The organism is Clostridium estertheticum (genome assembly GCF_018861295.1).
Taxonomy (GTDB): Bacteria; Bacillota; Clostridia; order Clostridiales; family Clostridiaceae; genus Clostridium_AD; species Clostridium_AD estertheticum_D.
In genome coordinates, this window is the sequence record NZ_JAHLDM010000010.1 from 56050 (window position 1) to 113720 (window position 57671).

A 57671-nucleotide genomic window follows, 5' to 3' on the forward strand; every position below is an offset into this window, starting at 1 on the left:
GAGCTATATTTTTTTATTTAACTACAAAGAAAACGTGATTTCCTATTGTCTTTATATTCGTTTTGTTTATACTTTTCATCCATCCTGAAGTAGCTATTTCAGGATTATAATAGAAAACAGCATTATAAGTAGGATCTTTACCCTTTAATGCATCTAGTACTGCAGTGTAACAGGCTGAATCAGGGATAACATTTGATTTGCCATTGTGATATACCTTTCCATTTTTAACACAAGAGAAAGCATTCTTTTGATTAATAACACCGGAAATAGATTTTGGGAAATGACTATCACTAGCACGATTTAATATAACTGATGCTACGGCAAGTTTGCCACTATCAGGTTCGCCACAACTCTCAGCATATACAACTTGAGACATTAAATAAATATCATTATCGGTAATACAAATTGAGTTATTTGACTTATTAAATACTTCTACTGCCTCTACTTGTTCATTATATAAATCTTTACTCGCTGATCCAAATGAATACAAATGTTCACCACTTACGCTTAAACTAGGAAATGCTAAAAACAATGTTAGCATCATACATGATAAAAAAGTAAGCTTTTTCATATTTTTTCTCTCCTTTTGCCTGCGGAGTTAGCTGACGGGTTCGGGAAAGGTTTAACCTACACAATTAGTGATTCACCCCAGATGCTTGGTTCCTCCGCGTATTTTTTACTTCGGCTAATATAGTATTACCTAGAGTGTGAAAATAATACATTAATATTTTATTATATAACATAAAGCAGTGTAGAATGAATAATATAGACTTATTGATTCTTTAGCTCAGTATAGGATTTAATATAATTAGCATATGAAGTTTCTACGTCTTTAAATAGTGTATTGGACGAAGTATATAAAGATTCCAATACTTTCGGAGTTATCGATGTATTTGAAGTTTTAGAATTTTCATTTGTCATAGCAATTTTGAAATCACTTAAGTAACTTTCATATTTATCTAATAAAATTTTGAAGGATTCATAAGTGGGAATTGCGGATGTAGGAACAGTTAAAATTTTAAATGTACTTTGAAGATTGTTTAGTTTTGAGAAATCATCATCAACTAGTTTTGAAAGATTATAATAGGACATCTCTTTTTTTCTCACTTTTATTGTATATGAGTAAAGATTACTTTTAACATTTAAGAAATCAGTGGATAGGCCATCAATATCACTTATAAATTCTTGGTTTTGACGTGACTTAAGAACAGTTTCTTTTTTTATCATTACAGCGGTATCACTGTAATCAAGAATATTATCAATGAAAGTTAAAGAGATTTTTGGCAGTGATATTGAAGTATTATGAACATCTATTAATGAATAAAAATTTATGCAGTCATTTCTAAAAGTTTTAAGATTCTCCATAGACGTTTCTACATCATTTCCAGAAGGATTATTTAAAATTGCTAAAGTCTGTCTATATATTAATAAATTTTTATCTAGGCCGGATTTTAAATTATCGTTATCTTTTTTATATTTAGTAGTAGGCTGTGAATTTGATAAATTAGCTTTAAAGACAGATAAATCATTAATAATTTTAGGTAATTGTTTTTTTGCATAGTCAACATCTATTGTTTTATTGCTATTAAATTGGGATACATTTTTATTAACATCATTTATACCGTTAATGGTGGTTATTAAAGTAGTTTTATAGGAACTATACACATTAGTTATAGAGGAATAGTAACAAATTAAGAAAATACCTGTAGAGAGCATAATAATTGATAAAAAAAGTATTAGTTTAAAGTTTTTTCTTTTGTAACTAGTATTTATATTATTTTTATTTAAACCCAAAATAATTCACTCCTTCATTAATTTCATTATATTCTTATATTAATATGATACATATATTATTCTAGTTAAATTGCAGAATTATACCATTTTAAATTTAAAAGTATCATACATTTAATAGAACGATTTTTAGCATAAGCTTAATTGTTACAATAAAATTAACTTATAATATATACTAATAAAGCAAAGCATAGTGTATAATTGGAAGTAAGAGTTTTAGTTGAGGGGTGTGAGCTTTATGGAAGTATATAAGTTTATTATGAATACGATCAAAAATATAAGTGTATATTCAATTCTAGATATACTAGTGGTGGCTTTTATATTTTACAAAAGTTACATGCTAATGAGGGAAACAAGAGCTATACAGTTATTAAAAGGAATTATTTTTATTTTTGTACTTATTCCAATAAGTCAGTTTCTTAATTTAACAGTATTAAACTGGATATTAAACAAAACAATAACAATTGGTGTTTTAACTATTATTATCATCTTTCAACCAGAGATAAGAAGAGCCTTAGAGCATATTGGAAGAACGGCTTTTGCTGATAAGCACATATTTGAAGATGAAGAAGTAATGGAGAAGGTTATAACTGAAATTGTTAATGCTGTTGAAATACTATCAAAAAGTAAAACAGGCGCACTAATAGTAATAGAACAAAGAACAGGTATTGGGGAAATAATTAAAACAGGAAATACTCTAGATGCCGTAATATCTGCTGCCTTGTTAGAAAATATATTTGTAGTTAACACGCCCCTTCATGATGGTGCCACGGTAATTAGAAATGATAGAATAATAGCAGCGGGGTGTTTTCTACCTTTAACTAATAGTGATAAAATAAGTAAAAAGCTTGGAACAAGGCATAGAGCAGCAATAGGAGTAACAGAAACTTCAGATGCTTTAACAATAATAGTATCAGAAGAAACAGGTACTATTTCTCTTGCAATGAATGGAAGATTAATGAGAAACTACGACAAGGATAAGCTTAAAAATGTACTTGTTCAAATAATAAAGAGAAGACAAACTAAAAAAGTAACATTAAAGGAGAGAGTAAAGGCATGGATAAAGAACGTAAAGAACAATTAATAATTAAAATTTGCTGCGTAATAGCTGCCTTTGCGCTATGGCTTTTCATAACGGGAACGGAAAACCCGTTGACTGCTTATAAAATTAAAAATATACCTGTAACAATGCTAAATAGCGACGTATTAGCTAAGTCGAATCTTGTTTTAGTTTCAGGACAAGATTTAACAACATCCCTAAATATTAAAGGGGCTAATACTAGCATACTTCTGGCTATGAAAGCATCTGATTTTACGGTGGTTGCAGATTTAGGCGCATATGCGCTTAAAAGTGGGGAATATAAGATACCTATTGAAATAAAAAAAAGTCCAGATAATATAAATGTGGTAAATAGTGATGGTCTTTTTATAACAATACAGTTAGATGAACTTACTAAGAAAAAATTGCCTATAAATGTAAATGTAAGCGGAAAACCTAAAGAAGGTTTTTATGCATCAAAGCCGGAGCTATCATCAGATTATGCCACGGTATCAGGTGGTTCAAAGGTTATAAGTGAAGTTAAAAAAATAGTAATTGACGAAAATATACAGGGTTTGGAATCAAATACATCGAAAAAATACAAGCTTAAAGCGGTAGATGAATCGGGAAAAGAAATAAAAGATGTTGTTGTAAGTCCAGCCTATATCAATGTTAAAATTCTTGTAAAAAAGACAAAATCCGTAGAAGTTACTGTGAAAACTACAGGAAGTTTAGATCCTAAGTATACGTTAGGAAGTATAAAATCTGTACCTGAGGCAGTAGATATAACAGGGAGCTTAGCTGAACTTGATAATCTGAAATACTTAAACACAGAAGCTGTTGATTTAAGTAAAATAACTAAGAGTACAACCCTTGAAACAAAGGTTATAATTCCAAAAGGATTAAATTTGGTCGGTGGGGATACTATGGTTAAGGTTCAAGTTAATTTAAGTAGTCCAAATGCAGCAAGTGGAGCAGCTACGACAGAAAAGGTAGACAAGACAGTTCAAAAGGATTTAAGTTTAGATATCAAGTACAATAATTTGGGTGAAACTTATTTAGCGACGTTAGATAATAATAAGACATCAATAACGGTCTCCGGAGTAGAATCAGTTATTAATAATCTAGATTTAAATGATTTTTCCGCGAAAGTAGATTTAACAGGTTTAATAGAAGGCAAACAAAGCGTGAATGTAATTGTGTCTATACCAAAGGGAGTAACTTTAATATCACACAACCCGGATAAAATAGGAGTAACTATTACGAAAAAGCAAACGGAGGTACCAGTGAGCAATGACAATAAGAGTAAATAACATAACTTTAGATATAGATGAACCAATAGACGATTTAAGGATAAAAGCTGCAAAATTAATGAGAGTTTCTGATAGTGAAATAAAAAAAATTAAAATAGCTAAAGAATCTATAGATGCTAGGAAAAAAAATAATATTAAGTTTAATTATGCCGTTAACATCACAATGGATAATGAAATAAATGTAGTCACAAGAGCAAACAATAAAGATGTTAAGCTTGAAGAAGACAAATACGAGGCTGAGTTTGAATTTGGAACTAAAAAAATGAAGCATAGACCAATAATAGTAGGAATGGGACCAGCAGGAATGTTTGCTGGTATTCTTATGGCACAAAAGGGATATAAACCTTTAATTATCGAAAGAGGAGAAAAGGTAGAGAATAGGACAAAGACAATAAATAAATTTTGGACAAGAGCGGTATTAAATACAGAATCTAATGTGCAGTTTGGTGAAGGTGGGGCAGGGACTTTTTCAGACGGAAAGCTAACTACAAGAATAAAGGACACTAGATGTGATTATATATTAGAAGAATTTGTAAAAGCGGGTGCACCGGAAGAAATAGTGTATATTGGGAAACCTCATATAGGTACAGATGTGTTAAAAGACGTTGTGAAGAACATTCGTGAAGCTATTATTAAGTTAGGTGGAGAAGTAAGATTTAATAGTAAACTTGAGGATATTAAGATTAAAGATGCAAAACTTCAGAGCATAATAGTAAATGGAGAAGAAATACCTTGTGATAATTTAATTTTAGCACCGGGGCATAGTTCAAGGGACACTTATGAAATGTTATATAAAAATGGCGTGTTTATGTCTAGTAAACCATTTGCAGTTGGGGTTCGAATAGAGCATCCACAAGATATGATTAATGAAAATCAATATGGAAAATATGCAAGTCACCCGAGACTAAAAGCTGCAGATTACAAGCTTACTTATAAAAGTGGCAAATTGGGCAGATCAGTATATAGTTTTTGTATGTGTCCAGGAGGAGCTGTAGTGTCCGCAGCGTCAGAACAAGGAAAACTTGTAATAAATGGTATGAGTGAGTACAATAGAGATAAAAAAAATGCAAACTCAGCAATAGTGGTATCAGTAGGACCTAAGGACTTCGCCTCTGATAATCCACTAGCTGGCATTGAATTTCAAAGGTATTATGAGGGACTAGCATATAATATAGGCGGAGAGAACTATAATGCACCAGTGCAATTAGTTGGTGATTTCCTTAAGGGCAATGTTAGTGATAAAATAGGTAGTATAAAGCCAAGTTATACACCTGGTTATAAATTAGCAAATCTTACTAACTGTTTACCTACTTATGTAACAGATGCTATAAAAGAGGCTTTACCTAATTTTGAACATAAAATAAATGGGTTTTCAAGAAATGATGCAATACTTACGGGTATAGAAACAAGAACGTCTGCACCAGTAAGAATTGATAGAAATGAAGAGTTTCAAAGTATATCTTTAGAGGGGTTATACCCAGCAGGAGAAGGAGCTGGATATGCAGGTGGGATAATTTCTGCGGCAGTTGATGGATTAAAAATTGCTGAAAGTATAATGAAAAAATGGAAATGTGTATAATAATTTCTCTAAACTCTTGATTTTTCTTTATGAAGTTTGTTAAAATGGTACAGAAGATAAAAAACGCAAAACAGAAAACAATAATACACATCAGACAAATATTAAAGTTAATACATAATACAAAATATATAATATATAATCGAGGGAGTGTAATTGAATGAGTAAAACATTTGATAAAATTTTAGACACAGCAAAAGCACAAGGAATGAAAACTGTAGTAGTAGCTGTAGCACAGGATGAACCAGTACTTGAGGCGGTTCGTGACGCTAAGAAAAATGGTATAGCAAATGCAATACTAGTAGGAGATAAAGAAAAAATAATATTTATTGCTAAAAACATAGGTATGGATGCATCAGAGTTTGAAATTATTGATGAGAAGAACGTTTCTAAAGCAGCATTAACTGCAGTTCAGATTGTATCATCAGGAAAAGCTGATATGCTTATGAAAGGGTTAATTGATACAGCAACATTCTTAAGGGCCGTGTTAAACAAAGAAGTAGGCCTTAGAACTGGGAAACTAATGTCACATGTAGCTGTATTTGAAATACCGGAGTATGACAGACTAATATTTTTAACAGATGTTGCTTTTAATATGTATCCAGAACTGAAGGAAAAAAAGAGTATAATAAACAATTCAGTAGCAGTAGCAAAAGCGTGTGGAGTTGATGTTCCTAAAGTCGCAGTAGTTTGCGCAGTAGAAGTAGTAAATCCAGGAATGCCAGCAACACTAGATGCAGCAATGTTATCGAAAATGAATGATAGAGGTCAGATAAAAGGTTGTATTGTTGATGGACCTTTATCCCTTGATATTGCAATATCTGAGGAAGCTGCAAATCATAAAAATATACAAAGTCCAGTTGCAGGAAAAGCGGATATTCTTGTAATGCCAAATATTGAAGCAGGAAATTCTATGTATAAATGCTTAAATTACACTACTAAATCTAAAAGTGGTGGATTACTAGTAGGTACTTCTGCTCCTGTTATATTAACTTCTAGAGCGGATACTCCTGAAACAAAATTACATTCTATAGCTCTTGCAGCATTAGTTGCAGAATATAATAAATAAAATTTCCGATTCTTTAGGAACATAAAATATACTAGTATATCTATTTGTTATTTATTTAATGTACTTTATAGCATAAAGGAGGAACAATATGTCATATAAATTATTAATAATTAACCCAGGGTCAACATCTACTAAAATAGGTGTATATGAGGATGAAAAGGAAATATTAGAAGAAACATTAAGGCATCCATCAGAAGAGATAGATAACTTTAAAAGCATATTTGAGCAACTTGATTTCAGAAAAGACGTTATCTTGAGTATTCTTAAGGAAAAGAATTTTGATATTAAAACTTTGGATGCCATAGTAGGCCGAGGTGGAATGTTAAAACCAATTGAAGGCGGCACTTATATTGTAAATGCAGCAATGCTTAATGATTTAAAAATTGGAGTACAAGGTCAACATGCTTCTAATTTAGGTGGGATAATTGCAAATGAAATTGCAAAATCTTTAAACATACCAGCATATATAGTTGATCCAACAGTAGTGGATGAAATGGCACCAGTTGCTAAATTATCAGGAATACCAGATATAGATAGAAAGAGTATTTTCCATGCATTAAATCAAAAAGCAGTGGCCAAAAGATATGCAAAAGAAAACGGAAAAAAATACGAGGAAATTAATTTAATAGTTGCACATATGGGCGGAGGAGTTACAGTAGGAGCTCATGAGAATGGGAAAGTTATAGATGTTAATAATGGACTCGATGGAGATGGTCCATTTTCACCAGAAAGATCTGGAGGATTACCATCAGGCGATTTAGCTAAGATGTGTTTTAATGGAAAATACACTTTAGAAGATATAAAGAAAAAGATAAATGGAAAAGGTGGATTTGTCTCTTACCTTAATACTAATGATGTACGAGATGCGCTTAAAATGTCACAAGCTGGTGACAAAAAGGCTAAATTGATTATTCAAGCTATGGGATATCAAGTAGCTAAGGAAATTGGGGGCTGCGCAGCTGTTTTATCAGGAAAAGTAGATGCTATAATTTTAACTGGTGGGATAGCTTATGGAGAAGCTGTTGTTAATTATATAACCAAAAGAGTAAAATTCATAGCAGATGTGGTAGTTTACGCAGGTGAAGATGAATTGTTAGCACTAGCTCAAGGTGCTATAGGAGTTTTAAGTGGAAAAGAGCAGGCAAAAGTTTATAAATAAACAATAACATTGATGATATGACAAAAGGTATGTATTACTAGAGGCTGTTTAAATACAGTTTAAGTAATACATACTTTTTTTATTAATATAAGGTAAGAGGAGAGGATTTTTTTACAAATGTCTTGTATTGTAGTATAATTCAAGCTATGTTATACATATTACAAGAACAGTTTTGCCTAATTATGAAATTAAATTTTTTTATAAAAGAATGACAAAGGTGGGATCTATGAATAAAATACTAACACACTGATTAGTATTTTTTATTTAAGATGCCCTATAGTAAACCTATAGAATATTTGGAAAGAGGTATAAAATATGAGTAGAATGTTTGGTACAGATGGAGTACGAGGGATAGCAAATACAGAATTAACAGGAGAGATTGCATACAAGTTAGGAAGAGCAGGAGCTTTTGTACTAACAGACGGAGCACATAAGCCTAAAATTATAGTTGGAATGGATACAAGAGTCTCAGGAGACATGTTAGAAGCTGCTTTAGTTGCAGGAATTTTATCTGTAGGGGCTGAGGCTATATGCCTTGGAGTGGTTCCAACTCCAGCCGTAGCATATTTAACAAGAAAATATAGAGCAGATGCAGGAATTGTTATTTCAGCTTCTCACAACCCGGTAGAATATAATGGAATAAAGTTCTTTGACAATAATGGATTCAAATTGTCTGATGAATTAGAGGATACAATACAAGCAGTTATAGAAAGTGATTTTAAAGAAGTACCATCACCAATAGCTGGTGATTTAGGTAAAAAAACAGTTAATGAAAATGCAGTATATGATTATATGGAATTTGCTAAGTCTACTATTTCAGGTGACTTAAAGGGACTTAAAATTGCATTAGATTGTGCTAATGGTGCTTCATATATAACATCAGTAAAGGCTATTAGGTCACTTGGAGCAGAAGTTTTAGTTATTAACAATGATCCAGATGGTATAAATATAAATAAAGACTGTGGATCAACTCATCCTGAGCATTTAATGGCATTTGTTAAAGAAAATCATTGCGATTTAGGATTAGCTTTTGATGGTGATGCAGATAGATGTTTGGCAGTTGATGAAAAAGGAAATCTTATAAATGGAGATTTTATAATTGCTATTTGTGCAAAACATCTAAAAAGTATTGGGAAATTAACTAAAGATACAGTAGTAGTAACCGTTATGAGTAATTTAGGTCTTGATATTGCAATGAAGCAGGAAAACATAGCTACAGTTAAAACAAAAGTAGGAGATAGGTATGTTCTTGAGTTAATGCAAAAGGAAGGTTACAGCCTTGGTGGAGAGCAATCTGGACATGTAATTTTCCTCGACTTTAATACTACAGGGGATGGACTTGTGTCAGGACTTCAACTAGCGACTGTTATTAAAGAAACGGGGAAACCATTATCAGAGCTTGCATCAATGATGGTAGAACTTCCACAGGTATTAGTTAATGCAACAGTACCTAACGATAAAAAAGATATCCATGAAACTGATAGTGAAGTAGTTGAAGAAATAAAGAAAATAGAAGAGAAATTAGATGGTTGTGGTAGAGTGCTTATAAGGCCATCAGGTACAGAACCTCTAGTAAGAGTAATGCTTGAGGGTAAAGTACAAAGTGAATTAGATAAAATGGCACATTCTCTTGCGAAACTTATTGAACAAAAAGCAAACGCATAGAAGAAGACTATCGATGATAAAGTTTTTCTAAATGACTTGAATAAGCGCTCAAAACAAGAAATTTGATTAAGAAATTCTAATATTTTGCTCATATAAAATTCTCTGACACTCACATTCGCCGTCCTGGCTCAGGTTCGCTAGCCTGACTTCCTGTCAGGCTCACGAGAATTTTATACTTGCGAAAGAAGAATTTCTAAATCAAACTTCAATAGTTTCTACGCTTATTATTCAAGTCAGTTAGAATATTATTTAATCAAACTATAAGGGCAGTTTTTACTGTAATAATAATAAAAATAAAACCAAAAGTAATTAAAATTTAGTTAACTTGCTATTAAAAGTATTGACGTTTGGACCAAAGAACGAATATAATAGACTGAAAGCTTATGCAAAAGGTTCATAAGTTTTTAGTCTATTATTTATTTAATACAGTGAAATGCTGAATATTTTGATAGGGGAGGATAGAGTGATATAAATTATTAAAAAGCGCCAGGACTCATAATGAGAATAATTATGAGTTGACGAGGATGGGGAGTATCGAATCTTCGGCGGATGCCCCGCGGTAGCGCACTACCGTTAATGATTGATAAAAGCGAGGAGTGATTTTCGTGACAAGATCAATCTGGTGTTAAAACCTTTATAAATATTACGATGCCAATAGGCAATATGCATCGTCTTTGGGTGACAAGTAGTATCTAAAGGGGATGAATAGTGATTATTGGTGATGAATTAATTAAGTATGATATTCATCTATGATTACAATTATGTAATGCGAATTGCTTCATATAATAAATTTATGTGTAGGCAGTAGCAATACTATTTCAATAATTGTGAATAAAATGGTTGATAAATGTGCTTAATTGATTTGCGAAAAATTATAAATTTGAGAGGAAGATGAATATGTGCGGAATAGTTGGATATTTTGGAATAAAAGAGGCTCAAACAATATTGATTGATGGGCTTAGAAAATTAGAATATAGAGGATACGATTCAGCAGGAGTCGCAATTATAGATAATGGAGTTTTAAATGTTACTAAATGCAAAGGAAGACTTGCAAATTTAGAAGCTGAATTATTAGAAACCCCACTTAAAGGTACTGTTGGAATAGGTCATACAAGATGGGCTACTCATGGTAAGCCATCAGATGAAAATTCTCACCCACACACTAATGAAAAAGGAACTATTAGTGTAGTTCATAATGGGATTATCGAGAACTATATCCATTTAAGAGAATGGTTAATGGCAAAAGGATATAAATTTGTATCTGAAACTGATACAGAAGTTGTACCACATCTTATAGATTTTTATTACAAAGGAAACATTGTTGAAGCTGTAAAGAAGGCTACTGCAAAAATGGAAGGTAGCTATGCAATAGCAGTATTATGCAGTGATGAACCAGATAAATTGATAGCAGTAAGAAAAGATAGTCCATTAATAGTAGGACTTGGAGAGAATGAATTTTATGTAGCATCTGATATACCAGCAGTGCTCAATCATACAAGAGAAGTATATTTATTAGAAGATAATGAATTTGTTGTTATCTCGAATGATGGCATAAAGCTTGAAGATATAGAAGGCGACATTATAAATAAAGAAGTTTTTCATGTAACTTGGGATGCAGCTGCAGCTGAAAAAGGTGGATATGAACACTTTATGATTAAAGAAATCCATGAACAGCCAAAGGCAATCAGAGATACAATGACTTCAAGAATAGTTCTTGGACAGCCGATAACTTTAGATGATATAAATATAACTAAAGAACAAATTAAGAAATTGGATAAAATATATATTGTAGCATGCGGAACTGCATACCATGCAGGGGCTGTAGGTAAATATGTCATAGAAAAACTTGCAAGAATACCAGTAGAACTTGATATAGCGTCAGAATTTAAATACAGGGATCCAATAATTGATAAAAACACATTAATGATAGTTATTAGTCAATCAGGAGAAACTGCAGATACTATGTCAGCATTAAGACTTGCAAAGGAAAAAGGAGCAAGAGTAATAGCTGTAACTAATGTTGTTGGTAGTGCGGCTTCAAGAGAAGCAGATGATGTACTATACACATGGGCAGGACCAGAAATAGCTGTTGCATCTACTAAAGCTTACGCAACTCAGCTTATAGCAATGTATATAATTGCGCTATTCTTTGCTCAAAATAAAGAAACTCTAAGTATGGATAAAATTGAAGAAATTAAAGCAGCGATGCTAGAACTTCCAGAAAAGGCAGAAGAAATGCTTAAAGACAAAGAAACTATACAAAAGTTTACAGCAAAAACTTATATGCATAAGGATATGTTCTTCATAGGACGTGGGCTTGATTATGCAGTTGCACTAGAAGGTTCATTAAAACTAAAAGAAGTATCTTATATCCACTCAGATGCATATGCCGCAGGAGAGCTTAAACATGGGGCAATAGCACTTATGGAAGAAGGAACTATAGTTATAGCATTAGCTACTCAAGAAGAGCTATTTGGTAAAATGGTAAGTAACATGCGTGAACTATCGACTAGGGGAGCAAAAGTATATGCTTTCGCACCAAAAGGTCATACTGAAATTGAAAAATCAGTTCATGCTGTAACTTATGTACCAAAAGTATTGGATATATTAGCACCAGTAATATCAGTAATTCCACTACAATTATTAGCATATTATATGGCAATTCAAAAGGGTTGCGATGTTGATAAGCCAAGAAATCTTGCAAAATCGGTAACTGTGGAATAGGGTAAAATGTTAGAAAATTAAATTTTGTGTATATTGAAAAAAGTCTTTAAGTAAAAATTCATATATTAAGGTATTCATGAATAAATTCTTGCATTATTATTAAAGGTAAAAAACCATCAGATTTTTAATTCTGATGGTTTTTTATTTTTACGTTGAACTAAAGTATGTATGTTCTAAGAATGCATCAATATTGTCATGCTCTAGATAGTTATTTGAATATTAGTAAAAACCTTTATAACTTTATAAAAAGCGTTATTTTGAAAGTATTATCTGTGTATTCTGTATCAATATCTCCACTATATTTAGATACCACAGTTCTAATGATATCCACGCCATATCCATGTATTTGGTTGTTTTTTTTATTAGAGATAAACCTCATACCATTTACTTTTATCTGATTTATCTTTGAGTTTTCAACCTCATAAACAAAATAGCCTTTCTCCGTATTTGATTTAATATTTATATATCTCAATTTTTTATCTTGTATTTTTAAACATGCTTCTATTGCATTATCAATAGTATTTGAGAATATGCTACACAAATCCGTTTGAGAAATATTTAATTGTTCAGGAACATAAATATTCATGTTGATATTTATACCCAAATCAATAAACTTTTTGTACTTATTATTCAAGATTGAATTTGCTATTTTGTTCTCACAAAATGTATGAGGTGACATTGGAATTATACTTTCTGTCACTGTGTCAAGGTAGCTTCGTGCTTCTTCTATATTATCCTCATATAAAAATGAATTTATAACTCCTAAGTGATTTTTCATATCATGCAATATTTTCTTTGTGATATTCTGATTTTCTTCTATATCAGTATAATGTTCCATCTGCATTACTAATTGTTTATTTAAGGAGTCAGCTTTGGAACCTAAAGCAATTTCTTTAATAACATAAAACATAGCAATAATACCTAAAATATATAATGTCATTATCGTAATGACAGTGAGATTATAAAAAGTACTTGTCTTAGATATAAACGGAACAATGCTAAAAACAATGGATGTGAAGGTAGCTAAAGACATAGTACATATGAGTGCCCATATTTTGATGGATAAAATTTCTTTAGCCCATAATACAACCTTATAAAGCGTAAAATATATTAAAATAAAAATCAGAACTCTTAAAGAAGCTTCAACTATGTCATTAAATTTATATTCGTAGATGGGAAAAAAAGAAGCTATTCTAGCAGCCAACATTTTCACACTTACAGAGATGGTGGAAACCATGGACACGGCACAAATCTTTTTTATTTTTACGTCTTTATAAAAGATTAATCCTATAATCAAGTAGATAACAAATATATATATAATATTTTCAATATCTCCTGACTGAAGAGGTATCGTACACATCACTAATAAGGCAAAAAAATTTAATGCAGAAAATATTTTTGAGTCTCTTTTCGTTAAAAATGCATTAAGTAATTTAAATAAAATTATTGTTTCTATAATAGAAATAATAATTAAAATAATGATTGGAATAATAATTGCAAGTATATCCATAAAACACCCTACCTCAGTATTTGTTTTGCAAACGTTATTAAAGTTTTTTTATATCTGTTTCTACTTATTGGAACGTTGTATCCAAGTGTAGTAATAGCATGATTTTGTTCAATGGTACTAATATTGGATAGGTTTACTAGATAACTTTGGTGACAGCGCACAAAATTTCTATTAATGAGTTCTTTTTCTATATTATCAAGTTTTGAATAAAATTCATATTCTCCTTGATTACAGATCAGTCTAATAATCCGCTTATCACTAACAAAATATATTATATCCGAAAAGTTTATCTTATGAGTTTTATCTTTAAAACTTATTATATATACATCGTTTTTTATCATATCCAAACTATCAAGAGCTTCTTTAAAGACCTTAGCTACTTTGTCAATTTTAAAAGGTTTTAGTATATAATTGAAGGCTCTTACGTTATAACCTTCGAATACATATTCCATAAGTCCTGTTACAAAAATAATTACAGCAATTTTATTTGTTTTTCTGATTATTTTGGCAGTATCTATTCCTGATATCTTTTTCATTTGAATATCTAAAAATATTATATCAAATTTATATGAATTGTCTTTTAAGCTATTAATTAATTGTTCTCCGCTTTCATAATCATTTATTTTAACTTCGAGGTTGTTTTCTTTAATTTGGCCTGTCAAAATAGTTTTCAGCATATTTCTTTGTTTAATTTCGTCTTCACATATAGCAATTCTAATCAAATTAATCAACCCCTTTTTTTAATATCCAATTATGTTGTTATATTAACGATTTAAGAATAAGTTTTAACAATAATTGAGAAAATAATTCCATATTTATTAATATTATAACATAATTAATAAGCGCATCCAGTGATTCTGGTTTGTATATAACATAAAGATAACCAAGATTTACATTATATATACCAAGAATTACATGAGCTCATTTTTTTAGATTGAATACTTTATATTAGGCTGATAGTATGAAGTTGCAATACTAATAAAAGGAGGAAAAATATGTTAACCATAAAAGAATTAAAAAAAATTTTTGTATCAAAGGGTAGTGAATATATTGCACTTCAAAGCTTAAATTTAAGTGTGAAAAACGGAGAATTTGTAGCTGTCATGGGACCTTCTGGCAGTGGTAAAACCACATTGCTAAATTGCATATCTGGATTTATGACGGCGGATGCTGGAGAGATTATTTTGGATGGAGAAAATATCTTAAACATTGGGGAAGAGAAATTAGCAGATGTAAGACAAAATAAGTTAGGTTTTGTATTTCAAGACTTTATGTTAATTAACGGATTAACTGTATTAGAAAATATCTATTTACCACAAATTATTGCGAATAAAAACATGAAACTAATGGAGAAAAAAACAAAAATATTATTAGATGCATTTAGAATAGGAACGATAAAAAATAAATACCCTAATGAAATATCTGGTGGAGAGAAACAACGAGTAGCAATAGCAAGAGCACTTTCAAACAACCCATCCATTCTATTAGCAGATGAACCAACAGGAAACTTGGATTCTAAGTCAAGTTCAGCAGTAATAGAAGCTTTTATAGATGCAAACAAAAATCTAGGAGCAACAATATTTATGGTTACTCATGATGCTTTTGCAGCATCTCATTCAGATAGAGTAGTGGCACTAAAGGATGGACAAATTGTCAAAGAACTAGTTAGAAACACACCTCCTAGAGAATTTTTAAATGATATTTTAAATTTCATGAAGGGAATAAATGGTGAGACTTATGACGCTTAACGCTATTGTTAGAAAGTTATTTAAAAATAATATAAAGCAATACGCTCTGTTTATTTCTTCAATCATATTTGCAGTTGCAATGATTGGAGGATATGGAATTCTCCAATTTAGTCCAACAGTTACCAAAGTACTCATGGATGGTGGTTCGACGCAGCAAATTACGTTAAGCATGTTTGCATTTACATTAATAGGAACATTTGTATTTGTAATATATGCTTATTCATTATTTATAAGACATAAGTCAAGGGAAATAGGTGTTTTCATATCTCTTGGAATCAGACGTTGCAATGTATGCAAAATTGTTATGAAAGAGCTGAATATAATTTTCTTAACAGCTACATTATTGGGATTACTCTTTTCAATATTAATTTCATGGCTAAGCTGGACTGTTTTAACCTTATTTCTAAAAACAGAGGAAACAGCTTTTTCTATTGGATGGATTGGAATCGCCATTGCAAGTTCATTTTCAATTTTATGCATGATTATTACTAGAGTACTAACTTCAAGGTATATCAAAAAGATAGATATAATAAAGATACTTAAGGCTGAAGAACAGGTTGAAAATGTTAAAGGGGATAGTTTTATTTTGGGTTTAATTGGTGCAGTAATGATACCTGTAGGAATCATTCTATGTACTTCAAGCAATAAGCTATATTTTTTAATAGCATCTTTAGTGGGGTTGTATTTATTCATAGTACAGATTACATCCATAGGTGTTTTGTTTAAAAAAATTAGTCCTAGCTATTATTACAAAAACATTGTGTTTTTTAATTTGATAAAATCAAAGGGAAAACAATATACTTTACCATTATTTGTCTCAACTATTCTAATTGGAGTTGGAATTTTTGGTATTGCCTTTAGTTCTGTTCCAATGATATCGGGTATTTTAAGTACAATTTATGTTGATCCTTATGATTATATGGTTAAAGTAGGATTTCAACAAGGAGGTTTTAATGAAAGTGATATAAAAAAATTAGCAATAGATAATAATGTTACACTTAAGGACTTCAAGAAGTTTGATACAATCATTTTAGGTGAGTATTTTAAAAAATATAATGAGTGGGGACCTATCAATTTTGTAAGTGAAGAAACTGTATATAAACTTACTGGCAAAAAATTCGATATTGATCCAGGTTCTTATGTTACGATTATATCTGCTGATGAAAATAGTGATTCAAGTAAATATCACTCACAACCTATTGGGCCTATAACTCTACTAAATCCTACTACCAAAAAAGAATTAACTCTTAATAATAAAGGAATAAAATTTATCGATAAGATTATGAATTCGGATACAATGTTTGATCGAAAAAGTTTTTGTGTTATGGATACTGCTTTGTTTAATAAGTTGCACAATGAGATGAAAAAAGAATATATATTTAAAACATATATATTCAATACACTTAATTGGAGGGAAACAGGTGTTTTTAGTAATGCATTATTTAATTCAATAATTAAATTTAGCGGGGGGAAATGGTGTCCGAACTATAGTACTGGGGTTATATTTGATAGAATAAGAAAACAAGCACCAAACGAACCAGTAAATTATGAATATAAGGCGTATAAGGAAAATAGCTTTGAGGCAAATAGATTGTGGGAATTTACACCATATTCAAGATATCACATATTTAATAGTGGCATTTCTGATTTCGCTGTTTATTTATTGCTTACTTTATATATTTCTATAATCGCAATTGTTTCAGCAATTATGACAATCGGTCTTAAAATATTAAATACAATGTGGCAGGATAAGTTAGTATATAAAAATATTACATTCCTCGGAGTAAGAAAAACTAAGATAAAGTCAATTATATCAAAACAAGTTGCTTTAATATACTTTGTTCCAGTAACACTAGGAACTATTATCACTTTATTTTTATTTAAGTCAATAATGAATGCTGAGTTTAGGGCGTTTTCAAATGTATCATTTTTATTTGCTTGTGGATTATCTTTATTAGTAGTTTTAATCCAAGTTGGATTATTTTTTGTAATTAGAAAGCAGGCTATTAAAGAATGTGTTAAGTTCATAGATGTGTAAATTAGAATAACATGTAACAAAGTTATGCGAAATCAAAAGAAAGTCTCCCACTTCTACAAGTGGGAGGATAACAATTGAAAATTGTCATTTCGTTCCTTTTACTAAATCTTCTTTTGTAACATTATAAAGACTAAAAAAGTATCCTTTTTTCTGTGTTAGTTCATCAAAACTACCTATCTCCTCTATCCTTCCATTGTTAACTACTATTATCTCATCATACATTCTGAGTATTTCATCAACAAGTTTATGTGTAACTACCATACATGTCAATTCATCAATATCTAAAATTGATTTTTCTATATTATACGCCGTCTCATTATCAAGTGATGATGTTGCTTCGTCAAGGATAAGAATTGGAGTGTTTTTAATCAATGCTCTTTAATTTCGATATATATTTAAAGATAGTTATCCAAAGTTTTTGAAATTGAATAAAGAAAAATATCATGAAAGGATGATAGAACATATGAATATCGAGGCGATGAAAATGGTAGAACGTGGGGAGATTTCATTAGGTTTTGTTGCGTACATATGTTTAAAATATCTGGAAGTATTCAAAATAGGATTTACATGTAAAAAATGTGGGTATTTTTTTGTGGCTACCACAAAAAATAAGTGTTTCTCAAAGAGTGTAGAAAGCGTTAAAATTATAACATAAAACCGATTGCAATAATAAAATTTAAGGAGGAAATTATATGTTTAATAATCTCTTTTCAAAAGGAAAAATAGGTTCTATGGATACGAAAAACAGAATTGTAATGACATCCATGGGTAACCATTTAGGAAATATTGATGGTACCATGTCAAAAGCAGATATTGCTTTTTACGGTGCTAGGGCAAAGGGCGGTGTAGGGGTTATCTTTACAGAGGTATCAATGGTTGAGGAGTCAAGAGGCAGGGGTAACTTATGCCAAATTTCTGTAGCTGATGATAAATACATACCTGGCTTAAAAGAATTAGCAGATGAGATTCACAAATATAATAGCAAAATAGTAATTCAAATATATCATCCAGGCAGACAAGGAATAAGTGCTGTTAATGGAAATTTACCAATGCTCGCACCTAGTGCTATTGAATGTCAATGTGTACATCAACCAACTGTGGCTATGACAACAAAAGAAGTCGCTGATATGGTCGAAAAATTCATATTAGCGGCAGTAAGAGTTAAAAAATCAGGTATAGATGGTGTTGAAGTCCATGGAGCTCATGGATATCTAGTAAATCAATTTTTAAGTCCTCATACAAATCATAGGGTCGACAAATATGGTGGAAGCTTTGAGAATAGATTGAGATTTTTAGAGGAAATAGTAATTGGCATTAAAGAAAGATGTGGAAAAGATTTTCCATTAGTTGTTAGATTGTCTGTTGATGAGTTTTACGAAACTATTGGGCTTCCAGAGGAAGGGTTACACCTTAAAGATGGCGTAAAGATAGCAGAGCGTATGGAACAATTAGGTGTAGATGCAATAGATGTTAGTTCAGGGACTTATGAAACTATGAATACAGCTTGGGAGCCTAGCTCATTTGACCAAGGGTGGAAAATAAATTTAGCAGAAACAATTAAAAAATCAGTTAAGATACCAGTAATTGGAGTTTCTGTTATTAGAGACCCTGAGTATGCCAATCAAATTATAGCAGATGGTAAAGTAGATTTTGTTGGTTCTGCAAGACAACATTTTGGAGATCCAGAATGGTCAAATAAGGCTAAGGAAGGCAGAACTAATGAAATCAGAAAATGTATATCATGTCTTCACTGTATGGAAGTACTTATGTCTTCTGATATTACTAAATTACCTTGTCAGTGTGCTATTAATATTCAAAGTGGTAGAGAATTAGATTATAGTAATTTTGTAGAAGATGGTGATGGAAGAACTGTAGCTATAATAGGTGCAGGACCTGCAGGATTAGAAGCCGCAAGAGTTCTTGCAATGAGAAAATTCAAACCTGTAATATTTGAAAAATCAGATAAAATAGGTGGTCAACTAGAATTTGCAAATAAGCCTCCTAAAAAAGAAAAAATAAATTGGCTTATAGATTATTTAAGAGTACAAAATGAAAAATTAGGCACAGAAATAAGATTAGAGACTACACCTACGATAGAGGATTTAAAAGAATTAAATCCTTATGCAGTATTTGTTGCACAAGGCTCAAATCCAATAATGCCAAAGTCTATATCAGGTATTGATGGTAAAGAAGTTTTATCAATTACAGATATATTAAGTGGAAAAATTAAATTAAAAGGCAAAAAAATTGGTGTGGTAGGTTCAGGTATGACTGGCCTCGAAACAGCAGAGTTATTAGCGGAAACGGGTAATGAAGTTAGCTTGTTTGAAATGGCTGATAATATAGGACCAGGATTATTCTTTCAAAACCTTATTGATATAATGGGTAGGACTTCAAAAGATGGTGTCCATCTTTATCCTAAACATAAATTAATTAAAATTGAAAATGGAAAATTAACTTTTGAACTTATGGAAAACAATGAAATTAAAGATTATTCCTTTGATAATGTTATTATTTCACTTGGAACTAGGTCTAATAATAAATTAATAGAAGAGATTAATATAAATTTCGATATAGTCAAGATATTAGGTGATGCATCTAAACCAGGCAGAATTAGAAATGCAATGGAAACTGGTTTTGTTAATGCATATAATTTATAAAAAATAAATAGATGGAGGTACAATATTATGGGAAGATATGCGCAAACTTGTCCAATTATTTGTGGAGCAGGAACAATTAGTTTATTAGGTGAAGAAGCAAAAAAACTAGGTTGTACAAAAGTAATGATAGTATCAGATGAAACTGTTGCACAATTAGAAGGATATGCTAAGGCAAAACAAAGCTTGATAGATTCAGGTATAGAAATTGTAGAATTTAAAAAAGTAATTGCCGATCCACCAGATTATATAATAAATGAAGGTGGAGAAATAGCGAAATCAGAAAAAATAGATGGTATAGTTGCAATTGGTGGGGGAAGTCCTATGGATGCAGCTAAAGGCATAAATGTATTAGTTAATAATCCAGGACCTGTTAATAAGTATTTTGGAAATCCTTTTTATACGCCTGGAGTTCCTGTGATAATGGTAGTTGCAACTGCTGGAACAGGAAGTGAGAGCACATCTATTGGGGTAATAACAGATACAATAAATAATGTTAAAAATTCTGTTATTTGTAATTCTACTTTAGGTATATTAGATCCAGAAATAACTATATCTATACCAAAAGATATAACAGCTAATACAGGTATTGATACAATGTCACATGCAGTAGAAGCAATTACAGCAAAAGATCCTAATCCTAAGTCAGAACTTTTAGCAACGGATGCTATAAAAAAAGTAATGAAGTACCTTCCAATAGCTACGAGCGATGGTAAAAATATTGAAGCTAGAGAAAATCTTTTGCTTGCAAGTAATTTTGCAGGACTTGCGTTTAATGATGCATTAGTACATATAGGACATGCTATTGCCCATTCAGTTGGTGCTAAGTTCCATGTTACACATGGAGTAGTATGCGGTCTTGTAATGCCTGAAGTTATGAAGTATGCTGCTGATTTTAAAGCAGATAAAGTTAAAGTAGTTGGGGAAGCTATGGGTATTAGCTTTAGCGGAAATGAAACAGATATAGAAATTGGTGATGTCGTAGCTGCAGAAATGCGTGAATTTGTAAAAAAAGTAGGAATTAAATCCTTAAAAGAGTTAGGAATAGTAAGAGAAGAATTAATAGAAATAGCAGAAATGGTATTAGCTGATGCATGTTATAATTTCGTACCAAAACAATTAACTAAAGAAGAAGTTCAAGTAATTCTTGGAAATATGTACGATAATTATAAATAATAGTTACTTTTCACAAAAATATTTTGTTATATAGTCTATAATGGACTTGTATCCTATATAAGCATATGAGATAAAATAACAATTAAGTATGCTAGCATGCTTAATTGTTATTTTTTTTGAACATGACTAAATAATATTTAGTTTTAAGGAGGATTTATGAATATAAATTCATTAAAATATTTTGTGAAAGCATGTAAAGATAAAAATTTCACTAAATCATCTAAAGATCTTTTTATAACACAACAAGCATTTAGTAGGATAATTAGCAATTTGGAAAAGGAATTAAGTACTCCGCTTTTCAAAAGAAATTCTCGTGGTGTTGAATTAACACAAATAGGCGAATATATTTATCCAAAAGCTGATAAGCTTATTAAGGAGTTTGAGGATTTTGAAGATGATATTAATGAAAAGGTACAATTTAAAAAGAAAAAAATAGATATAGGGTTCGCTCCAGGAACTCTTAGAACATTAGGAAGTAAATATATAGTTGAATTTAGTAAAGAGTTTTTAGATATTGACATTGTAATACATGAATATACAGATATTGCATGTGAGGCTAATGTATTAAATGGTAGTATTGATATGGCATGTACTATAAATCCAATGAATACCATTGATTTTTCCTATTATAATTTAAAAAAGGATTATTTAGTAGCAGTAGTTAATAAAAATAATCCTATTGCTAAAAAGCAGAGTATAAATTTTACAGATTTACGAAATGAAAAACTTATTCTGTTGGACGAAACATTTCGAATACAGTCCTTAATAATGGAAAATTTTATAGAGGCAGGATTTGAACCTGACATTTTAGTTAAATGTACTTTCGACTTATTAATAGCGTATGATTTTGTAGCTTTAAATAAGGGCGTATTTATTTTTGTGAATTGTTTGGCTAATACAGATGCTTATGATGAGATATGCTGCGTCAAAATGAAGACTCCAACTGCTATGTGGGATATAGGGTTTCTTATAAAAAAAGATATAATAATAAGTAAAAATATGAAAATATTTATGAATTATTTCCTAAATAGAAATAATCAAAAAATTATTATATAATATCTACATAAGGTTAATAATCAAAGTACAACAATAAAATATAATGAAAGAAGGTATTAATATGAATGAAATTTTTGATGCTTACAAGCTAGTATTACCTCAATTAAAAGAGATGTTACAAGAGGACATATCTATAGCATTATGTGATACTACAAAAATCATAAAAAACTATGCTGCGGACTCCTTCAGTATTCCGGGTAATGAGGGTGACATTCTTAAACCGGGTGAGCCTATATGGGAGGCAATTAATCAAAACAAGTTAATGGTTGGAATAGTACCAAAAGAATATTATGGATTTTCTTTTCAAGCAATTTCTTATCCAATTAGAGATAAGAATGGACAAGCTATAGGATGTGTTGCTATAGGTAAAGATTTAACAAATAAGATTAATTTTGAAGAATCTACTGAAAGTTTATTTGCTACACTTGAGCAAACAAATGCGAGCATACAGGAACTTAATCAAGGTTCGGAAAAATTATTTTCAATAATAAATGATATTGTAAAATCTGTGAAGGAATCAGAAAAGAGTATTCAAAAAAATGCAGAAATAGTTAAGTCAATACACGATATAGCAACTCAGTCAAATCTATTAGGATTAAATGCAGCAATTGAAGCTTCAAGAGCTGGAGAATTTGGTAGGGGATTTTCTGTTGTAGCTACTGAAATGAGAAAACTAGCTCATATTAGCAAGCAATCAGCTGATAATGTTTCTAAAGATTTAGAAGAAATGAAAAAAAATATGGATGCAGTTTTAGAAATAGTAGATAAAGCAGTTGAAGTATCAGAAAGTCAAAATCTTACAACCAAAGAAATATCATCTGCATTAGAAGAAATTACAAAAAGTTCAGAAAAAATAGTAACTCATGTAAAAGAACTTTAAATGAATTTGCATGTATTTTATTGTTTATGAATAAATGCTTGTATTATATATTAAAGGTGAAAACCCACCAGATTTAATTCTGATGGGTTTTGTATACATTTTTTATATAGTTGTCAAAAAAATATTAACTTAAGTATAATCGCCCTTTATTACGTTTTGCTGCTAAAAAATAGGAAATAGCCTATCATGATACCTGATGTTTTCGAAATGATCTATAAGCAAAAGGTAATAATAAACTTATAAATATACCATATAAAACAGGAAGTATCTGATAAGGTGTAAATACCTTTCCTCCAAAGTCATAAAGTGTAAATGTCTGCAGCAATCTCCAACCCAGCAGCATCTGAGATGGTAACATGTTTAAAACTTTATCCCAGAAGCTTCCTACAATTAAAAACTGATCAATGGTTGAAGGAAGCATGATGATTAGACCTAGCAAAATAATCGTTGCAAATGATGTTTTTACTTTAGATGAAAGGAACATAGCCAAACTACTAATAAATAGGCAGCCTACATAACCCAAAAGTAATACCATCAAAAGAGCCTCACTGTTTGTGATATGATAAAAACTTTTCCAACCATAGGAAGACGCCTGAATTTGGGAATTACCGCCCTCAAAGCCAAATATCATAAAAATAAAACCAAAGACTATACATACAGTTATCCAATATACCAAAGATGTGGATAACAAGCCAGCAAACAGCTTATATATAATCCCTTTTTTCTTTCCATGCTCAGTAGTAAGTAAGATTACATCGCTGCCTGTTTGATATTCTACAGAAAATATTGGTGCCATTAAAATACAAATTACAAATGACAAAGCAAAAATTACTGTTGCACTCTTTTCCAATGCATTCAGCCAACCATCTGCATAGGAATACTTAAGTGGTGTAGTTAAGTTTTGGGCAGAATTTATCAAATATTCTTTCTCGTTTTTTGTAAGGCGGCTTGATTCATCACTAGCCAGCAATTCTTTTAAATTATTAACCCGATTCGAATAAAATCTACCTGCATCATCAACACTTAATCTGTCAATAATGTTAGAATCATAGAAATGGATTTTACAATAAGAATCCGTAATTAGGTCCTGTATATCCATAAATCCCTGTTTTTGATAAAATTGCATATTTAAAAGCTGAGTGTCCGATTTTGAAAGGTGAGTACCTGATTTGGAAATACCAGCATATTTACTATCTGAATTGATTTCATGATTTTCTTTTATTATATTTCCAATGAATTTTTCTGTTACAATACCATTCCATTTCATTTTTTCATTCTTAACTAAGTTTATTGCTTTAATTCCGCTAATGCCATTTCCAGCAGCATCAGCAACATCAGCCCATGTTGCTCGGACACTAGAAAATATCGAGATTCCTAAATAAACTGCTAATATTATTAAACTTATAATTGCACTCCTTTTACAAAATATTTTTTTCAGTTCATATTTCAAAATTTGCAATTTCATTCACCTCGCCAAAGTAGTATATAAACAAATCTTCTAAAGTAGGCTCAGTCTGTATAGCTGAGGGTGACGGTTTTGTTTCTGAAATAATTCTAAGTTCAACTTTTTCCCCACTTATCTTTTCATTGCTGAATAGGTAAGTGGAACGCAATTCTTCTGCCTCTTTTGAATCTGCTAAACAACTCCATGTCTTACCAATTACTTTAGATAGTAACTTTTTCATGTCTCCCTGAGCAATAATACTTCCCTCTTTCATAATTAAGATTTCTTTTGCTATAGATTCTAAATCTGACACAATATGAGTAGACAATAAAATAATTCGTTCCTCAGCAATGTGACTGATGAGCGAACGGAACCGAATTCTTTCTTTTGGATCTAGTCCTGCTGTTGGCTCATCTAATATTAAGATCTCCGGATCATTTAAGACTGCCTGGGCAATCCCAAGCCTTCTCTTCATTCCACCGGAAAAAGTTTTTATTTTTTTTCTTCTGACTTTTGTTAGTGAAACTATGTCTAATAATTCATTTACACGTTTTTTTGCTATCAAAGGTTTTAATCCCTTCAATGCAGCTATATATAACAGGTAATCCTCAGCAGAAAATCCCGGATAATACCCAAATTCTTGTGGTAGATATCCGATGATTCTTCTATATCTTTCATCCATGTCTTGGATATCTTCATCATCATACTGCACTGTTCCGCTAGTAGGTGTAACTAGCGTGCAAAGCATTCTCATAAGAGTTGTCTTACCTGCACCATTAGCTCCTAAGAGCCCATATACTCCTTTTTCTAATGTAAAACTTACATGATTAACAGCCGTGTTTTCTTTGAAATTCTTACATAAATTATTTACTTGTAATTGCATTAGCACACCTCCAAATAAGATCTACTTGATTCCACAATTCTTTTTCCCGCAAAAATAAGATACCCCAGAGAAAGAACCAAAAGTACATACCATGTTCTCATCTGCAGCAATTCATATACATGATAATCGTTCACCAGTAGATACCAAAAACCCGCTCCACTTATACAGCTGCCTACAGCGAGGAGTTCTGAACATATTTTTCTTTTGCTCCATAACAAGGAAAAACAGATGCAGCAATTAAAATTAAAGGGTACAAAGAAATAAATCACTGCATCATAGAGTGAAAATCCACCTATATGCACTGTTATTAGAGTTAATATAGTTACTAATATCAAATCTAACATTCCTACTAATACTAATCTTGAAAGATATAGCTTTCGTAAGTCAAAGTATGTTGTATTTTCTACTTCATAGGTATTAGTTGATATATTTTTCCATAGTTCTGGTATTGAAAATACAATCAACAGTGATGCATAGATGGCATAATAGCTCACTTTATTTTCACTTATACCTTCACATAAGTTCATGAAACCCAAACTAAAAGTAGCTACAAAAAAAACAACAAGCTGTGTAAGCCAATACTTTTTACTCAAAAATAACATTTGCTGAAATAGAAATTCTAAGCTGTTCATGGGTTCTAAAAGCATTTGCTTGCGATATTCCTTTTTAGCAGCATCAATTGTTTGAATCATCTTTTTTTCATCATAAACTGGAATTTTCTGATTTGAATGAATATCCATAAAAATCCTCCTTATCTATACTTTTATGTAACAGCTTTTTACTTTCTGAGAGACGATATTTTACTAGTGAAATATTAATATTCAATATTTCTGCAATTTCTCGAATCTTTAGATTTTGAAAATAGTATAAGAGAATTACTTCCTTGAACTCCTTTGGTAACCTAGAAATCTCCTGATCCAAGGATACTTTTAGCACAATTTCTTCTTGCACTTCTTTCAAATTCATTATTTTGTCTTCCACATGGCAGGTGGATATTTCTTTATGCTTTTTATATTCATTTTTACATAAGTTTCCTGCAATAATATAAAGATAGTTTTTTGCCTTACCCTTGTGAATATAGCTGTTAAAATGTTTAAAAAAGCTAATAAAAGTATCTTGTGTAACATCTTCAGCCTGCCATTTATCAGAAAGTCTATAATAACAGTACTTATATATTTCGTTATTATACTGCTTTACAAAATCATTAACTGCAGATTCATCGCCACGCTTCATTCTTCTTATTAGAAAAAAGTCCTTGTTCACTGCTTTACCTCCTTTTGATAGATTAAAAAGTGCTTTTCATTATGTATAACAACTTATGCAAACAAAAAGTCAGGATAATTTTTATTTTTTCTTATAGTAATATATAAAATCAATAAATCTAGTATGATATAATTGCTTATATACTGTATAGAATGTTTTGAATCCAGGGCACATATATGGTATTAAGTGAAAATATAAGATGACAAATTAATAGGAGAATAAACATGGAATTTTTAGAGTGTAATCAATATCTTAGAAGGTTAGAACTTAAAAGAGAAAGTGTTGGGTCTTTTTCAAATTATCCCTTCTGTTTACCTACCATAAAGAATTTATCAAGTTTAGATTTTCATCCAAAAGTAACATTTATTGTAGGGGAAAATGGTTCAGGTAAATCTACAATTTTGGAGGCAATAGCAATTGCTTGTGGGTTTAATCCTGAAGGTGGAACAAATAATTTTAACTTTTCATCCATGAACACGCACTCGGAATTATACAAATATATAAAGTTAGTTAAGGGAGTAAAAAAACCAGAGAATGGATTTTTCCTAAGAGCAGAGAGTTTCTATAACCTTGCGAGCAATATTGATGAAATTGATAGAGAGGGAGGACCAAGGCTTGTGTCTTCATACGGAGGTCAATCACTACATAAACAATCACATGGAGAGTCCTTTTTTGCTGTGTTTATGAATAGGTTTGGTAGTAATGGACTGTATATATTAGACGAGCCAGAGGCTGCTTTATCTCCATCAAGGCAGATGTCGATGATTACAAGAATTCATGAGTTAGTTAATATGGGTTCTCAATTTATTATTTCAACTCATTCTCCAATTATAATGGCTTACCCAGAATCAACTATTTATGAAATAAAAGATAAGATGGAAGTTGTTAGATACGAAGAAACTGAAAACTATCAGATAACGAAAAACTTTATTAATAATAGGGATAAGATGCTCCGTATTCTAATTGATGGTCTTAACTAGAATATAAACCCCCACCATTAGATGAGGATTTAAAATATTAACATCAGGATACAATAATATAAATTTAAGGTAAATTTACTTTTTTGATAATTCCATTATCTATTGAAATTATTTTAGTATCAGTTATTTCTATAATTGTTCCATCATAAGAAGTCTTTTTCTTAGATACTTGATTAGTAACATAACCTTCTAAATTACTATCTATAAATATAGCACCACTTTTAGTTACACTAATGTGCTTTTTATCTACAGGGGAATTAAGTACTATGGAGGTCCATTTCTTTACAGATTTATCTGTAGCCCCGTACATTATCTTATAAACTTTTCCATTTTTAAGAGCACCTATATATATATTATCATTGTTAGCTGTATTTAAAAGGCACGCTTGTATATTGCCTAGACTCCAATCCATATTTGAAACCTTTATTAAGTTGGTTGAAGTATCTTCATAAATAAGATTTGGTTTATGATCAAACGTTCTAATTCTTCCAATATGTTTAGAGTTAAAAATACGACTAATTTCTCCATTAACATCAATATAAAATACATCGCTTGTCAAGCTGTTCCGCACGACTTTTATATAAGATATATACATTTTAGGTGACATTTGTATATCGCTAATAGTATCGTCCTTATTAGCTGTGGTAAATTTTACGTCCTTATTGTTTGAGTCGGTGGGGGTTTGTACTTTATTAGTATCAGCGTTGTAGGTAAAAGTGTTAATAGTAATCTTCTTGTTTGATTTTTTTTCGCATATGGACATGGAATCTATGTCCGGCTTCCACTTACTATAAATTATCTGTGAATTGTCTATATCACCAACTATATTGGATTTACCCGTATATGAATTAATAACTATTAGTTTAGAATTATCATAATAGGAAATATATTTACCATCAAAAGATGACTGGATTTTACTCGCGGTAGTTGGTATTTTTATAGAAAGATGTAGATCAACTTCTTTGTGATTTTTAACTATTTCCTCAGTTACCTTAGTATTGAGTAATGTTTTTTGATAGTATTTATCAGATATAAAAAATATACAACTTTGTAATACTAGTGCAAGGATACTCCAACCCACTATTCTTTTAAATATTTTCATAAATAATAATCTCCTTTAAGGTTCCACATAAATTGAGGTGGCAACATACCTTTCACCATTCCAACCATGAGGGCTATTTACTAATGCGCCATCTTGATACATTGTGCTAGAAAAACCACCATCTAGGTTAGATGCGTTGACAGCACCGTGCTTTAGTAGCTCGTCTTGGATATCCTTAAGTGTAGCACCTGATTTTTTAAGATTTGCACGCCCATCCATTACAAGAAACAAAATTGTTCCGTTAGCAGTTTGACCGATGGCCGTTCTTGGTTGGAAACCATCAGCAGCAGCATCTTCATCATTAATTTGGCCTTTACCATTAATAATTAGAACAGGAGGTCTAAAACATAAAGCTTCTGTAACATTTAATTTTTTAAGTTCATTAACATTGTAATTACCAACTATAAGTTTCCCTTTATCTGTGAATGCTGTAACGCTTTGCTTAGTAGTATCATTACTATCATTAGAAATTACTTTCCCATTACAGATTAGAAAACCGCCCGCATAAGCACCTGTACCTCCAAAGCTACCTTTGTTGTTATCAGTAAAAGATCCTCCATTTATTGCTGCTACTGCATTATGTCGCTTTGCCATTTCACTTGTTTTTTCGCCCTCTACCTTTAAATTTTTACTCCGTGCTATTTTGACTTTTAAGGGATTGGGAATTTCTAACAGATATCCGTCATATCTTCCTGAATCTGGATGCAAATTATATCTAATTATCTCATTACTTGATTTCTTATCAATATTAATAGCTGCTATGCTAACCTTTGTATCTTCTTTAATATTACTTTTATTAGTTATTTTATTTATCTCGGCTGTAGATAAAAAGGTAGTGGCTAAATATTGATGTCTAGTTCCCATAATTGTAGCGACTACAACCTTCTTTAAGCTAGTGAATGGTCCTCTAAAGACATAAAATGGTGCTGTTACAGCGGTGAATAATGTCATATACAATATGAAAATTATTACTGGTTTTAATTTTCCATCTTTATTTTTGGACATTATAATCCTCCTTTTAATAGTTTCTTAAGGTAATACCATATAATTGGATTAAACCAATGTATTATTTGAAGTGTTCCTGATATACAACTTCATATTATATATTACACATGTAATATATAATTGTCAATATATACTTTTTGTTGTAAAAATAGGGAACAAAAATAAAAGATTAATAGATTGAAGTTAATATTTTGTTATAATTATACTTTACTTAAGGAAATGATATAGTTTGTTTAGTGAAGGGGTTAGAAAGGGTAGTACAGCAGTATTTATTTTAAAAGTGTGTGATGGAAGTCACATACTTTTATTTTTTTTTGAAATACAATGGATATAAGTAGTTTTAAGTTTAATTTAAATAGTGAATTAATTAACAAAGATTGATAATTAATTTAAATTATTACAATGGAGGCGATTATATTTATGGGATTTAGGTTGAAAATAGAGAAGTTTGATGAGCATCTTGAAAGATTAAGAGATAAATATAAGGTATATGCACCAGTAAAGATTAAGGGAAAGGGAACTTTTGCGGACACAGATACAATTAGATATAAGGAAATAGAAAGTATAGAAGAAATAGAATTTAATACCAAATCTACTTTTTCGCCAAAGGAAATAATACTTCCGATTACTCAAACATTATTTTACTTTACTGAAGATGAATGCAAAGAGCCGAAATGCGATGAAAAAAAAATACTAATTTTTTTAAGAAGTTGCGATATACATGCAATGAAGAGGCTTGATGAAGTTTATTTAAGAAATGGCGACGAGGATTATTATTACAAAACTTTAAGAGAAAAAGTTAAATTTGTGCTTATGGGTTGTAGTGATAGCTTCGAAAACTGCTTTTGTGCCAGTATGGGGTCTAATAAGACAGAAGAGTATGACATGTACACTAAAATTAAAAATGATGAAGTTTTTGTGGAGTGTAAATCCGAGGAGTTAATGAATTATTTTAATAAAGATATAGAAGGCACAATTGTGGTAGAACCTGAATATGTATCAAGTAATGATATAAAGGTTACTATCCCTGAAAACTTAGATCAAAGAGTTTTTAAATCTAAAATGTGGGATGAATATTCTTCAAGGTGTATTGCCTGTGGAAGGTGTAATTTTGTCTGTGGAACATGTTCGTGTTTTACTATGCAAGATGTTTTTTCGAAAGATAACAAGAATGTAGGAGAGAGAAGGCGAATATGGGCATCTTGTCAGGTAGACGGGTTTAGTGACATGGCAGGAGGGCACGGTTTTAGAAAAGATAAAAAAGATAGGATGAGATTTAAAGTTATGCACAAGGTATATGACTTTAAAAAGAGAGCCGGATATCATATGTGTGTAGGTTGTGGTAGATGTGATGATATATGCCCTGAATATATATCTTTTGCGTGTTGCGTTAATAAACTAAATGAAGCTATGAATGAGGTGGAGTAAATGAAAAACATATATATGCCTTTTAAATCTAAGATACTTAATATAAAGAAGCATACAGAAACAGATTATACTTTTAGAATGGAGTTCGTTGGCGCGGTAAAGCCAGGTCAATTTTTCGAAGTGTCTATACCTAAATTTGGCGAGTCACCTATATCTGTTAGTGAAATAGGTGATGGTTATGTAGACCTTACAATAAGACGTGTAGGAGTGGTTACAGATGTAATTCATAGTTTCTTTGTAGGGGGAACTTTGTATCTAAGGGGACCATACGGAAATGGTTTTGATGTGAATATATATAAAGGTAAAGAAATTATTGTAGCTGCAGGCGGAACTGGACTAGCGCCTGTAAAAGGAATAGTGGATTATTTTGCAAAACATCCAAAAGAGTGTAAGGACTTTAATGTAATGGCAGGATTTAAGTCACCGGCCGATATCTTATTTAAGGATAATTTTAAAATGTGGGAAAAGAGTATTAATGTTACCTTAACTGTGGATAGTGCAGATGATGATTATACTGGAATTGTGGGACTTATAACAAAGTATATTGATGGTATTCCGGTTGACAATATGGATGAAGTACAAGTAATTGTAGTAGGACCTCCTATGATGCTTAAGTTTACAGTGGCTGGGTTTATAAAAAAAGGAGTAAAAGAAAAAAATATATGGGTATCTTATGAGCGAAAGATGTGTTGTGGAGTTGGAAAATGTGGACACTGTAAAATTGATGATACGTATATATGTTTAGAGGGTCCTGTTTTTAATTATTTGGATGCAGTTCATTTAGTAGATTAGGAGGGATAAATTATGGATATAAACACTAAATTGCTTAAAAAGAATGCGTTTAGAATAACCAAAACAAGAGGTAAAACTGCTATAAGAATAAGGGTGCCTGGTGGGCATATAGAGGCTAAACATTTAGAAGTTTTACAAAAAGTAGCAGAGATTTATGGAGATGGAACTCTTCATATAACTACAAGGCAGGGTTTTGAAATACCTAATATTGATATGGATAAAATACCAGAGGTTAACGAAATGGTTCAATCTGTAATTGAGGGTCTTGAAATAAATCAGATATCGCCAAGTACCGGATATTCAGCTGCAGGTACTAGAAATGTTTCAGCATGCGTGGGAGCAAATGTCTGTCCTTTTGCAAATTATAATACAACAAACTTTGCGAAAAGGATTGAAAAAGAAATTTTTCCTAACGATTACCATGTAAAGGTGGCTTTAACAGGTTGTCCTAATGATTGTATAAAAGCTAGAATGCAAGATTTCGGAATTATAGGAATGACAGAGCCGCAATATGAATTTTATAGATGCATCAGTTGTAAATCTTGCGTAAATAACTGTAAAAAAAGAGTTGTTGGTGCTCTTAAAATGGAGAATTTTAAAGTTGTTCGTGATAATGACAAATGTATTGGTTGTGGAGAATGTATAGGAAAATGTCCAACATCAGCCTGGAGTAGAAGTATAGAGAAATATTATAAACTTGTAATATTGGGTAGAACGGGAAAGAGGAAACCTAGACTTGCCCAAGATTTTATAACTTGGGTAGATGAGGAAAGTATTATTAAAATTATAAAAAATACTTACTCATACATTGAAAAATATATGGACGTAGATGCACCAGGAGGAAAAGAACATATAGGGTATATTGTTGATAGAACAGGATACCCAGTCTTTAAGGAATGGGTTTTAAAAGACGTGACCCTGGGCGAAAAAGCTAAGGTTGAAGAATTTATTAATTGGTAATAACAAAAGTATGCAGAAAAAATTCTGCATACTTTTTATTTGAGAGCTTTTTATGTTAATTGAATAATAAACAAATAAAAAATGTTAAAGCTCTTAAGCTCTAACATTTTTTTTATTACTTATATTAGAAATAAATGTAATTTCCAAGTGCTAAGTGCTAAGCACCCATGAACATATCGATATCATCATCTACATTACTTATTCCACCAATACCAAAGCTGTCAACCAATACTTTTACCACATTTGGTGATAGGAAGGCTGGAAGAGTTGGTCCTAAGTGAATATTTTTAACTCCTAAGTGTAATAATGCAAGTAATACTATAACTGCCTTTTGTTCGTACCATGCAATATTATAAGAAATAGGAAGTTCGTTTATATCATCGAGTCCAAATACTTCTTTAAGTTTAAGTGCTATTACAACTAATGAATATGAATCATTACATTGACCAGCATCTAGTACTCTTGGAATTCCACCAATATCACCTAAATCTAACTTATTATATTTATATTTAGCGCAACCAGCTGTAAGAATAACTGCATCCTTTGGTAGCTTTCGAGCAAATTCTGTGTAGTAATCACGACTCTTCATTCGTCCATCGCAGCCTGCCATTACAAAGAATCTCTTTATTGCCCCGCTTTTAACAGCGTCCACAATTTTGTCTGCAAGAGCTATTACTTGATTATGAGCAAAGCCTCCTACTATTTCACCTTTCTCAATTTCCTTAGGTGCTGCGCATTTTTTAGCTTGTTTAATTATTTGAGAAAAATCTTTCGCTCCTCCATTAACTCCATCAGCTATATGCTTAACTCCTGGAAAACCTGTTACTCCAGTAGTGTATATTCTATCTTTATAAGATGGTTTTGGAGTCACAATACAGTTTGTAGTCATAAGTATTGGCCCGTTGAAGCTTTCAAATTCCTGGTTTTGTTTCCACCATGCATTTCCGTAATTACCTACCAAGTGCTTGTACTTTTTAAATGCAGGATAATAGTTAGCAGGTAGCATTTCACTATGAGTGTATATATCTACTCCAGTGCCTTCAGTTTGTTTAAGTAACTCTTCTATATCTTTTAAATCATGTCCGCTAATTAATATAGCAGGATTAGTTTTAACTCCTATATTAACTTTTGTTATTTCAGGATTTCCGTAACTTGTGGTGTTAGCTTTGTCTAGTAATGCCATGGCATCCACACCGTACTTACCACATTCAAGTACTAGAGCTACAAGTTCATTCACTCCTAGAGTATCATCCAAAGTAGAAGCTAATCCCTTTTGAGTAAATGCATGAAGTCCTTCATCGTCATATCCAAGGTTATTGGCATGCTTAGCATATGCAGCCATTCCTTTAAGTCCATAAATTAGAAGTTCTCTTAAAGATCTTATGTCCTCATTTTCTGTTGAGAGCACGCCGACTGTTGCTGCTTTTTCATCAAATGCTTTTAAGTCATTAGAAAACCAAACCGCAGCATCAGGTAAGTTTAATTCTTCCTCGAAGCTAAATCCAAAGGTATTAAATATCTTTTTAAGCCAGCTAGCATTTTCGCCTTTATCACTTAACTTAATACCAGCTTTAAGAAGTTGATTCTTTAAACCGTCTCTTAAACTTAAACCTTTTCTAATTCTTTCAATAAATACATTTCTATCAAAATTTGCATTAGTTATAGTTGCAAATAAACTTTCCATTATAAAAGTATCTACTTCTTTATTAACGATACCATTCTCTCTAGCACGTACTCCGTATATAGATATTCCTTTAGTTATATAAATTAGTAAATCCTGAGCCTTTGCGAGGCTTTCAGTCTTACCACAAACTCCCTTTACCGTACAACCTGTGCAATTAGCTGCTTCTTGACATTGATAACAAAACATAGCCATATAAATAACCTCCATTTTTTCTTTTGCATGTACTGTTCGTGCTTGCTTTATGAGATTATTATATCGTCTTACAATTTCTTTGTCGGTAACATATGTTACTAAACTAACTCTTTACTATATGTTGTTAAGTGTGTTTTTATTTCTTCTAATTTTTGCTCCACAACACTTGCTTCTTTTATGTGGTTTATTATACTATCGGAAGTGATTTTTAATATTTCATCAACATCTACTATTTCTTTATTCATGTTTTCAATGTGTCGCTTTTGCTCAGTTAGAAGCTTCATTACCCCATTTACTTCCTGTTCAACTTTTGATACGGAAGATAGACTACCCTCTATTTTTTCTACAGCATTGCTAGAAGCACTAACGCCTTTAGCTATAACCTCATTGGATTTACTAGAATTATCCAGAACTACTTTTGTTTCGTTTTCTATGCCTCCTATTAAGGTTGAGATGTCCTTAGTACTTTGTTTAGTCATTTCTGCTAGCTTTTTTATCTCACCTGCAACTACTGCAAAACCTTTTCCTTCTTCTCCTGCCCTAGCGGCTTCGATGGCTGCATTTAATGCTAGGAGATTTGTTTGGCTTGCTATATTCGTTATTAACTGGACAACTTCATTTACTTTGCTAAACTTTCTTGCCAATTCATTTATACTTTCTGTATTGGTTTTATTCTCATTTTCTAAAGACTTTATTATTTCCACTATTTCGTAAATCGCGTCCTTGCCCGCATAAGATTTCTTAACTGTATCTTGTGTAATCTCTATAAGAGTATTTCCTTCTGAGTATAAATTGTCTGTTAAGTCGTTAGTATTTTTTGTCGACTTAGAAATTTCATTCATATGAATCTTTACTTTATCAGTAAGTTCACCTAAAATATTATGATCACTATCTACAATATGGTGCTGTTTTACAGTCTCCGATAATAACTTGCTCATATCTTGAATAAAACCAGTAGTTTCATTATGAAATTGTACTTCCATCTGTGATGTTTCTTGTTCATCAAAAGCTATATTATTTTTTACATCTATAGATTTTTTATTTTTAAATAAACCCATTTGCTCTCCTCCTAAATTAAACTCTAGGTGTAAATCCACAATAACCTATCTCATCACATCTTCTTTTCATATCATTCCAGATGTCTTTTCCTTGTATAGCTTCTATTGCTGTAGGATATAGAATATAGTTTTCTTTAAATATGTGATCTCTCATATTAAATATGATATATTTTGCTGACTCATCTACTTTTTCTTTGAATTCATTGAAGTTTACTTCAGATGCTTCTTCTACTGTTAATTTTAAAAATTCTTTCTTAGCTTTTATATCCTCATGTTCCATTCTCATAATCCGGGTTGGTCCAGTAATTTCTCTGCTCTCCATCTCAGTAAACAACACCTTTTCCTCTCTTTGGTGATGATTCTCTGCATCTAGTATATTAAATATAATAGTATTTAATTCTTTAATTTCTTCTAAACTGTTAATATATTTTTCTGTCTTTTGGATTTTAGAATTAACTTCTTCAAGAAGCGTCAAGAATTCAAGGATTTTATCGTGTTCAGCAATAAGGGTATACACAACATGACCTGGTTCAATCTTTGTTTTAATTTTATCAAGTTCGCCTTTTAAAACTTCCATGTGTATATCACAAAGATGTCTTAAATCTTGAGGCTTCATTCCTTTTTCTATTAAATTTTGCTCTGCAATTGAAAGTTCAACAGGACTTATATTTGAAACAATATCTAAGGCTTCTTTTCTTAAAGCTTCAGTTACACCCTCTTGATTTAGTTTTTGCAAAACTTGAGTTAATTTTTCTATTTTTTTGTTATCCATTTTTAAAATCTCCTTTTTAAATCTATTTTTATAAATTTTGTTTCCATGACACAATTCTAATTAATTTTGATCTATAAAAATGTGATTTAAATCAAAATAGTAAAATATTATTAATAATAGAATACTAGTTTTTATAATATAAGACGGTAACTTATGTTACAAGTTAAAAAAATCAACCTAAAAGCTTATACAATAGCCTTTAGGTTGATTTGAGATTTTATTCTACATATGCTCTTAACATATCTATTTGTTTTATAATCAGTACTTTGTTGCCATTAAGACTAATAATACCTAGTTCCTCAAATATGCTGAGTTTTCTACTTATAGTTTCTCTTGTGACTCCAACATAATTTGCCATTTCTTCCCTATTAATAGGTAAGTTGATTTTAAGACCTTGACTTACAGTGACACCATACATATCTGCAAATTCTAAAAGCATAAATGCAATTCTTATTTCAACATCATTAGTAGCTAGATTTTGAGCAAGATTTTCAGTTTGAGTTAGACGTTTTGAGATAACTTGTAATAACTTTAAGGATATTTCAGGGTTACTCATGATAATTCTGTCCATATCCTGTTTGGTTAATGTACATATTTTAACATTTGATATAGCATAAGCATCAAAAGTATATATTTCATCATTACTAAATAGGCTTAATTCTCCAAAGAAATCACCACTAGTGAAGATATGAACTATTTGCTGCTTACCTTCTTTTGTTAACTTAGATATTTTTACTTGACCTTCATTAATAATAAATAAGGTATCTGATTTTGCGCCAAGACTACAGAGCATATCTCCCTTTTTATAGACTTTATGTCCTGTCATACCAACAATTTTTGTAAGTTCATCATCAGATAGAAATGAAAAGATTGGTACTTTCTTAGCACACAGGCTATGATTACAATTTTCGCAATTACACTCTTCCATATATATCACCTACCGTTTAATATCATAACATTTTTAATTTATCGGGGTCAAATAATAATAAATATATTTTTTAATATTTTTCTTTTGTGATTTGAATCATATTTTTAAAATTAAAATAATTGTAGAATAGGGTCATAGGAAAGCAACAATGTGTGAGAATAAATTAAAATATAAAATTAATAAAAATATTGAATTAATACAAATATGGATCAATTAATTTAGGAGGAATACATTATGAGTAAAAAAATTATGCTAAGTGACAATATATACTGGGTTGGTAAGGTGGATGATAGGGATGTACCTTTTCATAGATTAATATTAACTAAAGGAACCACTTATAATAGTTATTTATTAATGACTGAGAAACCTACAGTAATAGATACTGTTGATATGAGCTTTGGACGTGAATTTGTAGAAAATTTAAAAAGTTTAATTGAACTTGAAAAGATCGAATACATTGTAATTAACCATACTGAACCTGACCATTCTGGTTCACTTGGAAGTTTGGCTGCTAAAGCAAAAAACGCTGTAATTGTATGCACAAGCCTAGCCGTAGATCAGCTTAAGGAAATGTATAAACTTCATAACAGAGAATTCTTAGTTGTAGGAGATGGAGACACTCTTGATATAGGGGGTAAAACACTAAAATTTATAGAAACACCTTATCTTCATACAGCGGAGACAATGATAACTTATTGCATCGATGATAAAATTTTATTTCCTTGCGATATATTTAGTACACACGTAGCAAATTATGAGTATTTTAATGATATGGCAAAAGAGGACATAAATGATGATTACATTGGATATTATAAATTGATAATGCACCCTCATAGAAGATATGTTCAAAATATGATAAAGAAAATCAGAAAATTAGACATAAAGATCATAGCACCATCTCATGGTTATATTATTCGAGATAAGGTTCAAGGTTTTATAGATATTTATGATGATATGAGTAAAAATGGAGAGATAGACAAAAAAGCGTTAATTCTTTATTCTACTATGACAGGTAGGACAAAAAAGATTGCTACTATTATTAAGGAAGATTTTGAAAATCAAAATATACACTCTGAAATTATGGATGTAAATAAAACACCAAAAGAAGAAGTAATGAAAGCTATTAATGAAGCTGACGCTATTTTCTTTGGTAGCTCCACAAAATATGCAGATATTATTGGAAATATGGAAGAAATACTTAAAAGTCTCAGTGGTTTAAGCCTAGAAAACAAGATAGGGGCAGCTTTTGGTTCTTATGGTTGGAGTGGAGAAGCTATAGAAGTAGTTCAGGATTATTTGAAGAGGACTGATATTAAAGTTTTAAGTACCTCGGATGTAATTAAGTCTACTGGTATGATCGATATAGAGTTCCCAATAAGAATTAGGTTTTCACCAAGTCTTAACAATATAAAGAGCATTGAAAGTGCAGTTATTTATACTACTGATTTATTACTTAGTTCGATATAAAAATATTAGGAGGAATTAATTATGGAAAAAATTATAAATGGAAACCAAAACCTTGGAGAGATAGTTTCAATTTTCCCGGGTGCTGCAGAGATTTTCAATAGGTATAAAATAGATTATTGCTGTGGTGGACATGATACTTTAGCAGGAGCAATGGATGTCATAGAAATAGATAATGAAAAAGTAATTGAAGAACTTAATAATGCATATGAGGTGTTTATAAGGACTAATTCAGAGTATAAAGATTGGAGAAAGGAAAAACCTTCAGCATTAATTAAACACATAGTACAAACGCATCATGAATTTACAAAAAAACAGCTTAGAGAAATAGATATTCTATTATTAAAAGTACTTAAGGTTCATTTTAAGCTTCATAGTGAGGAACTATTAAAAGTTCATAGAAACTTTGGAACTTTGAAAATAGAACTTGAGGAGCACCTTATAAAAGAAGAGGAGAACCTATTCCCCCTTATTGAAAGCTTTGAAATAACAAAGGATGAGAATGTCTTATCAAAAATACACCGAATTATAAAGGATACAGAGAGTGAGCATGATGCAGCTGGAAATATAATCAAAGAATTAGAGAAGATAACTAGAGATTTTAATGCGCCAGAAGGAGCCTGTACTTCTTTCAAACTTGTATACACAAAAATTCATGATTTAGAAAAAGATCTATTCATTCACATTTATCTTGAAAATAGTGTTTTGTTTAATATGCTTCAAGAGAAAAAGGGTTGCTCTATAAATTAAGCAATCTGTTAAACTTAAAAATCCCATCATGAGAAAATCCATGATGATGATGATGATGATGATGCATTAGTCAGGTGTAAAGATTTTGGTAAGAGTATAGGAGAAGTTATAGGATAGACTATATAGTAGTTTATAATATTAATTAAATTTAAAGGAGATATTTTTATGGATAAATATGTTTGTTTAGTATGCGGATACATTTATGATCCTGCAGAAGGAGATCCAGATGGTGAAGTAAAACCGGGTACTAAGTTTGAGGATATTCAAGAAGATTGGGTATGTCCATTATGTGGAGTTCCAAAATCAGATTTCGAAAAAGTTGAATAAAATTTCGTAAGTAGTGCAAAAAAAGCGGAAGAACAATGTCCAGTGGGAGCCATAACGTTGGAGTAACAATTAAAATTGAGATATATAACAAAAGAGGGAGGAAAGATTATGAAAATAGAGAAAATATCAGATACTATAGTATATAGTGAAGAGAAATTTACTAGGAGAGGATAATATTGAAAGCGAATGAATTATTAAATTATAAAAACTGGATTGTGGTTGGTGATGTATTAAACCATTCTAAATATGCATATAAAATATTGAATTCATTGAAAAAGGATGGATTTAATGTAGTGGGTGTAAATCCGTCTGCTAATGATAAAGAAGTTTATAACAGTCTAAGGGATATTCCATATAAGGTAGAAGTTTTAGACCTGTGCATTAATCCATATAAGGGTATTAAAATTCTGCAAGAGGCTAACGTGTTAAAAATAGATAAAGTACTTATTCAACCAGGGGCTGAAAGCCCTGAGATAATTGAATTCTGTAAAGTAAATGGAATATTAGCAATAGAGGGATGTGCTTTAGTAGAATTGTCAAAAGCATAGAAATTTTTTAAAGTGTAAAAATAAGATGTAAATGGAGCTCTGAGGCATGCCTTAGAGCTTTATTTAACATAAATCAGGTGGTTGTTAAAGATAAATATGCCAATATTACTTATAATATTGTATATTTAGACAAGAATAGTGTAATATGATGTTAGAATCATATAAAAAATTAGGAGGGTTACATATGCAAGGAAAAATGTTTTGTTTTCAATGTGAACAAACTTTCGGTGGAACCGGTTGCACTAAAATGGGAGTCTGTGGAAAAACTCCAGAGATTGCAGCAATGCAGGATCTTCTTATCTATCAGTTAAAAGGAATAAGTTGTTATGCTACTAAACTTTTAGCTAGAGGAGAAAAAATTGATAAGTCATGGGTTTCATTTGTTGAAAATTCATTGTTTATGACGCTAACTAATGTAAACTTCGATCCAAAGTCTCATATGGATATGCTTGAAAAATCTCAAGTAATAAAAGAAGAGGCACGAAAAAAAGCAATAGATGAAAATGTAACTAGCGAGGAAGCACTATATAATTTAAGTGATACTAAAGAACAAATTCTTGAAGATGCTAAAAAAGCAGGCGTTATGTATGATGAAAATTTAGATGCAGATATTCGCTCAGTTCGTGAAACTATAAAATATGGACTAAAAGGAATTGCGGCATATGCGCACCAAGCCAGGTTTATTAAATACAATAGCGATGATGTTGATGATTTTTATTTTATAGCCCTAGCAGTACTTACTGATAATAGTTTAAATCTTCAAGACCTTATCAAGTATTTAATTAAAACTGGAGAGACCAGCGTTAAGGTTATGAAAGTATTAGATAAAGGTAATAATGAGAAATATAACGCTCCTACACCTACAAAGGTTAATGTAAATATTAAAAAAGGACCATTTATCGTAATTTCGGGTCATGAGTTAAGGGACCTTGAAATGTTACTTGAGCAAACAGAAGGCACAGGAATAAATATTTATACTCATGGTGAAATGTTACCTTCACATGGCTATCCTAAGCTAAACAAATACAAACATTTAGTAGGTAACTTTGGAGGAGCATGGCAGAATCAACAAAAGGAATTTGATGGTATACCTGGTTGTATTTTAATGACAACAAATTGTTTAATGAAACCAAAAGATTCTTATAAAGATAGGATCTTCTCAACAAGTGTTGTTGGCTGGGATGGTATAAAACATATTGAGGCAGGTAAGGCTGGTCATAAGGATTTTTCTGAAATAATAAGTAAAGCACTAGAACTGGGTGGCTTTGAAAAAGATGAGGAAGTTAAAGAAATCCTTGTTGGATTTGGACATATTGCAACCTTAAGTCACGCAGAAACAATTGTGAATGCAGTTAAAGAAGGTAAAATTAGACACTTCTTCTTAATCGGAGGATGTGACGGTGCAAGATCAGGAAGAAATTATTACACAGAATTTGCACAGAAGGTTCCCAAAGATTGTATTATTCTTACTTTAGCCTGTGGCAAATACCGATTTAATAAATTGGAGTTTGGTGAAGTTGCAGGATTACCAAGATTACTTGATATAGGGCAATGTAATGATGCCTATTCTGCAGTTAAAATAGCACTAGCTTTAGCGGATGCTTTTAAATGCACTATTAATGATCTACCATTATCATTGATTATAACTTGGTATGAGCAGAAAGCTGTTGCTGATCTATTAGCATTATTATCACTTGGAGTAAAAGGAATTTACCTAGGACCAACACTCCCTGCTTTCTTAAGTCCTAATGTATTACAATTTTTAATTGATACTTTTGATATTAAACCAATAAGTACACCAGAAGATGATTTAAAACAAATATTAGGGTAAAAATAATATATCAAATTAGAAATAATAAAGTTTAGAATTGTGAAAACAGTTTTAAGCTTTATTATTTTTAATTTTAAAGGAACGTGATATTAGTCACATATTTTTTTCTATTGTAGTGATAGACTAAAGTACATAGTGAAAAAAATAACAAAGTTTTCATGGCTGAGGGTATTAAAATAAACTTAGAAGACTCTAAAATTGAGATAACTGCAACGACAAAAACTATAGGAAAGACTGAAATTGAAATGGAAGCGCTTACAGTAGTATAAATACAATAAATAAACAACCTTAAAAAATAGACACAAGTGACACATGGAATATATTATTTGACCAGTGGAACTCCCCCTTTTAAATGAATATAAAAGGATGGTTTTTATAAAATTAAAAAAAGTGGAGATGTTATAATATGAAAAAAATACAATCAGTTTGTAATTATTGTGGGCTTGGGTGCAATTTAGACTTTCAAGTAGAAAATGGTGAAATTATGATGGTGTCACCAACGGAAAATTATCCTGTAAATAAGGGATTCTGTTGTATAAAGGGATTAAATCTAGATAAACAGTGTACAAAAATCAAGGGTAGAAGATCACCTCTTTTAAGAAATGATAAAAATGAGATGGTGGAAATTTCTTGGAAAGAGGGTTTTGAAACTTTTGTTAAAAGGATGACTGCAATACAAAAACATCATGGGTCTGAAAGTGTAGCCTTTATAAGTACAGGACAAATTACTACGGAAGAAATGGCACTTTTAGGGCATGTAGGTAGAAACTATATGGGTATAAACGGTGATGGTAACACAAGGCTATGTATGTCAACTTCGGTTGTTGCTCATAAGCAAAGTTTTGGGTTTGATGCTCCCCCATATACCTTAAATGATGCCCAGCTTTCAGATACGATAATACTTATTGGAGCAAACCCTGTTGTGGCGCATCCTATTTTCTGGGAACGCGTAAAGGATAATAAGAATGCCAAGATAATAACAATTGATCCAAGAAAATCGGAAACTGCAAGAAATTCAGATATTTGGGTAGATATTAAGCCAAAGGGAGATTTAATACTTTTCTATACATTAGCTAATGTATTAATTGAGAATGGGTGGATAGAAAATAGTTATATAGAAAACTATACAGAAGGGTTTGAAGAGTTTAAGTCGCATGTTAGCAAGTTCACCTTAAAGAATGTAGAAAAAATTACAGGAATATCTGAAAAAAGAGTACTGGAACTTGCAAGAATTATCCATAATGGCAAGAGGGTTTCTTTCTGGTGGACAATGGGTATTAACCAAGGATATGAGGGTGTTAGAACGGCGCAAGCAATAATAAACCTTGCACTTATGACGGGGAATATTGGCAGAGAAGGAACTGGTGCAAATTCATTAACAGGTCAATGTAATGCAATGGGTTCAAGAATATTTAGTAACAGTTCAGGGCTTTATGGTGGCGGAGAGTATGATAATGTAGAACGCAGAAAAGCCGTAGCAGAAGCTTTGGAAATTAAGGAAAGTTTATTACCATCAAAACCCACATTACCTTACAACGTAATCATAGATAAGATAAACAAAGGTGAAATAAAGGGGTTATGGGTAATCTGTACGAATCCACGACACTCTTGGACAAATAATCAAGAATTTAAAAAAGCTGTGGATAAACTAGAGTTTTTCGTAGTACAAGATATATATGAGGATACTGATAGTGCTAAACTTTGTGATTTATTTCTACCTTCCGTTCCTGCAATTAAAAAAACAGGAGTAATGATAAATACTGAGCGTCGGATGTCAGCTATTTTACCAATACTTGAAAAAGAAGATGGCGAACTAACAGATTATGAGATACTTCTGGGAATTGGTAAAGAGTTAGGAATGGGAAGTTTACTTGATAATTGGAAAACACCTGAAGACGCTTTTGAATTAATGAAAAAATGTTCAAAGGGAATGCCCTGTGATATTACAGGAGCTACTTATGAACTTTTAAGTGGTTCAAAAGGCATACAATGGCCATTTAAAGAAGGTCAATTATTAAAAGAAGATGAAAGAAGATTATATGAAGATAATAAATATTATACGACCTCTAAAAAAGCTAATTTTGTGTTTGGAGATCCAATAAAAAATCCAATTGAGATTTCGATAGATTTCCCTTATACACTTAATTCAGGTAGAGGAACAGTAGGTCAATGGCATACTCAAACAAGAACAAGAGAAATGGATGCCGTAAACGCTATAACACAAAAAGAAGCCTATGTTAATATAAATCCTGAGTTAGCTAAGGATTTAAATATAGAGCAAAATGAGAAAATTAGATTATCATCATGTAATGGTGTTAAAAGTGAATTTATAGCAAAAATAACTGGTAGTGTAAAGAAGGAGCATTTATATGCACCAATTCATTATATTGAAACGAACTCATTGACTCCATCAGTATTTGATCCATATTCAAAGGAACCATCATATAAAACGGTATCTGTAAATATAGAAAAAATTAATGTGGAAGGAGCAGGTGAGTATGAAAAGAATCAAGATAGATAGAAAAAAGTGTATCGGTTGCTTAACTTGCACTACTTCATGTATAGTAGTGCATAATTCAGAGGAAACAAGAAGTAGAATAACAGTTGATAGTAAGGGTGTGTATGCCCCAATATTTTGCAGACATTGTGACAAACCAGAATGTGTGTATACATGCATGAGTGGTGCAATGAGCAAAGAAAGCAAAACTGGATTAGTTAGTTATGACAAAAATAGATGTGCTAGTTGTTATATGTGCGTAATGGCATGCCCTTATGGGGTTTTAAAGGCAGATGCTAGGACCAGTAAAGAAATTATGAAATGTGATATGTGTAGTAGCACAAGCACTGGTACACCTCAATGTGTTGCCAAATGTCCTATGGCAGCAATTACGCTGCAGGAGGTATTATAAATGAGATATGTAGTTATTGGGGCATCGGCTTCAGGGATTAGCGGAGCTAGAACGCTAAGAATGCTAGATGATAAAGCAGAAATAGTATTAGTATCAAAAGATGAAAATGTATATTCAAGATGTATACTTCATCATTATATTTCAGGACATAGAAATATAAAAGAGTTAGATTTTACGGAAAAGGACTTCTTTGAAAAAAATAATATTAAGTGGATTAAAGGGGTTAAGGTAACAGCTCTTAATGATGGTGAAAAAAACCTTTCACTTTCAAATGGAGATATACTAAAATATGATAAACTTTTAATTTCAAGTGGAGCCTCAGCGTTTATTCCTCCCATTGAAAATTTAAGGCAGGCCAGTAATGTAGTAGGACTTAGAAATCTTGAAGATGCAATAATAATAAAGCGACAAGCGAGTAAGGTTAAAAATGTAGTTGTATTAGGGGCTGGTCTTGTGGGGATAGATGCATTAAGTGGTCTTATAGATAGAGGTGTAAATATTTCTTTAATAGAAATGAGCAAGAAGATACTCCCATTACAATTAGATAAATATACATCAAAAGTTTATGAGGATAAATTTAAAGAAAATGGTGTAAATCTAAAGTTAGATGTTAAAGCTGAAAAATTAATAATTGATGAAAATAAAAATCCTAAAGCATTATTATTAAACACTGGAGAAGAAGTGCCATGTGAACTTGTAATAGTAGCTACAGGAGTTAGATCAAATGTTGGTTTTCTTGAAAATAGCGGTGTAGAAACTGATAGATTTGGTTTAATTATAAATGAGAAAGGTGAGACTAATATAGAGGGTGTTTATGGCGGAGGAGATGTAACTGGAAGGAATCCTATATGGCCAACAGCTGTTAAAGAAGGCATAATAGCAGCAAATAACATGTTCGGGAATGAAATGATAATGACAGACTTCTTTGGAAGCAAGAATACAATGAATTTTGTAGGGATAGCTACAATGTCCCTTGGGATGATAGAACCTACTGATGGAACTTATATTGAAGAAGTGAAAATAGATGGATCAAACTATAAAAAGATAATACATAAAGATGGAAAAATTTACGGTAGCATAATTCAAGGGGATCTATCTTATGCTGGTATATTAACACAACTTATTAGAGAAAAAATAGATATATCTAAAGTTAAAAAACCACTATTTGAAATAGATTATTCAGAGTTCTTTAATGAAGAAAAAAACTTTGAATTTAGTTATAAGTAATTAATAAAACGGGGGGGAAATAATGAATATTGTAAATGTAAAAGGAAATTCAAAACAAGGACTAACGGGAGCAACTACTGGTTTTTTTGTAGGATTTGCGGCCGTTGCTCTCTATGGAGCTACAATTGCCGTATTTAAAGAAAGTTTTTTAACTCTTAGCCCTATTCTATTAGCGCTACTTATTGCAATACCAAATTTGTCCGGCTCTTTACTTAGGATTCCATTTGCAGCTTGGGTAGATATCAATGGAGGAAAAAAACCTTTTATCATTTTACTTTCTCTTTCAATAATCGGTATGGCTGGTTTGTATGTAGTTATGGCTTTCTTTAGACAAAATTTAGGCAATTATTATTATTTATTGTTAATTTTTGGAGCATTGTCAGGTTGTGGTATAGCTACATTTTCTGTTGGAGTTAGTCAAGCATCCTATTGGTTTCCACAAAGTAAGCAGGGAATGGCTTTGGGTATATATGGAGGAGTTGGAAACTTGGCGCCAGGGATATTTACACTGCTACTGCCAAATGTGGCCCTGCCATTACTAGGGTTATCTGGTTCTTATTTAGCTTGGTTAATATTTTTAATATTAGGAACTATAACTTATTGTATTATAGGGAAAAATGCATGGTATTTTCAATTAATTAAGGCAGGAGTAAAAAAAGATGAAGCAAAAAAAATATCTTCAACAAAATATGGTCAGGAATTATTTCCTAATAATAAAATTAGTGAAAGCTTGATGATTTCTGCAAAGACCTGGAAAACTTGGGCACTTGTTGTGGTTTATTTTACTACATTTGGAGGATTTTTAGCACTAACAAGTTGGTTGCCTACTTACTGGATGAGTTTCTTTAAATTAAGTTTAAAAATGGCAGGTGCTTTAACTGCTATGTATTCAATTTCTGCATCTATTACTAGGGTTTATGGTGGAAAGATAGCGGACAAGTTTGGAGGAGAATCTACATCAATTATAGCACTTATTATAATGCTTTCAGGAGCAGTATGTATGACAATTACTAGCTCAATGCCTTTAGCTGTTGTAGGAGTTTTACTTTTAGCTGTTGGAATGGGTGTAACAAATGCTGCTGTATTTAAAATACTTCCAAAAGAGGTTCCTCATGCAATTGGAGGAGCAGCAGGATGGGTTGGAGGATTAGGAGCTTTTGGAGGTTTCGTTATACCACCTTTGATGGCATCTTTTATAGATAAAACAGGTAAAAGTCTAAGCGGATTTTCAAATGGATTTATAATATTTATAGTATTAACAATAATTTCACTTGTAATTGTAGGTTCATTTAAAATGGGGTCAAAGAATTTAAAAAGGAATAAGAAGGTTAGTTTATGATGATTGAAGTAGGTCAAGCAAAGAAAATAATTAACGAGGAAGCGAAATTGTTAAATCGTGAAAAGAAATACGAGAAAGTATATATTTTAGATTCACTTAATAGAGTTTTATCCGAGGATATTTACTCGCTAGATAACTTGCCACCTTTTGATAAATCAGCAATGGATGGTTACGCTATAAGAAGTCTAGACACACAAAACAAAGAAAATGTAATACTTAAAGTTAAATCACTAATAAAAGCGGGAGATTTTTGTGAAGAACCTTTAAAAGAGAATGAAGCCTATAAAATTATGACAGGAGCAATGCTACCAATCGGTGCAGATGCAGTAATACAAATTGAAAGAGTTAAAGTTGAAAGCGATAATTTATATATTTGCGAAGAGGTTAAAAAAGATAATAATATCATAAAATTAGGAGAAGAGATTCTAAAGGGAGATGTACCTTTAAAAAAGGGTACTTTAATTAGACCGCCGGAGATTGGATTATTAGCTTCTTTAGGATATGAGTTTATAAATGTCTATAAAGCCCCTACTGTTGGTATAGTAATAACTGGTGATGAGCTAATAGACATAAAATCTGAAATTGAAAAAGGAAAAATAAGAAATAGTAATGAATATTCGCTAAAGGCTTTAATAAAAAATTCAAATGCAGAAGTGTTTTCAGTGGGAATAGTTAAGGATGATAAGACAGCTCTAAAAGAAAAAATGTTATTAGCTTTTGAAAAATCAGATATTGTTATTACTTCTGGAGGAGCTTCTGTTGGGGATTATGATTTTGTAAAAGATATTCTGCTGGAAATAGAAGCAGATATTAAATTCACATGTGTGGCCATTAAACCAGGGAAACCTACATCTTTTGCAGTGTATAATAGCAAATTATTTTTTGCTCTGCCTGGTAATCCTTCAGCATTAATAAATACTTTTGAAGAATTCGTAAAACCTGCTATAAGGTCTATGAGGGGTATTTACGGAAATGAATCTGATGAATTTCCAGTGATTTTAAAGAATGATTTTAAAGCTAAAGCAGGAAGAGAAAAATATATATTTGTTAAAATTAAAAAAGAAGATGGAGTTTATTATGCATATAATTCAGGGTCACAATGCTCCAACCACTTGCGTGCTATGTGTAATTCTAATGGTGTTATAATTATTCCTAAGAATGGTGGAAGTGTAAGGGCGGGTGAAGTAATAAATGGCAAATTCATTTTCAAATAAAAATAAGGGGATTTTAGTTCTTTCTATAGTAGCTATAAAATCAAATACTGGAAAAACAACCTTAATAGAGAAGCTAATTAAAGCTTTAAAACTTAGAAATTACAGCGTTGGTGTTTTAAAACATGATGCGCATAAATTTGACATAGATAAAGAAGGAAAGGATAGTTTTAAGTTTAGCGAGGCTGGTGCAGATAACGTAATAATATCTTCTTCTGAAAAACTAGCTATGATTCAAAAAGTGGAAAAAGAAGTACCTATAGATGAAATTCTTTTACTTTTTAAAGATATAGATATTGTTTTAATAGAAGGATATAAAGATAACAATTTTCCTAAAATAGAGGTGCACAGAAAAGACGGAGATTCTAATCTGCTTTGCACTAATCCAAAATTTGAGTTTTCACAAATTATAGCGCTTGCCACTGACGAGGATGTAAATGTGGATATTCCCCTATTAGATTTAAATGATGTTAATTCGATTTGTGATTTTATAGAGAGTAAGTTAATAGAGGAGAATTAATGATAAATAAAACATTAGCAATATTAGCTGGCGGGCAAAGTAGTAGGATGAATTATAATAACAAAGCTTTACTTAAATATAAAGAAAAAACGTTTATAGAACAAATAATACGGGCAGGTAGTAGCTATAAAGAAATAATAATAATTGCAAATAACAAAGAAATCTATGAAGAATTTAAGATTAAAGTTATCGAGGACATTTATAAAGGGCATGGACCGCTTGGTGGTATTCACGCAGCACTAGCTAATTCATCTACAGAATATTGCCTATGTATAGCCTGTGATATGCCTCTTATTAGTGAAGAAATATTAGATATATTAGGTAGTTTTGAGGAGGATTATGAAGTGTTAGTGCCGAAGGTTAATAATAGATTGCAACCTCTTTGTGCAATATATAAAAAGACTATTATAAATGATATTGAAAAAAGTCTTAAAGTAAATGATAATAAGATTCAAAAACTTATATTAAGTTTAGAATGTAAAGTAGTTGAAGGATTACCACATAGAGAGTTTTATAATATTAATACACTAGAAGACTATAATAATTTGAGGTGAAAATCAAGTATTATAGAAAAACATATTATTGATTTTATGCTTTATTTTTGTATACTTTAGTATCACTGTACGATAGAATAGTGGTACATAGTATTTTTATTAAACTATAGATCTATCATTTAATAAAAATATTAGATTTTAAGTTTTACAAATATTATAAATTAAAAATTTGTATGCTACGAGAGTATACTGTTTCTAAAAAAACAAATAAATGTATAATTTTATTAAAGACCACGAAGGTTGATTTCTGTATATCAGATATTAATTTTTGTGTTTTTATTTTTTTTGAGTTTTAAAGAAAGCTAATTTGAAGGAGAAACCAAATGGATTCGAAAAATCAAGTGCCGGATTGGTTGTTAAATAGTGGAGAACTAGGAATGTGCCCATGTGGGTGTATTGGTAAAAGGAAGAAAGGCAGTTTTCTAGAAAAGACTATTAATAGTATTGCTAAGCTTTTAAAGGAAGTTATTTTTTTTGAGGATATAGCGTTTCAAAAGGGTTTTCTACAAAAGTTAGATCCAAGAATAAAGGTAATATCTTTAATTATATTAATATTAACATCTACTTTAATTCATAATGTATTTATATTAACTATTCTTTATTTAATATCATGCATTTTAGCTAAGATGTCATATGTATCATTAAAATTATATTTTAAACGCATATGGTTAATTACGCCACTTTTTACAGGGATTGCTGTACTGCCATCGATTTTCAATTTTGTAAGACCTGGAACTACATTAGTTACTCTTATAAACTTTGGTCATCAAGTGCATTTGGGTCCACTAATATTTCCGTCTGTTCTTACGATTACATCGCAAGGAGTATCGGGAGCCATTTTGTTAATAGTTAGAGTTGGCGTTACGGTATCTTTAGCTTTTCTATTTACAACAACTACTAGGTGGGCTAATTTGTTAAAGGCATTACGAGTTTTGCTTTTACCAAAAATATTTATTACAACTCTGGAAATGTGTTATCGTTATATCTTTATATTATTAAATATAACAACAGATATGTTTGTTGCAAGAAAGAGCAGAACCTTTAGTAAAGCTTCCTCAAAAGAGGGTCGTCATTTTGTCTCTAATGCCATTGGAAGTCTCTTTGGTAAAAGTTATGCTTTAAGTGAAGAAGTTTATGGAGCTATGCTATCAAGGGGGTATAAAGGTGAGCCTGTTATTATGAATAGGTTTCGCTTTACTTTACTTGATTTCCAATGGCTTTTAGGTGTTATAATTTGTGTTTTAGCAGCTTTTGGAGGTGAAATTATTCTTGGATAGGGAAAAAGTAATGGAGCTTCGCGATGTTTCATTTGAATATTTGCCTAGTGAAATGGTACTTAAAGATATAAATTTAGATATTTATAGTGGGGAAAAGGTAGTTATTTTAGGTGCTAATGGGTCAGGTAAATCTTCACTTTTAAAGATCCTTAATGGCTTGATATTCCCAAGTAAAGGTGAGTATGACGCTTTTGGTCAACTTGTTACAGAAGAAACATTAAATGATGAGCAGTTTGCGCAGGCTTTTCGCCAAAGAATTGGGTTTATATTTCAAAATTCCGATGCCCAATTGTTTTCTACAAATGTATGGGAAGAAATAGCTTTTGGACCACTACAGATGAAGCTTAGCTTTAAAGAAGTAGAAGATAGGGTTAATGGCATTATCCGAATGCTTGAACTAGAAGCATTGAAAGATAGGCCACCATATAGATTAAGTGGTGGTGAGAAAAAGAAAGTAGCTATTGCATCTGTATTATCAATAAATCCAAAAGTTTTGATATTGGATGAACCTACGAATGGCTTGGATCCAAGAAGTCAAAGATGGCTAATTAACCTATTAGTAAAACTTAATAATGCAGGCAAAACTTTAATTACATGTACTCATAATTTAGACATTGTCGAAGAAATAGCTGATAGGGTAATAGTTTTTAATGAAGATCATAAGATAGTTGCTAGTGGTTCACCTAAGGATATATTATCAAATAAAGAATTATTACTTTCTGTAAATCTTATAGATGAGCATTATCATAGACATGTTCACGCAATTGATAAAAGCATGCAGCATGATCATTATCATAGTCATGAATAGTCTTAATTTTAAGGAGGAGATATTATGCATATACCTGATGGATACTTAAGTCCCCAAACATGTGCTGTACTTGGAGCTGTAGCGATTCCGATAATAGGAATAGCCGCAATAAAGTTAAAGAAGACATTAAAGGACAAGCAAGTTCCACTACTTGCAATTGGAGCAGCTTTTTCGTTTACTATTATGATGTACAATGTACCAATACCTGATGGTACTACTGCTCATGCGGTTGGAGCTTCACTACTCGCAATAATTTTAGGCCCTTGGGCTGCAGTAGTTGGAGTGAGTATTGCACTCATAATCCAAGCGTTTTTCTTTGGAGATGGTGGAATTCTTACACTAGGGGCTAACATTTTCAACATGGCATTTGTGATGCCTTTCGTAAGCTATTATGTATACAAGTTAATATCAGGTAATTCTGAAATTTCATCAAAACGTAGATTTATTGGCTCGATTATAGCGGGATATGTAGCAATTAATATTGGTGCCTTGTGTACTGGAATTGAGCTTGGGATTCAACCATTATTATTTCATAAACTTGATGGTACTCCATTATATGCGCCATATACATTGATGCAAACATTGCCCGCTATGATGTTTGCACATCTTGTAATAGCAGGACCTGTTGAAGGAATAGTAACAGGACTAGTAGTAAAATATATGCAAAAATCGAATTCTGCCATGCTTATGATTTATCCACCTAAAAAATCTTTACCTGGAAAATTTAAGATGATAGGTAGTTTAAAGAAGTATTGGTATGTTTTGATAACTTTAATTATTTTTGCACCGCTTGGATTATTAGCTAATGGGACTGCTTTTGGAGAATGGTCTAGTGATGATTTAAAATCAAAGATTGGATTTATCCCAGAGGGCATGGCAAAGTTTTCAGATAAATGGAATTTTATGTTGCCAGATTATTCTGTGCCAGGATTTGGTGATAATTTCTTTAAGTCATCTTTAGGGTACATATTTTGTGCAATTGTTGCTTTAATAATAATATTAGCTATAACTGGAATTATAAGCTTTCTGCAGAAAAGAAAAAATGCTACTAACAATGTTAATTAAAAAGGGTAAATGTTATTTTAACATTTACCCTTTTTAATAAAATTTTTCTAGTTATGTGTATTAGTATTAGTTTTAGGAGTGTTATTTGATTTAGGTGTATTTACGTTAGTGCCATTGCTGTTATTAGTATTTGTTCCGGTACCATTTCCAGTACCGGTACCAGTACCATTTCCAGTACCGGTACCGGTACCAGTACCAGTACCAGTACCAGTTCCAGTGTCGGTACCGGTCCCAGTTCCGGTTCCAGTTCCAGTACCGGTTCCATTGCCAGTTCCGGTACTAGCCCCAGTGCCAGTACCATCAGTTTTCGTAGGTGTCTTTTCTTTTGCAGGTGTTTCTAAATTAGATTTCTTGTTGGTAGTTTTTTGATCATAATTTAGCTTGTTTTTACTTGTATTATTTGATTGATAGTTATCGTCGCTTTTTAAGTTGCTACCATTTGGGTTTAGAGCGATGTATAACGTATCCATTAATACTCCGTTTTTATCAATTACCGTATTAGGTCGGGTGAAGTCCTTTTGAACTAAACCTTGATGTAGATATTCCATATACTCTTTCCATATTTGGCCAGGTTCCCTAGCTCCAAACATGTCTTGAGCAGTGGGTGTATCATCTCCTACCCATACAGAGGTTGTATAGTAGGGAGTATACCCTATAAACCAACAATCTTTTGATTCGTCAGTAGTTCCTGTTTTGCCTGCAGCATAAGGATAGTCATTAAGGGATAAACCATTTCCTGTTGAATAACTTTCTGTTAATACACTCTTTAAAGTATCAGTCATAAGGTAAGAAGCACCACTATCATAAACCTTAGTTTGCTTATATTTGTTTTCAAACAATACTTGATTAATTACTGTATTAGTTATTTTACTTACGTTTGTTGGTTCTATAAATTTACCGTTTCTCGAAAGGGTTGAGTAACCTGAAGCCATTTCAACAGGGGTGACACCCTTTGTAAAACCGCCGATTCCAGCTACAGGGTATTCCTCGGGGGTTATATATTTGAAATTCATATTTTGCAAATATTTCAGCGATTTCTTTACACCATTGTCTTTTACTAATCTAACTGGAATGGTGTTTATAGATATATCAAGCGCATATTTCAAAGAAACAGAGCCACGGAATATATGGTCATCATTATTTACTTTATCTATTGGTGCATCTACATATTCACTTGCTGGAATGTATCCTCTTTCAAATGCAGGAGTATACGCTATTAATGGCTTTATAGATGAACCGGGCTGTCTTACCCCTAAAGAGGCCCTATTAAAGGTGTTGCCATATTGACTTCTGCCTCCAACTATAGCTACAACTTCTCCTGTGTTATTATCTATTGTGACGCTTGCACCTTGTTTTTTATATAAACCAGATGTTTTAGATGTTTGTGAATAGTTTGCTAGCTTATTATCTACTACACTTTGTAATTTTTCTTGCTTTGTAGTATCGATAGATGTATCTATTCTATATCCACCACTAAGAAGAGTTTTTTCCTTGTCTGCATATTCAGTTTTATACTTAGCAAAATAAGTTTCACTATCTTTATCATTACTAAAAGAATATCTTGAAACAAAACCATCTTGCTCCATTAATTTTAGTGTTGCATTATGAATGGCATATTCAACACTGTAGTCTACAGGTGCTGTTTTTACATAAGGCTTTACATTTAGCTTAATAACTTCTGCTTTTGCGGTATCGAATTCTATTTGTGATATTTTTCCTAAACTTAACATCTTATCTAAAACTAAATTTCTTCTATTTAGTGCATTATCCATGTGCTTAATAGGGTTATAGTAAGATGGATTGTTAGGAATCGACGCAAGCAGAGCTATTTGCGAAACATCTAAGGCCCTGTTACTCTTTTGAAAGTAAAATTGCGCAGCACTTTCAATGCTATAACAGCCATTACCGTAGTTTATGTTGTTTACATAAAATTCCAATATTTGCGCTTTGGAATATTTTTTTTCTAAATCCAGTGATATAACAGACTCTTCTAATTTTCTCCATATAGTTACGTCAAATGTAAGAAATACATTTCTTGCTAATTGTTGCGTTATTGTAGAACCACCTTGAAGCACAGCTCCTTTGGATTTTATATATACCCAAATGGATCTTCGTATACCTTTATAGTCTATACCATTATGTTCATAAAACCTCTCATCTTCAATTGAAGTGACGGCTTGGCTTATATATGGATTCAAGTCAGCATCTTTTGTGTAATAATATGAGTTGGTCTTAAATTCTTTTAATAGCACGCCTTTATTATCGTAAACTTGAGTTGGCTTTCTGGTATTAAAAGCAGTGTCATTTATGTTTTTGGCTATGGTGTTACCGGCTGCAATTGTTGATTTTATTTTAGCGTTATATTTAATATAAATATATCCTGAAGCTGCTGAAACTGATAAGAAAATTACAACAAAAAATATCAATAAACATTTAACAACTTTTTTCCAAAGTTTCTTTTTGATTTTTGTTGGTTCTATGATTTTTGCATTATCATTCATTAATATTCCTCCTTTTTTTTTATCCTACAAAAAAGAAATTGTCCAGGTGGTTTTTTTGGACGATTATGATTTTTGTATACACAATGGAGGTGCCGTTTTGTGTAAGGTGTATTTGGATGAGTAGTAAGGGATAATTAGTCGCCACAAGTAATGTTCTATTTTAAATTAAAAAAATGTATCTGAGAAACTATATATTAAGGAAGCACTACAAGTTCTTATTATACTATTAAAAAAGGTATTATGTTATGTAAATATAATACAATTATTTTACATTATTGTCAATAAGATGGTAACAAACCGATTGGTACTCATTATTTGCTAATTATAATTAAATATTAGCAAAGTGAATTTATTATAAGAATAAGCACTAAATTATACTTTATATATAATATATACCATATTATCATTATTTATATACTAATAATACATAATATGATAAAGATTTTCAACAACAAACCGGATATATTATATATGCAAGTTAGATTTTAATTATAAGGAATTAATTAAAATCTAGTAAATTAGATAAGGAAGATTGACATTATAAATAACATATATTATGATGAAATGGAATTAGAGAAATATGTAGATTATGAAAAGAACATGGGGAAAATAAATTGAGAAAAATCAATGAAAAAATTAATTCGGAGGAGATGTTTTTATGGATAAGTATGTTTGTTTGATATGTGGGTATGAATATGATCCAGAGGTAGGAGATCCAGACGGCGGAATAGCACCAGGTACTAAGTTTGCAGATATTCCAGAAGATTGGGTTTGTCCACTATGTGGAGTTTCAAAATCAGATTTTGAAAAAGTAGAATAAAAACAAAATACAATTAATATAATGTAATTTAAAGGCCAGGTATATTTAATAATAAACGATTAAATATATCTGGTTTTTTTGTATTCCATAAAAAGAAACTATGGTTTGAAATGTAAATTAATTGCAGCTCTGCAGGAGATGATTTAATTTGAAACTAAGTGTGAGTATGAGTATCAAGTGATATTGATATTGATACTCATTTGTGATATAGTAAATTGAAGTAACATATGGCGTTTGTCCATTAAGGAGATATATGTATGGGAATAATTAAATCAGCATTTTATTTTATAATAGCCGGAATATTTGAAATAGGCGGGGGTTACTTTGTATGGATATGGTTACGAGAGGGTAAAAGCGTTTGGTACGGAATTTGTGGAGCTATAGCGCTTATTGTATATGGTGTAATTCCGACTTTGCAACCTCCAAGTGCTAATTTTGGTAGAGTCTATGCAACATATGGTGGTATCTTCATTGTATTATCAATATTATGGGGTTGGAAGATAGATAATATAATTCCTGATAAATTTGATTTAATAGGTGGCGCTATAGCAGTAATTGGAGCTGTTATTATTATGTATGCTCCAAGAGGGTAGAATTTAATAAAAAATAAAATTTAAAAAAAGAATTA

Annotated in this window: 51 protein-coding genes, 1 pseudogene and 1 riboswitch; of the genes and pseudogenes, 36 read left to right on the forward strand and 16 right to left on the reverse strand. The window is 31.3% G+C overall.

The window, feature by feature from the left end:
- Nucleotides 1-13: 13 nt before the first annotated feature.
- Entirely contained in the window at nucleotides 14-571 is a 558-nt protein-coding gene (locus KPL54_RS11690; RefSeq protein WP_216106720.1) for a cell wall hydrolase, read from the reverse strand.
- 2 nt (nucleotides 572-573) lie between these two features.
- Nucleotides 574-697, reverse strand: a riboswitch (cyclic di-AMP (ydaO/yuaA leader).
- Nucleotides 698-771: 74 nt separating this feature from the next.
- Nucleotides 772-1794 (reverse strand): hypothetical protein, encoded by a 1023-nt coding sequence (locus KPL54_RS11695; RefSeq protein ID WP_216106721.1) that lies wholly within the window; start codon nucleotides 1792-1794, stop codon nucleotides 772-774.
- Between the two features lie 235 nt (nucleotides 1795-2029).
- Here KPL54_RS11695 and cdaA point away from each other — a divergent pair, with 235 nt between their 5' ends.
- From cdaA to glmS, 7 genes are all read left to right on the forward strand, one after another.
- Nucleotides 2030-2875, forward strand: coding sequence for a diadenylate cyclase CdaA (gene cdaA / locus KPL54_RS11700; RefSeq protein WP_216106722.1), 846 nt, complete (start codon nucleotides 2030-2032; stop codon nucleotides 2873-2875).
- The gene (locus tag KPL54_RS11705; protein ID WP_216106723.1) at nucleotides 2848-4143 is read left to right on the forward strand and encodes a CdaR family protein; all 1296 of its coding nucleotides are present in this window, start codon (nucleotides 2848-2850) and stop codon (nucleotides 4141-4143) included. Before cdaA ends, KPL54_RS11705 begins: the two co-directional genes overlap by 28 nt.
- A complete protein-coding gene (locus KPL54_RS11710; RefSeq protein ID WP_216106724.1) occupies nucleotides 4124-5722 on the forward strand; it encodes an NAD(P)/FAD-dependent oxidoreductase in 1599 nt (532 codons plus the stop codon). The genes KPL54_RS11705 and KPL54_RS11710 overlap by 20 nt, the downstream gene beginning before the upstream one ends.
- A gap of 157 nt (nucleotides 5723-5879) precedes the next feature.
- Entirely contained in the window at nucleotides 5880-6788 is a 909-nt protein-coding gene (ptb, locus tag KPL54_RS11715) for a phosphate butyryltransferase (protein ID WP_216106725.1), read from the forward strand.
- A gap of 88 nt (nucleotides 6789-6876) precedes the next feature.
- Entirely contained in the window at nucleotides 6877-7947 is a 1071-nt protein-coding gene (gene buk, locus KPL54_RS11720; protein ID WP_216106726.1) for a butyrate kinase, read from the forward strand.
- A gap of 315 nt (nucleotides 7948-8262) precedes the next feature.
- Nucleotides 8263-9612 carry a phosphoglucosamine mutase gene (glmM, locus tag KPL54_RS11725; protein ID WP_216106727.1) on the forward strand — a complete coding sequence of 450 codons (1350 nt, stop codon included), beginning with the start codon at nucleotides 8263-8265 and terminating at the stop codon, nucleotides 9610-9612.
- An 897-nt stretch (nucleotides 9613-10509) separates the two neighbouring features.
- Nucleotides 10510-12336: a glutamine--fructose-6-phosphate transaminase (isomerizing) gene (glmS, locus tag KPL54_RS11730; RefSeq protein WP_071614585.1), complete on the forward strand. Its 1827-nt coding sequence runs from the start codon at nucleotides 10510-10512 to the stop codon at nucleotides 12334-12336.
- A gap of 232 nt (nucleotides 12337-12568) precedes the next feature.
- Here the strand turns inward: glmS and KPL54_RS11735 are convergent, their stop codons facing one another.
- Entirely contained in the window at nucleotides 12569-13846 is a 1278-nt protein-coding gene (locus KPL54_RS11735) for a sensor histidine kinase (RefSeq protein ID WP_216106728.1), read from the reverse strand.
- A gap of 8 nt (nucleotides 13847-13854) precedes the next feature.
- Nucleotides 13855-14568 carry a LytR/AlgR family response regulator transcription factor gene (locus tag KPL54_RS11740; protein WP_216106729.1) on the reverse strand — a complete coding sequence of 238 codons (714 nt, stop codon included), beginning with the start codon at nucleotides 14566-14568 and terminating at the stop codon, nucleotides 13855-13857.
- A 273-nt stretch (nucleotides 14569-14841) separates the two neighbouring features.
- Between KPL54_RS11740 and KPL54_RS11745 the strand changes: the two genes are divergently transcribed.
- Both KPL54_RS11745 and KPL54_RS11750 read left to right on the forward strand, forming a co-directional pair.
- Entirely contained in the window at nucleotides 14842-15594 is a 753-nt protein-coding gene (locus KPL54_RS11745) for an ABC transporter ATP-binding protein (protein ID WP_216106730.1), read from the forward strand.
- Entirely contained in the window at nucleotides 15572-17632 is a 2061-nt protein-coding gene (locus tag KPL54_RS11750) for an FtsX-like permease family protein (RefSeq protein WP_216106731.1), read from the forward strand. The genes KPL54_RS11745 and KPL54_RS11750 overlap by 23 nt, the downstream gene beginning before the upstream one ends.
- 84 nt (nucleotides 17633-17716) lie before the next feature.
- Here the strand turns inward: KPL54_RS11750 and KPL54_RS11755 are convergent, their stop codons facing one another.
- Nucleotides 17717-18004, reverse strand: a complete 288-nt coding sequence (locus KPL54_RS11755) for a hypothetical protein (RefSeq protein ID WP_216106732.1) — start codon at nucleotides 18002-18004, stop codon at nucleotides 17717-17719.
- Nucleotides 18005-18095: 91 nt separating this feature from the next.
- Here KPL54_RS11755 and KPL54_RS11760 point away from each other — a divergent pair, with 91 nt between their 5' ends.
- The 5 genes from KPL54_RS11760 (at nucleotide 18096) to KPL54_RS26515 (ending at nucleotide 23401) form a co-directional block, all read left to right on the forward strand.
- Complete coding sequence (locus tag KPL54_RS11760) at nucleotides 18096-18287, forward strand: hypothetical protein (protein ID WP_216106733.1); 192 nt, start codon at nucleotides 18096-18098, stop codon at nucleotides 18285-18287.
- Between the two features lie 37 nt (nucleotides 18288-18324).
- A complete protein-coding gene (locus tag KPL54_RS11765) occupies nucleotides 18325-20292 on the forward strand; it encodes an oxidoreductase (RefSeq protein WP_216106734.1) in 1968 nt (655 codons plus the stop codon).
- 27 nt (nucleotides 20293-20319) lie between these two features.
- Nucleotides 20320-21465, forward strand: a complete 1146-nt coding sequence (locus tag KPL54_RS11770; protein WP_216106735.1) for an iron-containing alcohol dehydrogenase — start codon at nucleotides 20320-20322, stop codon at nucleotides 21463-21465.
- A 156-nt stretch (nucleotides 21466-21621) separates the two neighbouring features.
- Nucleotides 21622-22521 (forward strand): LysR family transcriptional regulator, encoded by a 900-nt coding sequence (locus KPL54_RS11775; protein WP_216106736.1) that lies wholly within the window; start codon nucleotides 21622-21624, stop codon nucleotides 22519-22521.
- A gap of 61 nt (nucleotides 22522-22582) precedes the next feature.
- The gene (locus tag KPL54_RS26515) at nucleotides 22583-23401 is read left to right on the forward strand and encodes a methyl-accepting chemotaxis protein (protein WP_290444396.1); all 819 of its coding nucleotides are present in this window, start codon (nucleotides 22583-22585) and stop codon (nucleotides 23399-23401) included.
- A gap of 184 nt (nucleotides 23402-23585) precedes the next feature.
- On the opposite strand, the gene KPL54_RS11785 is transcribed toward KPL54_RS26515, so the two are convergent.
- The 4 genes from KPL54_RS11785 to KPL54_RS11800 are packed head-to-tail and all read right to left on the reverse strand — an operon-like array spanning nucleotide 23586 to nucleotide 26991.
- Entirely contained in the window at nucleotides 23586-24866 is a 1281-nt protein-coding gene (locus KPL54_RS11785; RefSeq protein ID WP_216106738.1) for an ABC transporter permease subunit, read from the reverse strand.
- Entirely contained in the window at nucleotides 24841-25728 is an 888-nt protein-coding gene (locus tag KPL54_RS11790) for an ABC transporter ATP-binding protein (protein WP_216106739.1), read from the reverse strand. The genes KPL54_RS11785 and KPL54_RS11790 overlap by 26 nt, the downstream gene beginning before the upstream one ends.
- A complete protein-coding gene (locus tag KPL54_RS11795; RefSeq protein ID WP_216106740.1) occupies nucleotides 25728-26468 on the reverse strand; it encodes a hypothetical protein in 741 nt (246 codons plus the stop codon). Before KPL54_RS11795 ends, KPL54_RS11790 begins: the two co-directional genes overlap by 1 nt.
- The gene (locus KPL54_RS11800; protein WP_216106741.1) at nucleotides 26431-26991 is read right to left on the reverse strand and encodes an RNA polymerase sigma factor; all 561 of its coding nucleotides are present in this window, start codon (nucleotides 26989-26991) and stop codon (nucleotides 26431-26433) included. The genes KPL54_RS11795 and KPL54_RS11800 overlap by 38 nt, the downstream gene beginning before the upstream one ends.
- Before the next feature lie 224 nt (nucleotides 26992-27215).
- Here KPL54_RS11800 and KPL54_RS11805 point away from each other — a divergent pair, with 224 nt between their 5' ends.
- Complete coding sequence (locus tag KPL54_RS11805) at nucleotides 27216-27971, forward strand: AAA family ATPase (protein ID WP_216106742.1); 756 nt, start codon at nucleotides 27216-27218, stop codon at nucleotides 27969-27971.
- 64 nt (nucleotides 27972-28035) lie between these two features.
- Here the strand turns inward: KPL54_RS11805 and KPL54_RS11810 are convergent, their stop codons facing one another.
- Both KPL54_RS11810 and KPL54_RS11815 read right to left on the reverse strand, forming a co-directional pair.
- Nucleotides 28036-29073, reverse strand: coding sequence for a hypothetical protein (locus tag KPL54_RS11810; protein WP_216106743.1), 1038 nt, complete (start codon nucleotides 29071-29073; stop codon nucleotides 28036-28038).
- A gap of 15 nt (nucleotides 29074-29088) precedes the next feature.
- On the reverse strand, nucleotides 29089-30078 hold the full coding sequence (locus KPL54_RS11815; protein ID WP_216106744.1) for a phosphodiester glycosidase family protein: 990 nt from the start codon (nucleotides 30076-30078) through the stop codon (nucleotides 29089-29091).
- A gap of 420 nt (nucleotides 30079-30498) precedes the next feature.
- Here KPL54_RS11815 and asrA point away from each other — a divergent pair, with 420 nt between their 5' ends.
- From asrA to asrC, 3 genes are read left to right on the forward strand one after another with little or no spacing between them, the layout of a single operon-like run.
- Complete coding sequence (asrA, locus tag KPL54_RS11820; protein ID WP_216106745.1) at nucleotides 30499-31506, forward strand: anaerobic sulfite reductase subunit AsrA; 1008 nt, start codon at nucleotides 30499-30501, stop codon at nucleotides 31504-31506.
- Entirely contained in the window at nucleotides 31507-32298 is a 792-nt protein-coding gene (gene asrB, locus KPL54_RS11825; protein WP_216106746.1) for an anaerobic sulfite reductase subunit AsrB, read from the forward strand. It begins immediately after the preceding gene.
- A gap of 12 nt (nucleotides 32299-32310) precedes the next feature.
- Entirely contained in the window at nucleotides 32311-33258 is a 948-nt protein-coding gene (asrC, locus tag KPL54_RS11830) for a sulfite reductase subunit C (RefSeq protein WP_216106747.1), read from the forward strand.
- Between the two features lie 157 nt (nucleotides 33259-33415).
- Here asrC and hcp (KPL54_RS11835) read toward each other — a convergent pair whose 3' ends face one another.
- The 4 genes from hcp (KPL54_RS11835) to KPL54_RS11850 form a co-directional block, all read right to left on the reverse strand.
- A complete protein-coding gene (hcp, locus tag KPL54_RS11835; protein WP_216106748.1) occupies nucleotides 33416-35134 on the reverse strand; it encodes a hydroxylamine reductase in 1719 nt (572 codons plus the stop codon).
- 98 nt (nucleotides 35135-35232) lie between these two features.
- Nucleotides 35233-36192 (reverse strand): methyl-accepting chemotaxis protein, encoded by a 960-nt coding sequence (locus KPL54_RS11840; protein ID WP_216106749.1) that lies wholly within the window; start codon nucleotides 36190-36192, stop codon nucleotides 35233-35235.
- A gap of 16 nt (nucleotides 36193-36208) precedes the next feature.
- Nucleotides 36209-36964 carry a DUF438 domain-containing protein gene (locus tag KPL54_RS11845; RefSeq protein ID WP_216106750.1) on the reverse strand — a complete coding sequence of 252 codons (756 nt, stop codon included), beginning with the start codon at nucleotides 36962-36964 and terminating at the stop codon, nucleotides 36209-36211.
- A gap of 217 nt (nucleotides 36965-37181) precedes the next feature.
- Nucleotides 37182-37892, reverse strand: a complete 711-nt coding sequence (locus KPL54_RS11850) for a Crp/Fnr family transcriptional regulator (RefSeq protein WP_216106751.1) — start codon at nucleotides 37890-37892, stop codon at nucleotides 37182-37184.
- Between the two features lie 234 nt (nucleotides 37893-38126).
- Here KPL54_RS11850 and KPL54_RS11855 point away from each other — a divergent pair, with 234 nt between their 5' ends.
- From KPL54_RS11855 to cbiM, 16 genes and pseudogenes are all read left to right on the forward strand, one after another.
- On the forward strand, nucleotides 38127-39359 hold the full coding sequence (locus KPL54_RS11855) for an FprA family A-type flavoprotein (protein ID WP_216106752.1): 1233 nt from the start codon (nucleotides 38127-38129) through the stop codon (nucleotides 39357-39359).
- Between the two features lie 21 nt (nucleotides 39360-39380).
- Nucleotides 39381-40106 carry an iron-sulfur cluster repair di-iron protein gene (gene ric / locus KPL54_RS11860; protein WP_216106753.1) on the forward strand — a complete coding sequence of 242 codons (726 nt, stop codon included), beginning with the start codon at nucleotides 39381-39383 and terminating at the stop codon, nucleotides 40104-40106.
- A 165-nt stretch (nucleotides 40107-40271) separates the two neighbouring features.
- On the forward strand, nucleotides 40272-40433 hold the full coding sequence (gene rd, locus KPL54_RS11865; RefSeq protein ID WP_216106754.1) for a rubredoxin: 162 nt from the start codon (nucleotides 40272-40274) through the stop codon (nucleotides 40431-40433).
- Nucleotides 40434-40609: 176 nt separating this feature from the next.
- The gene (locus tag KPL54_RS11870; protein ID WP_216106755.1) at nucleotides 40610-40981 is read left to right on the forward strand and encodes a CoA-binding protein; all 372 of its coding nucleotides are present in this window, start codon (nucleotides 40610-40612) and stop codon (nucleotides 40979-40981) included.
- A 184-nt stretch (nucleotides 40982-41165) separates the two neighbouring features.
- On the forward strand, nucleotides 41166-42812 hold the full coding sequence (hcp, locus tag KPL54_RS11875; protein ID WP_216106756.1) for a hydroxylamine reductase: 1647 nt from the start codon (nucleotides 41166-41168) through the stop codon (nucleotides 42810-42812).
- 185 nt (nucleotides 42813-42997) lie between these two features.
- Nucleotides 42998-43078 (forward strand): annotated as a pseudogene (gene moaC / locus KPL54_RS11880) (cyclic pyranopterin monophosphate synthase MoaC); the annotation flags it as partial.
- 140 nt (nucleotides 43079-43218) lie between these two features.
- Nucleotides 43219-45333, forward strand: coding sequence for a nitrate reductase (locus KPL54_RS11885; protein WP_216106758.1), 2115 nt, complete (start codon nucleotides 43219-43221; stop codon nucleotides 45331-45333).
- Nucleotides 45311-45721 carry a 4Fe-4S dicluster domain-containing protein gene (locus KPL54_RS11890; protein ID WP_216106759.1) on the forward strand — a complete coding sequence of 137 codons (411 nt, stop codon included), beginning with the start codon at nucleotides 45311-45313 and terminating at the stop codon, nucleotides 45719-45721. Before KPL54_RS11885 ends, KPL54_RS11890 begins: the two co-directional genes overlap by 23 nt.
- The gene (locus KPL54_RS11895) at nucleotides 45722-46948 is read left to right on the forward strand and encodes an NAD(P)/FAD-dependent oxidoreductase (RefSeq protein ID WP_216106760.1); all 1227 of its coding nucleotides are present in this window, start codon (nucleotides 45722-45724) and stop codon (nucleotides 46946-46948) included. It begins immediately after the preceding gene.
- Between the two features lie 22 nt (nucleotides 46949-46970).
- Nucleotides 46971-48287, forward strand: coding sequence for an MFS transporter (locus KPL54_RS11900; protein WP_216106761.1), 1317 nt, complete (start codon nucleotides 46971-46973; stop codon nucleotides 48285-48287).
- Complete coding sequence (locus KPL54_RS11905; RefSeq protein WP_309245385.1) at nucleotides 48284-49501, forward strand: molybdopterin molybdotransferase MoeA; 1218 nt, start codon at nucleotides 48284-48286, stop codon at nucleotides 49499-49501. Before KPL54_RS11900 ends, KPL54_RS11905 begins: the two co-directional genes overlap by 4 nt.
- Nucleotides 49479-50018 carry a molybdopterin-guanine dinucleotide biosynthesis protein B gene (gene mobB, locus KPL54_RS11910; RefSeq protein ID WP_216106762.1) on the forward strand — a complete coding sequence of 180 codons (540 nt, stop codon included), beginning with the start codon at nucleotides 49479-49481 and terminating at the stop codon, nucleotides 50016-50018. Before KPL54_RS11905 ends, mobB begins: the two co-directional genes overlap by 23 nt.
- Nucleotides 50018-50572, forward strand: a complete 555-nt coding sequence (locus tag KPL54_RS11915) for a molybdenum cofactor guanylyltransferase (RefSeq protein WP_216106763.1) — start codon at nucleotides 50018-50020, stop codon at nucleotides 50570-50572. Before mobB ends, KPL54_RS11915 begins: the two co-directional genes overlap by 1 nt.
- A 323-nt stretch (nucleotides 50573-50895) precedes the next feature.
- On the forward strand, nucleotides 50896-51849 hold the full coding sequence (gene cbiQ / locus KPL54_RS11920) for a cobalt ECF transporter T component CbiQ (protein WP_216106764.1): 954 nt from the start codon (nucleotides 50896-50898) through the stop codon (nucleotides 51847-51849).
- The gene (locus KPL54_RS11925; protein WP_253203444.1) at nucleotides 51842-52657 is read left to right on the forward strand and encodes an energy-coupling factor ABC transporter ATP-binding protein; all 816 of its coding nucleotides are present in this window, start codon (nucleotides 51842-51844) and stop codon (nucleotides 52655-52657) included. Before cbiQ ends, KPL54_RS11925 begins: the two co-directional genes overlap by 8 nt.
- Before the next feature lie 24 nt (nucleotides 52658-52681).
- Entirely contained in the window at nucleotides 52682-53722 is a 1041-nt protein-coding gene (gene cbiM / locus KPL54_RS11930) for a cobalt transporter CbiM (protein WP_216106765.1), read from the forward strand.
- Nucleotides 53723-53769: 47 nt separating this feature from the next.
- Here cbiM and KPL54_RS11935 read toward each other — a convergent pair whose 3' ends face one another.
- A complete protein-coding gene (locus KPL54_RS11935) occupies nucleotides 53770-56223 on the reverse strand; it encodes a transglycosylase domain-containing protein (RefSeq protein ID WP_216106766.1) in 2454 nt (817 codons plus the stop codon).
- Between the two features lie 658 nt (nucleotides 56224-56881).
- On the opposite strand from KPL54_RS11935, the gene rd (KPL54_RS11940) reads away from it, so the two are divergent.
- On the forward strand, nucleotides 56882-57043 hold the full coding sequence (gene rd / locus KPL54_RS11940) for a rubredoxin (protein ID WP_171295777.1): 162 nt from the start codon (nucleotides 56882-56884) through the stop codon (nucleotides 57041-57043).
- Nucleotides 57044-57300: 257 nt separating this feature from the next.
- A complete protein-coding gene (locus KPL54_RS11945) occupies nucleotides 57301-57636 on the forward strand; it encodes a YnfA family protein (protein ID WP_216106767.1) in 336 nt (111 codons plus the stop codon).
- The last annotated feature ends 35 nt before the right edge of the window (nucleotides 57637-57671 follow it).

Coding starts and splice junctions, on each gene's coding strand:
- KPL54_RS11690 (WP_216106720.1), bottom strand. CDS start 571: ATGAAAAAGCTTACTTTTTTATCATGTATGATGCTAACATTGTTTTTA.
- cdaA (WP_216106722.1), top strand. CDS start 2,030: ATGGAAGTATATAAGTTTATTATGAATACGATCAAAAATATAAGTGTA.
- KPL54_RS11705 (WP_216106723.1), top strand. CDS start 2,848: ATGGATAAAGAACGTAAAGAACAATTAATAATTAAAATTTGCTGCGTA.
- KPL54_RS11710 (WP_216106724.1), top strand. CDS start 4,124: ATGACAATAAGAGTAAATAACATAACTTTAGATATAGATGAACCAATA.
- ptb (WP_216106725.1), top strand. CDS start 5,880: ATGAGTAAAACATTTGATAAAATTTTAGACACAGCAAAAGCACAAGGA.
- buk (WP_216106726.1), top strand. CDS start 6,877: ATGTCATATAAATTATTAATAATTAACCCAGGGTCAACATCTACTAAA.
- glmM (WP_216106727.1), top strand. CDS start 8,263: ATGAGTAGAATGTTTGGTACAGATGGAGTACGAGGGATAGCAAATACA.
- glmS (WP_071614585.1), top strand. CDS start 10,510: ATGTGCGGAATAGTTGGATATTTTGGAATAAAAGAGGCTCAAACAATA.
- KPL54_RS11735 (WP_216106728.1), bottom strand. CDS start 13,846: ATGGATATACTTGCAATTATTATTCCAATCATTATTTTAATTATTATT.
- KPL54_RS11745 (WP_216106730.1), top strand. CDS start 14,842: ATGTTAACCATAAAAGAATTAAAAAAAATTTTTGTATCAAAGGGTAGT.
- KPL54_RS11750 (WP_216106731.1), top strand. CDS start 15,572: ATGGTGAGACTTATGACGCTTAACGCTATTGTTAGAAAGTTATTTAAA.
- KPL54_RS11760 (WP_216106733.1), top strand. CDS start 18,096: ATGAATATCGAGGCGATGAAAATGGTAGAACGTGGGGAGATTTCATTA.
- KPL54_RS11765 (WP_216106734.1), top strand. CDS start 18,325: ATGTTTAATAATCTCTTTTCAAAAGGAAAAATAGGTTCTATGGATACG.
- KPL54_RS11770 (WP_216106735.1), top strand. CDS start 20,320: ATGGGAAGATATGCGCAAACTTGTCCAATTATTTGTGGAGCAGGAACA.
- KPL54_RS11775 (WP_216106736.1), top strand. CDS start 21,622: ATGAATATAAATTCATTAAAATATTTTGTGAAAGCATGTAAAGATAAA.
- KPL54_RS26515 (WP_290444396.1), top strand. CDS start 22,583: ATGAATGAAATTTTTGATGCTTACAAGCTAGTATTACCTCAATTAAAA.
- KPL54_RS11785 (WP_216106738.1), bottom strand. CDS start 24,866: ATGAAATTGCAAATTTTGAAATATGAACTGAAAAAAATATTTTGTAAA.
- KPL54_RS11790 (WP_216106739.1), bottom strand. CDS start 25,728: ATGCAATTACAAGTAAATAATTTATGTAAGAATTTCAAAGAAAACACG.
- KPL54_RS11795 (WP_216106740.1), bottom strand. CDS start 26,468: ATGGATATTCATTCAAATCAGAAAATTCCAGTTTATGATGAAAAAAAG.
- KPL54_RS11805 (WP_216106742.1), top strand. CDS start 27,216: ATGGAATTTTTAGAGTGTAATCAATATCTTAGAAGGTTAGAACTTAAA.
- KPL54_RS11810 (WP_216106743.1), bottom strand. CDS start 29,073: ATGAAAATATTTAAAAGAATAGTGGGTTGGAGTATCCTTGCACTAGTA.
- KPL54_RS11815 (WP_216106744.1), bottom strand. CDS start 30,078: ATGTCCAAAAATAAAGATGGAAAATTAAAACCAGTAATAATTTTCATA.
- asrA (WP_216106745.1), top strand. CDS start 30,499: ATGGGATTTAGGTTGAAAATAGAGAAGTTTGATGAGCATCTTGAAAGA.
- asrB (WP_216106746.1), top strand. CDS start 31,507: ATGAAAAACATATATATGCCTTTTAAATCTAAGATACTTAATATAAAG.
- asrC (WP_216106747.1), top strand. CDS start 32,311: ATGGATATAAACACTAAATTGCTTAAAAAGAATGCGTTTAGAATAACC.
- hcp (WP_216106748.1), bottom strand. CDS start 35,134: ATGGCTATGTTTTGTTATCAATGTCAAGAAGCAGCTAATTGCACAGGT.
- KPL54_RS11840 (WP_216106749.1), bottom strand. CDS start 36,192: ATGGGTTTATTTAAAAATAAAAAATCTATAGATGTAAAAAATAATATA.
- KPL54_RS11845 (WP_216106750.1), bottom strand. CDS start 36,964: ATGGATAACAAAAAAATAGAAAAATTAACTCAAGTTTTGCAAAAACTA.
- KPL54_RS11850 (WP_216106751.1), bottom strand. CDS start 37,892: ATGGAAGAGTGTAATTGCGAAAATTGTAATCATAGCCTGTGTGCTAAG.
- KPL54_RS11855 (WP_216106752.1), top strand. CDS start 38,127: ATGAGTAAAAAAATTATGCTAAGTGACAATATATACTGGGTTGGTAAG.
- ric (WP_216106753.1), top strand. CDS start 39,381: ATGGAAAAAATTATAAATGGAAACCAAAACCTTGGAGAGATAGTTTCA.
- rd (WP_216106754.1), top strand. CDS start 40,272: ATGGATAAATATGTTTGTTTAGTATGCGGATACATTTATGATCCTGCA.
- hcp (WP_216106756.1), top strand. CDS start 41,166: ATGCAAGGAAAAATGTTTTGTTTTCAATGTGAACAAACTTTCGGTGGA.
- KPL54_RS11885 (WP_216106758.1), top strand. CDS start 43,219: ATGAAAAAAATACAATCAGTTTGTAATTATTGTGGGCTTGGGTGCAAT.
- KPL54_RS11890 (WP_216106759.1), top strand. CDS start 45,311: ATGAAAAGAATCAAGATAGATAGAAAAAAGTGTATCGGTTGCTTAACT.
- KPL54_RS11895 (WP_216106760.1), top strand. CDS start 45,722: ATGAGATATGTAGTTATTGGGGCATCGGCTTCAGGGATTAGCGGAGCT.
- KPL54_RS11900 (WP_216106761.1), top strand. CDS start 46,971: ATGAATATTGTAAATGTAAAAGGAAATTCAAAACAAGGACTAACGGGA.
- KPL54_RS11905 (WP_309245385.1), top strand. CDS start 48,284: ATGATGATTGAAGTAGGTCAAGCAAAGAAAATAATTAACGAGGAAGCG.
- mobB (WP_216106762.1), top strand. CDS start 49,479: ATGGCAAATTCATTTTCAAATAAAAATAAGGGGATTTTAGTTCTTTCT.
- KPL54_RS11915 (WP_216106763.1), top strand. CDS start 50,018: ATGATAAATAAAACATTAGCAATATTAGCTGGCGGGCAAAGTAGTAGG.
- cbiQ (WP_216106764.1), top strand. CDS start 50,896: ATGGATTCGAAAAATCAAGTGCCGGATTGGTTGTTAAATAGTGGAGAA.
- cbiM (WP_216106765.1), top strand. CDS start 52,682: ATGCATATACCTGATGGATACTTAAGTCCCCAAACATGTGCTGTACTT.
- KPL54_RS11935 (WP_216106766.1), bottom strand. CDS start 56,223: ATGAATGATAATGCAAAAATCATAGAACCAACAAAAATCAAAAAGAAA.
- rd (WP_171295777.1), top strand. CDS start 56,882: ATGGATAAGTATGTTTGTTTGATATGTGGGTATGAATATGATCCAGAG.
- KPL54_RS11945 (WP_216106767.1), top strand. CDS start 57,301: ATGGGAATAATTAAATCAGCATTTTATTTTATAATAGCCGGAATATTT.